The organism is Rheinheimera hassiensis, assembly GCF_022436675.1.
Classification (GTDB): domain Bacteria; phylum Pseudomonadota; class Gammaproteobacteria; order Enterobacterales; family Alteromonadaceae; genus Alishewanella; species Alishewanella hassiensis.
This window is the reverse complement of record NZ_JAKUJZ010000009.1, coordinates 115344-173014: the sequence shown is the minus strand read 5'-3', so window position 1 is coordinate 173014 and position 57671 is coordinate 115344. Positions and strand designations below refer to the sequence as shown.

51 protein-coding genes and 1 other RNA gene (2 of these 52 cut by a window edge) are annotated in these 57671 nt (G+C 49.9%); 21 read left to right on the top strand and 31 right to left on the bottom strand.

Annotated features, from left to right (window positions below; genetic code table 11):
- The 4 genes from aceE to ampD form a co-directional block, all read right to left on the bottom strand.
- Positions 1–1719: the 5' portion of a pyruvate dehydrogenase (acetyl-transferring), homodimeric type gene (aceE, locus tag MJX74_RS18810; RefSeq protein ID WP_240224545.1), read on the bottom strand. It extends 948 nt beyond the left edge of the window; the window shows 1719 of its 2667 coding nt (coding positions 1–1719); its start codon is at positions 1717–1719; its stop codon lies beyond the left edge, outside the window.
- Between the two features lie 64 nt (positions 1720–1783).
- A complete protein-coding gene (pdhR, locus tag MJX74_RS18805; protein ID WP_240224544.1) occupies positions 1784–2542 on the bottom strand; it encodes a pyruvate dehydrogenase complex transcriptional repressor PdhR in 759 nt (252 codons plus the stop codon).
- Positions 2543–2989: 447 nt separating this feature from the next.
- Complete coding sequence (ampE, locus tag MJX74_RS18800) at positions 2990–3847, bottom strand: regulatory signaling modulator protein AmpE (protein WP_240224543.1); 858 nt, start codon at positions 3845–3847, stop codon at positions 2990–2992.
- Complete coding sequence (ampD, locus tag MJX74_RS18795; RefSeq protein WP_240224542.1) at positions 3844–4413, bottom strand: 1,6-anhydro-N-acetylmuramyl-L-alanine amidase AmpD; 570 nt, start codon at positions 4411–4413, stop codon at positions 3844–3846. The genes ampE and ampD overlap by 4 nt, the downstream gene beginning before the upstream one ends.
- Positions 4414–4481: 68 nt before the next feature.
- Between ampD and MJX74_RS18790 the strand changes: the two genes are divergently transcribed.
- The 11 genes from MJX74_RS18790 (at position 4482) to yacG (ending at position 14939) form a co-directional block, all read left to right on the top strand.
- The gene (locus tag MJX74_RS18790) at positions 4482–5015 is read left to right on the top strand and encodes a retropepsin-like aspartic protease family protein (protein ID WP_240224541.1); all 534 of its coding nucleotides are present in this window, start codon (positions 4482–4484) and stop codon (positions 5013–5015) included.
- Positions 5016–5051: 36 nt separating this feature from the next.
- Entirely contained in the window at positions 5052–5936 is an 885-nt protein-coding gene (gene nadC / locus MJX74_RS18785) for a carboxylating nicotinate-nucleotide diphosphorylase (RefSeq protein ID WP_420851425.1), read from the top strand.
- Between the two features lie 104 nt (positions 5937–6040).
- Positions 6041–6700: a DUF1294 domain-containing protein gene (locus MJX74_RS18780; RefSeq protein WP_240224539.1), complete on the top strand. Its 660-nt coding sequence runs from the start codon at positions 6041–6043 to the stop codon at positions 6698–6700.
- Positions 6701–7195: 495 nt separating this feature from the next.
- The gene (locus MJX74_RS21815; protein WP_275692854.1) at positions 7196–7561 is read left to right on the top strand and encodes a prepilin-type N-terminal cleavage/methylation domain-containing protein; all 366 of its coding nucleotides are present in this window, start codon (positions 7196–7198) and stop codon (positions 7559–7561) included.
- 80 nt (positions 7562–7641) lie between these two features.
- Entirely contained in the window at positions 7642–9069 is a 1428-nt protein-coding gene (locus tag MJX74_RS18770) for a sulfatase-like hydrolase/transferase (RefSeq protein ID WP_240224538.1), read from the top strand.
- A 232-nt stretch (positions 9070–9301) separates the two neighbouring features.
- On the top strand, positions 9302–10999 hold the full coding sequence (pilB, locus tag MJX74_RS18765) for a type IV-A pilus assembly ATPase PilB (protein ID WP_240224537.1): 1698 nt from the start codon (positions 9302–9304) through the stop codon (positions 10997–10999).
- 120 nt (positions 11000–11119) lie between these two features.
- The gene (locus tag MJX74_RS18760) at positions 11120–12349 is read left to right on the top strand and encodes a type II secretion system F family protein (RefSeq protein WP_240224536.1); all 1230 of its coding nucleotides are present in this window, start codon (positions 11120–11122) and stop codon (positions 12347–12349) included.
- Complete coding sequence (locus MJX74_RS18755; protein ID WP_240224535.1) at positions 12349–13230, top strand: prepilin peptidase; 882 nt, start codon at positions 12349–12351, stop codon at positions 13228–13230. Before MJX74_RS18760 ends, MJX74_RS18755 begins: the two co-directional genes overlap by 1 nt.
- Entirely contained in the window at positions 13230–13835 is a 606-nt protein-coding gene (gene coaE / locus MJX74_RS18750) for a dephospho-CoA kinase (RefSeq protein WP_240224534.1), read from the top strand. The genes MJX74_RS18755 and coaE overlap by 1 nt, the downstream gene beginning before the upstream one ends.
- A gap of 47 nt (positions 13836–13882) precedes the next feature.
- Positions 13883–14629: a cell division protein ZapD gene (zapD, locus tag MJX74_RS18745; RefSeq protein ID WP_240224533.1), complete on the top strand. Its 747-nt coding sequence runs from the start codon at positions 13883–13885 to the stop codon at positions 14627–14629.
- Positions 14630–14711: 82 nt separating this feature from the next.
- On the top strand, positions 14712–14939 hold the full coding sequence (gene yacG, locus MJX74_RS18740) for a DNA gyrase inhibitor YacG (protein ID WP_068233327.1): 228 nt from the start codon (positions 14712–14714) through the stop codon (positions 14937–14939).
- Positions 14940–14972: 33 nt separating this feature from the next.
- Here yacG and mutT read toward each other — a convergent pair whose 3' ends face one another.
- Together mutT and secA are read right to left on the bottom strand one after the other, a co-directional pair.
- Positions 14973–15389, bottom strand: coding sequence for an 8-oxo-dGTP diphosphatase MutT (gene mutT, locus MJX74_RS18735; protein WP_240224532.1), 417 nt, complete (start codon positions 15387–15389; stop codon positions 14973–14975).
- 74 nt (positions 15390–15463) lie between these two features.
- A complete protein-coding gene (secA, locus tag MJX74_RS18730; RefSeq protein WP_240224531.1) occupies positions 15464–18181 on the bottom strand; it encodes a preprotein translocase subunit SecA in 2718 nt (905 codons plus the stop codon).
- A 200-nt stretch (positions 18182–18381) separates the two neighbouring features.
- On the opposite strand from secA, the gene MJX74_RS18725 reads away from it, so the two are divergent.
- The gene (locus MJX74_RS18725) at positions 18382–18870 is read left to right on the top strand and encodes a DciA family protein (protein WP_240224530.1); all 489 of its coding nucleotides are present in this window, start codon (positions 18382–18384) and stop codon (positions 18868–18870) included.
- A gap of 30 nt (positions 18871–18900) precedes the next feature.
- Here MJX74_RS18725 and lpxC read toward each other — a convergent pair whose 3' ends face one another.
- From lpxC to mraZ, 16 genes are all read right to left on the bottom strand, one after another.
- The gene (lpxC, locus tag MJX74_RS18720) at positions 18901–19812 is read right to left on the bottom strand and encodes a UDP-3-O-acyl-N-acetylglucosamine deacetylase (protein WP_240224529.1); all 912 of its coding nucleotides are present in this window, start codon (positions 19810–19812) and stop codon (positions 18901–18903) included.
- Positions 19813–19955: 143 nt separating this feature from the next.
- Positions 19956–21116 carry a cell division protein FtsZ gene (gene ftsZ, locus MJX74_RS18715; RefSeq protein WP_068233340.1) on the bottom strand — a complete coding sequence of 387 codons (1161 nt, stop codon included), beginning with the start codon at positions 21114–21116 and terminating at the stop codon, positions 19956–19958.
- 30 nt (positions 21117–21146) lie between these two features.
- Positions 21147–22382: a cell division protein FtsA gene (ftsA, locus tag MJX74_RS18710; protein ID WP_068233342.1), complete on the bottom strand. Its 1236-nt coding sequence runs from the start codon at positions 22380–22382 to the stop codon at positions 21147–21149.
- Positions 22379–23131 carry a cell division protein FtsQ/DivIB gene (locus MJX74_RS18705; RefSeq protein WP_240224528.1) on the bottom strand — a complete coding sequence of 251 codons (753 nt, stop codon included), beginning with the start codon at positions 23129–23131 and terminating at the stop codon, positions 22379–22381. Before MJX74_RS18705 ends, ftsA begins: the two co-directional genes overlap by 4 nt.
- A 2-nt stretch (positions 23132–23133) precedes the next feature.
- Positions 23134–24063: a D-alanine--D-alanine ligase gene (locus tag MJX74_RS18700; protein ID WP_240224527.1), complete on the bottom strand. Its 930-nt coding sequence runs from the start codon at positions 24061–24063 to the stop codon at positions 23134–23136.
- Positions 24060–25529 carry a UDP-N-acetylmuramate--L-alanine ligase gene (murC, locus tag MJX74_RS18695; RefSeq protein ID WP_240224526.1) on the bottom strand — a complete coding sequence of 490 codons (1470 nt, stop codon included), beginning with the start codon at positions 25527–25529 and terminating at the stop codon, positions 24060–24062. Before murC ends, MJX74_RS18700 begins: the two co-directional genes overlap by 4 nt.
- Positions 25526–26626 (bottom strand): undecaprenyldiphospho-muramoylpentapeptide beta-N-acetylglucosaminyltransferase, encoded by a 1101-nt coding sequence (gene murG, locus MJX74_RS18690; RefSeq protein WP_240224525.1) that lies wholly within the window; start codon positions 26624–26626, stop codon positions 25526–25528. The genes murC and murG overlap by 4 nt, the downstream gene beginning before the upstream one ends.
- The gene (ftsW, locus tag MJX74_RS18685) at positions 26619–27830 is read right to left on the bottom strand and encodes a putative lipid II flippase FtsW (RefSeq protein ID WP_240224524.1); all 1212 of its coding nucleotides are present in this window, start codon (positions 27828–27830) and stop codon (positions 26619–26621) included. Before ftsW ends, murG begins: the two co-directional genes overlap by 8 nt.
- Positions 27827–29149 carry a UDP-N-acetylmuramoyl-L-alanine--D-glutamate ligase gene (murD, locus tag MJX74_RS18680; protein WP_240224523.1) on the bottom strand — a complete coding sequence of 441 codons (1323 nt, stop codon included), beginning with the start codon at positions 29147–29149 and terminating at the stop codon, positions 27827–27829. The genes ftsW and murD overlap by 4 nt, the downstream gene beginning before the upstream one ends.
- Before the next feature lie 32 nt (positions 29150–29181).
- Positions 29182–30264: a phospho-N-acetylmuramoyl-pentapeptide-transferase gene (gene mraY, locus MJX74_RS18675; RefSeq protein WP_240224522.1), complete on the bottom strand. Its 1083-nt coding sequence runs from the start codon at positions 30262–30264 to the stop codon at positions 29182–29184.
- Positions 30258–31634, bottom strand: a complete 1377-nt coding sequence (locus tag MJX74_RS18670) for a UDP-N-acetylmuramoyl-tripeptide--D-alanyl-D-alanine ligase (protein ID WP_240224521.1) — start codon at positions 31632–31634, stop codon at positions 30258–30260. Before MJX74_RS18670 ends, mraY begins: the two co-directional genes overlap by 7 nt.
- Complete coding sequence (locus tag MJX74_RS18665) at positions 31631–33088, bottom strand: UDP-N-acetylmuramoyl-L-alanyl-D-glutamate--2,6-diaminopimelate ligase (RefSeq protein WP_240224520.1); 1458 nt, start codon at positions 33086–33088, stop codon at positions 31631–31633. Before MJX74_RS18665 ends, MJX74_RS18670 begins: the two co-directional genes overlap by 4 nt.
- Complete coding sequence (locus tag MJX74_RS18660; protein ID WP_240224519.1) at positions 33078–34829, bottom strand: penicillin-binding transpeptidase domain-containing protein; 1752 nt, start codon at positions 34827–34829, stop codon at positions 33078–33080. Before MJX74_RS18660 ends, MJX74_RS18665 begins: the two co-directional genes overlap by 11 nt.
- The gene (ftsL, locus tag MJX74_RS18655) at positions 34826–35134 is read right to left on the bottom strand and encodes a cell division protein FtsL (RefSeq protein WP_240224518.1); all 309 of its coding nucleotides are present in this window, start codon (positions 35132–35134) and stop codon (positions 34826–34828) included. Before ftsL ends, MJX74_RS18660 begins: the two co-directional genes overlap by 4 nt.
- Positions 35127–36071 carry a 16S rRNA (cytosine(1402)-N(4))-methyltransferase RsmH gene (rsmH, locus tag MJX74_RS18650; protein ID WP_240224517.1) on the bottom strand — a complete coding sequence of 315 codons (945 nt, stop codon included), beginning with the start codon at positions 36069–36071 and terminating at the stop codon, positions 35127–35129. The genes ftsL and rsmH overlap by 8 nt, the downstream gene beginning before the upstream one ends.
- 1 nt (position 36072) lies before the next feature.
- Positions 36073–36537, bottom strand: coding sequence for a division/cell wall cluster transcriptional repressor MraZ (mraZ, locus tag MJX74_RS18645; RefSeq protein ID WP_068233371.1), 465 nt, complete (start codon positions 36535–36537; stop codon positions 36073–36075).
- Positions 36538–36915: 378 nt separating this feature from the next.
- Here mraZ and MJX74_RS18640 point away from each other — a divergent pair, with 378 nt between their 5' ends.
- The gene (locus MJX74_RS18640) at positions 36916–37761 is read left to right on the top strand and encodes a MurR/RpiR family transcriptional regulator (protein ID WP_240224516.1); all 846 of its coding nucleotides are present in this window, start codon (positions 36916–36918) and stop codon (positions 37759–37761) included.
- A gap of 5 nt (positions 37762–37766) precedes the next feature.
- Here the strand turns inward: MJX74_RS18640 and MJX74_RS18635 are convergent, their stop codons facing one another.
- On the bottom strand, positions 37767–38861 hold the full coding sequence (locus MJX74_RS18635; protein ID WP_240224515.1) for a dipeptide epimerase: 1095 nt from the start codon (positions 38859–38861) through the stop codon (positions 37767–37769).
- Positions 38862–38872: 11 nt separating this feature from the next.
- Positions 38873–40249, bottom strand: coding sequence for an NlpC/P60 family protein (locus MJX74_RS18630; RefSeq protein WP_240224514.1), 1377 nt, complete (start codon positions 40247–40249; stop codon positions 38873–38875).
- A 257-nt stretch (positions 40250–40506) separates the two neighbouring features.
- Between MJX74_RS18630 and MJX74_RS18625 the strand changes: the two genes are divergently transcribed.
- Positions 40507–43545, top strand: a complete 3039-nt coding sequence (locus tag MJX74_RS18625) for a TonB-dependent receptor (protein ID WP_240224513.1) — start codon at positions 40507–40509, stop codon at positions 43543–43545.
- Positions 43546–43650: 105 nt separating this feature from the next.
- Here the strand turns inward: MJX74_RS18625 and rnpB are convergent.
- Positions 43651–44019: RNase P RNA component class A (rnpB, locus tag MJX74_RS18620), an RNA gene on the bottom strand.
- A 20-nt stretch (positions 44020–44039) separates the two neighbouring features.
- A complete protein-coding gene (rsmI, locus tag MJX74_RS18615) occupies positions 44040–44891 on the bottom strand; it encodes a 16S rRNA (cytidine(1402)-2'-O)-methyltransferase (RefSeq protein WP_240224512.1) in 852 nt (283 codons plus the stop codon).
- A gap of 86 nt (positions 44892–44977) precedes the next feature.
- On the opposite strand from rsmI, the gene MJX74_RS18610 reads away from it, so the two are divergent.
- The 4 genes from MJX74_RS18610 to dolP are packed head-to-tail and all read left to right on the top strand — an operon-like array spanning position 44978 to position 48340.
- Entirely contained in the window at positions 44978–46810 is a 1833-nt protein-coding gene (locus MJX74_RS18610) for a penicillin-binding protein activator (protein WP_240224511.1), read from the top strand.
- A 7-nt stretch (positions 46811–46817) separates the two neighbouring features.
- A complete protein-coding gene (locus MJX74_RS18605) occupies positions 46818–47165 on the top strand; it encodes a YraN family protein (RefSeq protein WP_240224510.1) in 348 nt (115 codons plus the stop codon).
- 21 nt (positions 47166–47186) lie between these two features.
- Positions 47187–47768, top strand: coding sequence for an SIS domain-containing protein (locus tag MJX74_RS18600; protein WP_240224509.1), 582 nt, complete (start codon positions 47187–47189; stop codon positions 47766–47768).
- Entirely contained in the window at positions 47765–48340 is a 576-nt protein-coding gene (dolP, locus tag MJX74_RS18595; protein ID WP_068233402.1) for a division/outer membrane stress-associated lipid-binding lipoprotein, read from the top strand. Before MJX74_RS18600 ends, dolP begins: the two co-directional genes overlap by 4 nt.
- A gap of 80 nt (positions 48341–48420) precedes the next feature.
- Here dolP and MJX74_RS18590 read toward each other — a convergent pair whose 3' ends face one another.
- Both MJX74_RS18590 and rarD read right to left on the bottom strand, forming a co-directional pair.
- Entirely contained in the window at positions 48421–49101 is a 681-nt protein-coding gene (locus tag MJX74_RS18590; RefSeq protein WP_240224508.1) for a DUF599 domain-containing protein, read from the bottom strand.
- A 34-nt stretch (positions 49102–49135) separates the two neighbouring features.
- Entirely contained in the window at positions 49136–50044 is a 909-nt protein-coding gene (gene rarD / locus MJX74_RS18585) for an EamA family transporter RarD (protein WP_240224507.1), read from the bottom strand.
- A 183-nt stretch (positions 50045–50227) separates the two neighbouring features.
- On the opposite strand from rarD, the gene recQ reads away from it, so the two are divergent.
- Positions 50228–52051: a DNA helicase RecQ gene (gene recQ / locus MJX74_RS18580; protein WP_240224506.1), complete on the top strand. Its 1824-nt coding sequence runs from the start codon at positions 50228–50230 to the stop codon at positions 52049–52051.
- Here the strand turns inward: recQ and MJX74_RS18575 are convergent.
- On the bottom strand, positions 52021–52326 hold the full coding sequence (locus MJX74_RS18575) for a c-type cytochrome (RefSeq protein ID WP_068233418.1): 306 nt from the start codon (positions 52324–52326) through the stop codon (positions 52021–52023). The genes recQ and MJX74_RS18575 overlap by 31 nt on opposite strands.
- 196 nt (positions 52327–52522) lie before the next feature.
- Here MJX74_RS18575 and MJX74_RS18570 point away from each other — a divergent pair, with 196 nt between their 5' ends.
- Together MJX74_RS18570 and MJX74_RS18565 are read left to right on the top strand one after the other, a co-directional pair.
- The gene (locus MJX74_RS18570; protein ID WP_240224505.1) at positions 52523–55387 is read left to right on the top strand and encodes an EAL domain-containing protein; all 2865 of its coding nucleotides are present in this window, start codon (positions 52523–52525) and stop codon (positions 55385–55387) included.
- Between the two features lie 125 nt (positions 55388–55512).
- The gene (locus tag MJX74_RS18565) at positions 55513–56118 is read left to right on the top strand and encodes a YkgJ family cysteine cluster protein (RefSeq protein ID WP_240224504.1); all 606 of its coding nucleotides are present in this window, start codon (positions 55513–55515) and stop codon (positions 56116–56118) included.
- 49 nt (positions 56119–56167) lie between these two features.
- Here MJX74_RS18565 and MJX74_RS18560 read toward each other — a convergent pair whose 3' ends face one another.
- Both MJX74_RS18560 and MJX74_RS18555 read right to left on the bottom strand, forming a co-directional pair.
- Entirely contained in the window at positions 56168–57190 is a 1023-nt protein-coding gene (locus tag MJX74_RS18560) for a zinc-binding alcohol dehydrogenase family protein (protein WP_240224503.1), read from the bottom strand.
- A gap of 29 nt (positions 57191–57219) precedes the next feature.
- Positions 57220–57671: the end of a sigma-54-dependent transcriptional regulator gene (locus MJX74_RS18555; RefSeq protein ID WP_240224502.1), read on the bottom strand. 919 nt of this gene lie beyond the right edge of the window; only the last 452 of its 1371 coding nucleotides appear in the window; the start codon falls outside the window, past its right edge; the stop codon is at positions 57220–57222.

Below are 57671 nucleotides of genomic sequence, written 5' to 3'. Positions count from 1 at the left end.
CTCGTTAATACCTTCCTGCAGTACCTGGCCGCCGACGTCTTCTTTGTAGTAGCTTACTACTGAGCGGTCTTCCGGCGTGTAGTTCTGGCCGCCCGGGTTATAAATACCAATCTGGCGGAACAAGCCTTCCATACCAAAGGTACGGGCTTCGTCGGCAATAATCGGCACTATTTGCTTACCAATATGTTCGTCTTTCAGCAGGATATTTAATGCCCGCACATAGGCCATAGTGGTAGAAATTTCGCGTTTTTGCTCTTCTAACAAACCGTCAAAGGCGCTTAATTCCGGCAATGTTAATGGCTTGGTAAAGTTAGGCAGGCGTACCGGCGTATAACCGTGCAGCGCTTTGCGCCGTGCGTGCATATATTCCAGCTCTGGTGAACCTTCCGGTAGCTTAATATATGGCAGTTCGGCTGCCTGTTCCTCGGTAATGTAGTCTTCCAGGCCTAAACGCTGGCGCAGTTGCAGCACATGCGTCATGTCCATTTTCTTCACCTGGTGAGCAATGTTTTTACCTTCTGCCGCTTCACCCATACCGTAACCTTTAACCGTTTTAGCTAAAATAACAGTAGGTTTGTCGGTGCAGGCCTGCGCCGCTTTAAAGGCCGCAAACAGTTTAGATGGCTCATGGCCGCCGCGTTTTAAGGCAAAAATTTCTTCGTCGGTCATATCGGCAACTAGTGCCGCTGTTTCCGGGTAACGGCCGAAGAAGTGCTTACGCACATAAGCGCCGTCGTTAGCTTTGTAAGTCTGGTAGTCACCGTCGATGGTTTCGTTCATCAGCTGTAACAGCTTGCCGGTGGTATCTTTAGCCAGCAGTTTGTCCCAACCACGGCCCCACACTACTTTAATTACGTTCCAGCCAGCGCCACGGAACAAGCCTTCCAGCTCCTGGATAATTTTACCGTTACCCATTACCGGCCCATCGAGACGCTGCAGGTTACAGTTAATTAAATAACACAGGTTGCCCAGCTTCTCACGGGCAGCAAAGCTTACCGCACCGCGTGATTCCGGCTCGTCCATCTCGCCATCGCCCAAAAAGGCATAAACGCGCTGTGCGCTGGTGTCTTTTAAACCACGACCGTGTAAATACTTTAAAAACCGCGCCTGATAAATAGAAGCAATAGGGCCCAGGCCCATAGACACGGTAGGGAACTGCCAGAACTCAGGCATTAATTTCGGGTGCGGGTAGCTGGATAAGCCTTTGCCGTCTACTTCCTGCCGGAAGCTGTCCAGTTGCTCTGCCGTTAAGCGGCCTTCAACAAAAGCACGGGCATAAATACCCGGTGAAATATGGCCCTGATAATACACTAAATCGCCGCCGTCTTTTTCGTTTGGCGCGCGGAAGAAGTGGTTAAAACAGGTTTCATAAAACGCCGCAGAAGACTGGTAAGACGCCATATGGCCGCCTAAATCCAGCTCTTTTTTCGAGCCGCGCAGTACGATCATAATGGCATTCCAGCGGATCACCGAGCGGATACGTCGTTCCAGGTTAACATCGCCAGGGTAAGCCGGCTCTTGCTGCGGTGGAATGGTGTTAATGTAGTTGGTAGTAACACCGGTAGGCATAGCAACGCCTTCTAACCGGGCTTGCTCCAGTACCTGCTCCAGCAGGAACTGTGCCCGCTCTACCCCTTCAGTGCGAACAACCGATTCCAGCGCTTCAAGCCACTCTTTGGTTTCCAGAGCGTCGATGTCAACTTTACTGACTTCAGACATATCGAGGTTTCCTTTGGTTATGCACGCCTGTGTTTTAAATGCACAGCTGCGTTAAAAATAATGATCAGCCTTGTTGGGTGCGCCGTAACGAACGTTCAATACGCGAGCGCTCTTTACCCACATCCAGCAAAGCTTCTTCGATAAAGGCCAGATGGCCATTACTGGCCTGGCGCGCCTTCTCTGGCTCACCATTTATGACCGCTTGCATCAGCCGTTGCCGATGCGAATTCAGCTGGCCGACTATGCCTTCCTTCTGCTGCAGGGTTTCCAGGTTAACCCGGATATTCTGCTCCACCAGTGGTGTTAAGCCGCGCACTAAATGCAGTAAAACCACATTATGTGACGCCTCTGCCACTGCTAAATAAAAACTACCTACCGCTTTGGCTTCAGCGTCCAGATCATTTAACTGCTGTGCATCACAAATAGCATCATAGTGGTGCTTAATCTGGTCAAAATCGGCCGTTGTGCCACGCAATGCGGCGTAATAAGCACATATGCCTTCCAGCGCATGGCGAAATTCCAGTAAATCAAACTGCGATTCAGGATGGCGTGCTATTAATTCAAACAGTGGATCGGTAAGGCCGGCGGTCATATTGTCGCACACATAGGTGCCACCACCCTGACGGCGGCTGAGCAGGCCTTTGGCTTCCAGTTTTTGAATGGCCTCGCGCAGTGATGGCCGCGACACGGCAAACATTTGTGCTAAATCACGCTCGGGTGGCAGCTTTTGCCCCGGTGCAAAACTGCCCTCCAGCAACATGTTTTCCAGTTGCTCGACAATGCGATCAGAGAGTTTAGCCGGTTTAATTTTAAAATCTGCCATGCCGTGCTGTGGTTTCCCGTGGGCTGCAAGCCTTTTGTAAATTGGTATTACCAATTTATTTTTAGTGCCGATAAGGTAACAGTTTCTGCTTAGCAAGTAAATAAAGCAGAGATTACCGGCAAAGGCAAAAGCAGAAAATAGTTAGAGTAATCACTCAGTGTGAAGTGGCTAATAAAGCTGCTGGAAAAATTGGTCTGACCAGGCGAGATATAGTTATAATTTTAACGCAGGCTCCGACGAGAACTTCCGCTATGCTCGCCACAACGGGCTTTCGGCAGTCCTGCCTTCAAGCTGGCGGATCGGCTGCGCCGACGCAATGTGTTCCTGACAAATTGCTCATCCGCCTTCGCCATGCGAAATAGTTTTGTGGCTGCGCTATCGGAGTTATCGTCTACTTGCTATTAGCCCCCTCTTTGGCAAAGAGGGGGCTCAGGGGGAGATTCGGAGTTACCCTAACCAACCGGTTAAGGTTAAAACAGCGGTCAAGGCTAAAAAGAACAACATATTACGCTTAGCCAGCTGCACCATATAGCTGGTGTCGTCCAGCGTATTAATGCTTTCAGCCGGCAATGGCTCTGCGGCTGTAGCAACATCTACTACTACCTGCTCATTGCTGGCGGTAAAATCAAGAAAGTATCCCAGCAACGCGGTAGACGCGCGGGAGAAATGCCCCACCAGCGCAAACCCCAAACCAAATAACCGTGCCGGAAACCAGTTAGCCCAGTGCGCCACATAATGTACCGCTTTGTTGTCGTTGCCTAAGCAGGCTGCGTAATTGGCAGCATCTTCTTCTGCTACAGCTTCTTGTAAATGCCGCACCAAGGCATAAGTAATTACGCCAAAAGCACCCAACAGTAAAAACCAGAACACCACAGCGGCATAGTAGCGAAAATTCAGCCAGATCAGTAACTGGCCATAACTGCTTTGCTCACGCGTACTACCCATATCAGTGCGTATTTGCTGCATGGTAATAAAGGCAGCTTCTTCGTCGCCTCTGTCCATCGCATTTAAATACTGCTTATACAGCTGGCGGTAATGCCAGCAGCCAATAGCCACCAGCAATAACAAGGTGTTAACCACTAAGCTCAGTAAATGGCTGTCTACCAAACACAGCACCAGCATTACCAGCGCGCCGGGCAGTGCCAGCCATAAATATTGCCCCAGGCTATGCGCAGATAACTTGCTTAACGCCGACCCGGCGGTAAAGCGCACATAAGCACGGCAATAGCCGCTGGCTTGCCATTTATTGCTGCGCACAGCGAGGCGCTCAATAATTAATGCCAGCAACATACTGATTAACGTCATACAAAAAACTCCTTGATCGCACTTTTTATATCATTGCGGTAGCGCATCCAGTCAAAAGCGATGCCGGGATCGGTTTTACGCCCCGGCGCAATATCACAATGGCCAACAATACGGTCTGGCGTAATAGCCGGATGTTGCTGCATTAAAAAATATGTCAGCGTAATAAGGCTCTGATATTGCTGCTCAGTATAAGGCAAATTGTCTGTGCCTTCTAATTCAATACCAATGGAAAAATCGTTACAACGTTCGCGGCCATCAAACTGGCTTACGCCGGCATGCCAGGCGCGCTGGCTAAAAGGTACGTAGTTAAAAATGCGGCCATCGCGCCAGATCACGCAGTGTGCCGACACTTTAAGCCCCTGCAAACCGGCAAAGCTGCTGTGTGCGCTGCAGTCTAAGTTACCCATAAACAAAGCGTCTACATAGCTTTGCTCGGGTGCGGCAGCAAACTGCCCGGCCGGCAGGCTGATATTATGAATAACCAGTAAACTGATGCTTTCAGCATCCGGGCGCGCATCACAATGCGGGCTTGGGCGGGTTAACATGGCTGGCGGTTTAGCGCTCATCAGAAGTTTTGCCTTTGCAGGTCTGTGCCAGTAAGCTATGGGCCTATTGTCAATGCTGGAGCCTTTTAATGCAAGCGCCTGAGCCCACGAACAAATATGGTAAGACCTTTGCTATTATCGCCTGGCTTATTTTAATGGCGCTGCTGTTTGTATTTTTTCAGGACACCATCAGCAAGCAGCTTAACCCCAACCAACAGTTAAGCAGTGTGCAGGGCAGCGCCGGTGAAGTACGCACCGTGCTTATCCGTAATAAAAGCGGCCACTACGTTGGCACGGCTCTGGTTAATAACAGCCCGGTCGACTTTATGCTGGACACTGGCGCTACCACTGTTGCTATTGCAGCCAGCGCGGCAGAAAAACTCGGTATGCCATTTGGCGCAGCTATACAGGTAAACACCGCCAATGGCTTAACCACGGCTTATCGCAGCCGCATTGACCAACTACAACTGGGCGACATAGTGCTGACCAATATTCCCGCCAGCATTGTGCCCGGCTTAGACAGTGGCGGGGGCGGCACCGAGATATTGCTGGGCATGAGCGCGCTTAAACAGTTAGAATTCCACCAACAGGGCAACCAGCTCACCCTGATCCAGCATAACTAAAAACGAGCACTACTAACTTTTGTACACACTATGATGATGTCAACTGATATGCCAACTGATTACTCAACACTGCTGCAACAGGAGATTATCCGCTCGGTATCTAATGCTTTGGCAGAAGATTTGGGCTTTTTACCGCTTAGCGAAGGCGATATTACCGCTTCGCTGATACCGCAAAGCCAGCAGGCCAGCGCCAGCATTATTACCCGTGAAAACTGCGTAGTATGCGGCGCCGCCTTTGCTGACGAAGTGTTTCGCCAGTTAGGTAACGACGTTAAGCTGCAATGGCAGGTAACAGACGGCGATAAGGTAACAGCTAATACCACCTTGTGTACCTTAAGCGGCCCGGCGCGCATATTACTCACCGGTGAGCGTACCGCGCTTAATTTTCTGCAACTGTTAAGCGGCACCGCCACGACTACCGCACATTATGTGCAGTTTTTACACGGTAGCAATACCCGCCTGCTGGATACCCGTAAAACCCTGCCCGGCCTGCGCTTTGCCCAAAAATATGCGGTAAGCACCGGTGGCGGTAAAAACCACCGCATTGGCCTGTTCGATGCCTTTTTAATTAAAGAAAACCATATCGCCGCGGCAGGCTCTATTGCCGCAGCCGTTGCCAGCGCCCGGCAAAATTTCCCCGGTAAACCGGTAGAAGTAGAAACCGAAAACCTCGCCGAGCTGCAACAGGCGCTTAACGCCGGCGCCGATATTATTATGCTGGATAACTTCAGCACAGCCGATATTGTGCAGGCCGTTAGCATTAATAACGGCCAGGCCAAACTGGAAGTGTCGGGTAATATTACCAGCGAGCGCCTGGCAGAACTGGCCACCACCGGGGTAGATTACATCTCCAGCGGTGCATTAACCAAGCATGTGCAGGCGATAGATTTATCCATGCGGCTTAATATTAAAGCGGTTTAACATTACGCAACAACTTTAACATCAGGTTCAGTTGTTGCTGGTTAAACTTATTGCTCCTTGTTACAGTCACAGCTGTAAATCAACCCTGAGTTTAGCCAACTACCATGCAGTTAACCGGTAAAGTGGTGTTCTGGCGCGACGATAAAGGCTTTGGCTTTGTGGTATGCAACCAGACCCAGCAGAAATTGTTTTTCCATATCCGCGATCATGCCGGCACCGAAGGCCGTCCGCAAATGGGTGACACACTGCAATTTAGCGTAAAACAGGATAAACAAGGCCGTGACATTGCCGCCCCCTGGCAATTTGCTACCGCCAAAACCACCACATCAGCACCGCCACATAAAGCCACCGTGCACTCTGACAGCCTCAGCATTCAATACGCTAACCAGATAGCCCTGCTGTTTCGTATCAGTTTTCTTATAGCCGTTATTATTGCCCTGCTGTTTGGCCGCCTGCTGTATATTTTGCCGCTGCTATACCTAGAAGCCAGCTTGTTTACCTACTGGCTATACAAAACCGATAAAGAAGCCGCCATCGCCCGCCACGGCAACCGCCTGACCGAAGAAAGCCTGCAGCTATTTAGCTTAATTGGCGGCTGGCCCGGTGCTTATATTGCCCAGCAGCAACTGGCACACAAGCGCAGCAAACTGACGTTTCGGCGTGAATTTGGTTTTGTTATCGCAGGTAATACGCTGCTGCTTATCTGGTTGTTATCGCCCTGGGGCCAGCAGTTTTTAGCCCGCATGGCACTGCTTTCGGCCTGAACAATGGGCCGGGTAAGATGTAGTAAAACTGGCCTGGCTTGCCGCAAACATTTCACAACAAAGGCAGCGCTTAGGAGAACAGCTATTAATTGATGCCATATACCGCACGGTAATTGAAATATGGCTTGCTATAAAACCCTGCATAGCTGTGGCCAGCAACTTTGGCTAATAAACAGCAACCCCCTACTTTATTTCCGCCAAACTTCCCAGCCTTTATTTCCCAATAAATACACTATACTGTCGATGGTTACACAGTAAATTGCGATAAGTAAAAGCGGATTTAGCTGCGTAATCACTTTATTAGAGCTGTAAAACTAGTACTTTATTACTAATAAATATGGCGACAACCTTTATCATAAACAACTAAAATATGTTTTAATTTAATTAGTTACGCATTTAAGTTAAATTTAGTTACATTTCACTTGCGGCTCTAAATAAATTGCTCAAAATAGCATCTAGCCTTAAAGGCTAAATAAAAAATCAGGAGAAGTTACAATGAAACGTACACAACAAGGTTTTACCTTAATTGAATTAATGATCGTTGTAGCGATCATCGGTATTTTGGCTGCAGTAGCATTGCCAGCTTACCGCGACTACACACAACGCGGTGCAAACGGCGCTTGTTTGAGTGAAGCTAAAGCTTACATGAGCTCAGCCGTTGGTGATTTAGCAGATGGCCGTACTCCTAGACTTTCTTTCACAGCGTCTGCATGTGCATCGCCTGCTACGTTAGACATTACTGTTGAGCAGTATAATGATGGTGATACGATCAGCTTTACAACAAAAACACGCGGTAATGCTGATGTAAAAGAAGATGTTACTTGTAACGCAGGTAATGGCTCTTGTAAATACGCTAGTTAATTACTAGCGTACTCAATATAATTAAACACTCCGCTTAGCGGAGTGTTTTTATTTGAAAAAACTCTAACCAAGTAAAATTCATGCACAAAGAAATTAAACCTTTTTTTCTGTCGTTTCTCCTTATCGTAGTGATACCAAACATTGTCTTAGCTGGCTTTTCTGCTTGGCTAGATTTGAATCGGCCGTATATTAATTTAGATTATCTTTTTGCTACATTGCTCATTTTTACCCGACTGCGTATCGCAGGTATTATTCTTTTTGTGCTGGGTTTCGCGTTGGATTTATTAGCACTGATGGGGCAAATATTTTTGTTTATTCGGCCTGATAACCTGCTGTATTTGGCTAAGTTTTTACCCCAGGCTTCTGGTGTATATCAATTAAGCATTGTCGGCTTTGCTGTATTGCTGTTAGGTCTTATTGCACTTTTTATTGTGTTGCCACGTTATAGTAAAGCAATTCATGCACTTGTCTTGTTCAATGCAGCCTTAGTGCTTTACGCTGTAAACGTTTATGGAGAGAAAGATTCGCAGCAACGTATTTGGCGTGTACAGCATAGCCCTATCGTCGCCAGCCAGTTTTTGTTTTTGTTTGATCAGCGCAGTACTGGCTTTTTACAAAGCTTTGATAGCAGTGGCCCTGCACTTTCTGATAAAAAAGTAATTGGCGCTTCCGCAGAGTGGTTCAATGCTACCAGTGAAAATCGGCAGTTGATGTTAATAGCAAGTGAATCTTGGGGGATACCGCATAACGCTGAAATCCAACAAGCACTGCTTAAACCACTTCGCAATTTATCAGCTCAGGTGAAAAACTTTACTGAAGGGCAGTTTAATTTCAGTGGTCCTACAGTTGCGGCTGAATTAAGGGAGCTTTGCCAGCTAACACCATTTCACTATAACTTTAAAGATACACTGACAGGTTTTGAAAATTGCCTGCCCAATAAGCTAAAAGAAGCGGGTTATAAAACTCATGCAATGCATGGCGCGACTGGGGTAATGTATGACCGCATCTATTGGTATCCACGAGCTGGTTTTAGCGGTATCACTTTTTTTGAAAATCAGTCCTGGCCTAGGCGTTGCTATTCGTTCCCTGGCGCCTGTGATATTGACATGATTGACACAGCAAGCCAGGTTTTTTCAGATACAGAGCCGACATTTTTGTATTGGTTAACCTTAAATAGCCATTCTGTTTATGACACCAGAGATATTCACCTTGATCTTTTTGATTGCGCCCGTTTTGACGTTGCTCCAGAAACCCAAACCTGTCGCAACCTGAAACTGCATGCGCAATTTTTTTACAGCTTGGCTAAATCAATTGAGGGCGGAAGCTTTAAAGGTGTGGAGGTAATAATAGTTGGCGACCATGCGCCCATCATCACAAGCATTGAAGAGAAAGCTGCATATTTTGTTGATCAGCAGGTGCCTTGGGTAAAATTTAACGTTGATTATGGCAATATCAACAGAACAGCTGTAAGGAATAGCAGCACTGTTGAAAACTTATCTTCGCATTAACCTACTGGTCAGTAAATGCAGATAGAATTACCGTTGATGTTTGAGTTCCCCATAAAGCTCGGCATTTATTTTGTTGTTGAACTGACGCCTTCGACCATCCGAATGATTAATAAAAAGCGTCTGTTATTACAACTGCGCCTTAGCCGCTGTTTAACTTGAATAACCGGCATTTAGTGGCATAATCAAGCAATTCAGAAAAATCTTATTAGCAAAATCAGGATGTTTTCGCTTAATGGCCGTTACCACTACCTCAACACTTTTTAGGCGCCTGGTACAACTGGGTTTGCTAAATAGCGAACGTGCCACTAAAGCGGTTGCCGATAAAGGTGGCCAGTATAAAAACCTGCCTGAATTACTGATTAATGAAAAGCTTATTACCGCCACCGTATTAGCGCAGGCTGCCGCCAGCATTAGCCAGGCAATTAGCCTGGATTTGGAACACTATGACGCTGCCAGTATTCCCGAAGACTTACGCAACGAAAAACTGATCCGTAAAACCGATATGCTGCCACTGGGTAAACGTGGCCGTAATATTTTTTTGGCTGTGGTCGACCCTACCAATATTCAAACCATTGAAGATTTTGAATTTAACACCGGCTTAAATGCCGAGGTAGTGGTAGTTGAATACGATAAACTGCATAAGCTAATTGATAAGATATTTGATAGCAGCCTGGGCGGTGACTTTAGCGAAAGTGACTGGGATTTAGGCTCTATGGGCATCGTTGAAGCCGACGACGATGACGGCCCGGGCGCTATGCCCGATAAAGAAGACCAGCCGATAATTGCCTTTATTAATAAAATGCTGCTGGATGCCATACGTAAAGGCGCGTCCGACTTACACTTTGAGCCCTACGAAAAAATTTACCGCATTCGCTTTCGTATTGACGGCATTTTACATGAAGTTGCCAACCCACCGGTGGCACTAGCTACGCGGTTATCAGCCAGGTTAAAAGTTATGTCGCGGCTGGATATTGCTGAAAAGCGCGTACCGCAAGATGGCCGCATTAAATTAAAGTTGTCGGCAAAAAAGTCGATTGATTTTCGTGTTAGCACCCTGCCCACTTTATGGGGCGAAAAAGTGGTAATGCGTATTCTGGATTCTGACAGCGCCATGCTGGGCATAGATATACTGGGTTATGAAGAACATCAGAAAAAACTGTATTTAGAAGCCCTGGCCCAGCCCCAGGGCATGATTTTAGTAACCGGCCCAACAGGCTCTGGTAAAACGGTATCGCTGTATACCGGTTTGGCTATTTTAAATACCAGCGAAACCAATATTTCTACCGCTGAAGACCCGGTAGAAATCAACCTGCCCGGCGTGAATCAGGTACAGGTTAACCCGCGAGCCGGCTTAACCTTTGCCTCGGCGTTAAAAGCCTTTTTACGGCAAGACCCCGACGTAGTAATGGTTGGCGAGGTACGCGATTTAGAAACTGCCGAAATTGCCATTAAAGCCGCGCAAACCGGCCACCTGGTGTTATCTACCCTGCACACTAACTCGGCACCGGAAACCCTTACCCGCTTATTGAATATGGGCGTGCCGTCTTATAACGTGGCAAGCTCAGTGTCGCTCATTATTGCCCAGCGCCTGGCGCGGCGGCTGTGCAGCCACTGTAAGCAACAAGAAATACTGCCCGAGCAGGAACTGCTAAAACAAGGCTTCACACCACAGCAACTGCCCACAGTTAAAGTGTTTAAACCTGTTGGTTGCGACCATTGCACCAATGGTTACAAAGGCCGGGTAGGTATTTATGAAGTCATGCCGGTGAGCGGCAAAATGGCCGATATTATTATGCAGGGCGGTAACTCGCTGGATATTGCCACCCAGGCCCAGTTAGAAGGGGTAAATAACCTGCGCCAGTCTGGCCTTATTAAAGCAGCAGCCGGTTTAACCAGCCTGGCCGAAATAAACCGCGTGACAAAAGGCTGACGCTGGCGCGAAGTGGTTAATGCTTAGTGTTTAGTTGTGAGTGTTTAGTTGTGAGTAGTAAGTGATAAGTGGTAGCAGATTTTGACTTTTGGCGCTAAGGCGCTGCAACAGGAAACCAACATGGCTCAGGCACAACAATTTAAAATAAAAGAGCTGGAAGCATTTACCTATAAAGGCGTTAACCGGCGCGGTAAAAAAGTTGACGGTGAAATAAAAGGCACCAGCATTGCCGAAGTAAAAGCACTGCTGCGCCAACAGGGTATTACCCCGTCAGGCGTAAAGAAAAAGCCTAAATCATTATTTGGCGGTGAGCGCAAAATTTCTGCTTTGGATATAGCTATTTTTACCCGGCAAATTGCCACCATGCTGGGCGCCGGGGTACCGCTGGTGCAATCGATTGACCTAATTGCCAATGGCGCGGAAAATAAAAGCCTGCGCACGTTAATGCAAAAAATTTCGGTTAAAATTCAGGCCGGCTTGCCCTTATCAGAAACCCTGCGCGAGCACCCAAAATACTTTGATGAATTATACTGCGATTTAGTCAAATCGGGCGAAGCCTCGGGCGCGTTAGATGCCATTTTTGACCGCTTAGCCATTTATAAAGAAAAAGCCGAAGCGCTAAAATCTAAAATTAAAAAGGCGATGTTTTACCCGATAGCCGTTTTAGTGATAGCTAGCATAGTTACCTCTATTTTGCTTATTTTTGTCGTGCCGCAATTTGCCGAAATTTTTGCCGGCTTTGGCGCCGAATTACCCGCCTTTACGCAGTTTGTACTGGGTATTTCTGAGCTGATGCAGGCTTATTGGTGGGTGGTGCTTGCAGGCTTGATAGCCACTTTTTACCTGGTTAAAAAAACCTATAACAACAACCTGATATTTCGTACCTGGGCAGATGGCCGCATTATTAAACTGCCGGTAATAGGCAATATTTTAAATAAAGCCGCGGTAGCGCGTTATGCCCGTACGCTATCTACCACCTTTGCTGCCGGTGTGCCGTTAATTGAAGCGCTGGAGTCTGCTGCTGGCGCTTCCGGCAACGAGGTGTATAAAAATGCCATTTTATTTATTCGTGAAGAGGTCTCGTCTGGTAACCAGATGCATATAGCTATGAAGCAAACTAAGCAGTTCCCGGAAATGGTGATCCAAATGGTGGCCATTGGTGAAGAGTCCGGCGCGTTAGACAATATGCTGGCCAAAGTGGCTAATATTTATGAGCAGGAAGTCGACGACGCCGTAGATGGCTTAACAGCGTTACTGGAGCCCATGATAATGGCGGTACTAGGTGTGGTAATAGGCGGTCTGATTATTGCCATGTATTTACCCATTTTCCAGATGGGTAATATAATCTGATGCAGCAATTAGCAGAATTACTCAGCCTGTACCCGGCGTTATTTATTGCCGCCACGGCAATCTTAAGCCTGATTATTGGCAGCTTTTTAAACGTGGTGATTTACCGCCTGCCAAAGATGATGGAAAACGAATGGCAGCAAGAATATAAAGCCTACTTTCTCTCCGGCTCTGCTACAGCCGCAGCACCGGCTAAGTTTAATCTGGCGGTGCCGCGCTCTGCATGCCCCAGTTGCAATGCACCGGTGTTGGCGCGTGATAATATCCCCGTGCTTAGCTGGTTGCTGCTAAAAGGCAAATGCCGCAGCTGCAGCACACCAATAAGCATACGCTACCCGGTGGTAGAAGCCTTAACCGCGGTACTGTCGGCGTTAGTGGCATGGAAGCTGGGCTTTGGTTTGGCCGCAGCGGTGCTGATAGTTACCACCTGGACACTTATCGCCCTTACCTTTATTGATATAGATAAAATGCTGTTGCCTGATCAGCTAACCTTGCCATTGCTTTGGCTGGCGCTGTTATTCAGCCTTAGTAGTTCAGCCTTTGTTAATCCGGAGCAGGCTATTGTTGGCGCCGCTGCCGGTTACCTCAGTTTATGGAGCGTATATTGGCTGTTTAAATTGCTTACCGGCAAAGAGGGTATGGGTTACGGCGACTTTAAGTTGCTGGCTGTTTTTGGCGCCTTACTGGGCTGGCAACAATTACCGCTTATTATTCTGCTGTCGTCCTGTGTGGGTGCCGTAGTGGGCGTAATATTGCTAAGTGTGCAGGGTAAAAACAAAGCTACCCCGATACCCTTTGGCCCTTATATTGCCGCTGCCGGCTGGATAGCCCTGTTATGGGGCGAGCAAATAACAAATGCGTATTTACGCTATTTAGGCCTGTAATGTCAGCTGTTGTTGTTGGCCTTACCGGTGGCATTGGTTGTGGTAAAAGCACGGTGACAGAGCTGTTTGCCAGCCATGGCGTGCAATATGTAGACGCCGACATTGTGGCGCGCGAAGTCGTGCTGCCCGGTACTCCGTGCCTGGCAGCGATAAGCGCGCATTTTGGTGCCGATATTTTGCAAAGCCATGGCGAGCTTAACCGCGCCAGTTTACGCCAGCGTGTATTTAGTAACAGTGCAGACAAACTCTGGTTAGAGCAACTGTTACACCCGGCGATACGGCAGGAATTATTAACGCAACTGGCCACGCTGACATCGCCTTATGCGTTATTAGTGGCGCCTTTGCTTTTAGAGAATAAACTTAACCAGTATGTGCAGCGCGTACTGGTGATAGATTTACCCGAAAGCCTGCAGCTACAACGTGCCATGGCGCGTGACAACGCCAACGAGCAGCAGATAAAAGCCATTATGGCGGCGCAAATTTCGCGGCCAGAGCGGCTAAAACTGGCTGATGATATTATTAAAAACGACAGCAGTATTGCTGATTTAGCTCCCCGCGTCGCCGCCTTGCATCAACAGTATCTGCAACTGGCCGCCGCACAGTAAACGGGGCCTTCAGTCTGCTGTCACAACAGGTGTGATACAGCAAACTCATGACAGAACTTATCTACGAACATCCGCTTAATGAGAAACTGCGCACTTATCTGCGTCTGGAATATTTACTGGCACAGCTGCACAGCCTCAATGATCTGGATTCTGAGTGGCAGCAACAGGCATTCTTTAATGCGCTGTTTGATCTGGTAGAAGTGCTGGACCGCAACGATATTCGCCCTGATTTAATCAAAGACTGCGAGCGCTGTGAAAGCGCACTGGTGGCTTGGGCTAATCACCCTTCGGTATCTGGCGACAAGCTAAAACCGGTACTGCAGAAGGCGGTACGCTTACAAAGCGAGCTGCTGCGCAGCGGCAAGTTTGTCGGTAACTTAAAAGAAGATAAGTTTCTGGCACCACTACGCCAGCGTTTTTCTATTCCCGGTGGCACCTGCTATTTTGATGTACCCCAATTGCACTACTGGTTTAACTTACCACTGGAACAACGCCAGCAAATGGCCGCCGGCTGGTGCCATGAATTTGGCCTGCTGTTAGAGGCAATAAGCTTTGTGTTAGGTTTTAGCCGGGAAAAAGGCCAGTTTACTGCTGTCGTTGCCGATAACGGTTTTTATCAAAGCAACACCGATCAGCACGAGTTGCTGCGTATCCGCTACCCGATAGACGCCGGGGTTTACCCTACGGTGAGTGGCAACAAGTACCGTTATGCTATCCGCTTTATGCAGCTATGTGACGAAGCCGGGCGCAGCAACAGCGACCAAAGCATCAGCTTCGAGCTGGCTTGCTGTTAACAGCAGCATCTTTGCTGTAAGTTGCCGTGCCGTGACAGCCTGAAAATGCTAACATTGGCGCAAATTAAGCCGGAGCTAACGCATGAATGTAAAATGCCCAACCTGTGATAAAGATGTAGTCTGGTCGGCTGCTTCACCGTTTCGCCCTTTTTGTTCTGAGCGCTGTAAATTAATTGATTTAGGCGACTGGGCAGCAGAAAACCACCGCATACCCGACAAAGCGCCGATAGACGCTGCACTGTCAGAAGAATACTTAGCTGAACTAGAGCAAGAGTTTATTGCCCAGGATAATGAGTTTTTCAAGCATTAAGCAGCTAGCCAACAGCCTGGCGTTGCGGCAGTACTACTCTGTCGCAAATAACTGCTGAATACGCGCAACTATAGGCTGGTTAGCATCCGGAAATGGAATTTCTGTGAGCTCTGCCACTGTCGCCCAGCGCAGTGGCTGGCCTTCACGGCCGTGCGGTTCGCCACTAAATTCGGTTACCAGCCAGATATCCAGCAGCACGGTTTTTTCCGGATAAGCGTATTCTAACTGCATTAATGGGCTGCTTTGGGTAACAGTTATTGCCACCTCTTCCTGCAGCTCACGGTTAAGCGCCTGCGGCACTGTTTCGCCCGTCTCTACCTTACCGCCTGGGAACTCCCATTTACCGCCCTGATGCTGTTTGCTGCTGCGCAGCGCCAGTAAAATTTGTTGCTGGCGTACTATTACGCCAACCGCCACATGCACGACTTTATTTTGCACTGTTGTTTGCATTATTACCTACCTGCCTGACACCAAAACAAAAGAGTCAGCCTAAGCTGACTCTGTATTGATACTGTTTGTAACAGTTAAACCAGTTTACCGTGACACTGCTTGTACTTTTTACCTGAGCCGCACGGGCACGGGTCGTTACGGCCTACTTTGTCCTGCTCACGAAATACCGGGCTGCGTGGGGCATCCTCTGGGATCTCGCCACCAACATGCTCTGCTTCTGCGTGCTGGTAATCGTGCGGTACCGCATCGGCTTTACGGCGTTGGTCTTCTACGGCTTCTACGTCTTCTGCTGCACGCACCTGCACGCGGCTTAATACGCCGACAACGTCAACTTTCAGGTTTTCCAGCATGGTAGAAAACAGTTCAAAGGCCTCGCGCTTGTATTCCTGTTTTGGGTTTTTCTGCGCGTAACCACGCAGGTTAATGCCCTGACGCAGGTGATCCATCGCTGCCAGATGCTCTTTCCAATGCGTGTCCAGGCTTTGCAGCATAATGGCTTTTTCAAACTGACGCAGTACCTGCGGGCCAACCATCTGTTCTTTATGGCTGTAAGCCTGTTCAACTTCCTGCTGAATACGCTCGCGCAGTTTTTCCTCGAACAGTTTTTTGTCGTCAGCCAGCCATTGCGTAATAGGCAGCTCAAGGTTGAAATCGGCTTTTAAACGTTGCTCTAAACCCGGTATATCCCACATTTCGTCAAGCGACTGTGGCGGAATATACTGGCTGATCACGCCGTCGATCACATCTGTGCGGATAGCGCTAATGGTTTCGCTGATATCGGTAGCGTCCAGTAGTTCATTACGTTGTTCGTACACGACTTTACGCTGATCGTTGGCAACATCGTCAAATTCAAGCAGCTGCTTACGAATATCAAAGTTGCGCGCTTCTACTTTACGCTGTGCGTTTTCAATGGCGCGGCTAACCCACGGATGTTCAATAGCTTCGCCTTTTTCCATACCCAGGCGGCGCATCATGCCTGCCATACGGTCTGAGGCGAAAATACGCATTAAGGCATCATCCAGCGACAGATAAAAACGGCTGGAACCCGGATCGCCCTGGCGGCCTGAGCGGCCACGCAACTGGTTGTCGATACGGCGCGATTCGTGCCGCTCAGTACCTATAATATGTAAACCACCGGCACTGATCACGGCATCGTGCTGCACTTGCCAGTCGGCTTTTACTTTGGCAACTTGCTCGGCGCCAGCGTCTTCACCCAGTGCGGCCAGTTCAGCTTGCAAACTGCCACCCAGCACAATATCAGTACCACGGCCGGCCATATTGGTAGCGATAGTCACCGTACCTGGCTGACCTGCCTGAGCAATAATCTGGGCTTCATTGGCGTGGAATTTAGCGTTTAATACCTGGTGCTTAATTTTGGCTTTGTTAAGCAGGCCGGACAAATACTCTGAGCTTTCAATTGAGGCCGTACCTACCAGTACCGGGCGACCGGCATCACGGGTTTGCACGATATCTTCAATAATGGCCTGGTATTTATCTTCGGCATTTAAATACACTAAATCGGCCATGTCTTTACGAACCATAGGCCGGTTGGTTGGCAGCACTATAGTTTCCAGGCCATAAATTTGCTGGAATTCAAACGCTTCGGTATCTGCAGTACCTGTCATGCCTGACAGTTTGTCGTACAGACGGAAATAATTCTGGAAGGTAATAGAGGCCAGCGTTTGGTTTTCGTTCTGAATTTTCACCCCTTCTTTGGCTTCTACTGCCTGGTGTAAACCTTCAGACCAGCGGCGGCCTTCCATGGTTCGGCCGGTATGCTCATCAACAATAACGATGTCGCCGTCTTTTACTACGTAATCAACATCGCGTTTAAACAGTTGGTGTGCACGTAAGGCCGCATACACATGGTGCAACAAGGTAATATTGGCAGCAGAAAACAGGGTGTCGTGTTCGCCTATCATGCCTTGCTCGCGCAGCATGTCTTCTACTTTAATCTGGCCTTGTTCAGTTAAATATACCTGACGGGCTTTTTCATCTACGGTGAAGTGGCCATCGCCATGCGCGCCCTCTTCATCTTCTTTTTCCTGCTTAACTAATTGCGGTACCAGCAGGTTAATTTGTTTGTACAGCTCTGAGCTGTCTTCGGCCGGGCCGGAGATAATCAGTGGGGTACGCGCTTCATCAATTAAGATTGAATCCACTTCATCGATAATGGCAAACGCCTGATCGCGCTGCACGCGGTCCTGCGGTGAAAACGCCATATTGTCGCGCAGGTAATCAAAGCCAAACTCGTTGTTAGTACCGTAGGTAATATCAGCAGCGTAAGCTTTATGCTTTTCAGGGTGCGCCATGCCAGGTACGTTAACGCCAACGCTTAAACCAAGGAAAGAAAATAACGGGGCGTTAGTTTGGGCGTCGCGCCGGGCCAGATAGTCGTTTACGGTAATAACATGTACGCCTTTACCGCTTAACGCATTCAGATAAGCCGGCAAGGTTGCCGTTAAGGTTTTACCTTCACCGGTACGCATTTCAGCGATTTTGCCCTGATGCAGCACAATACCGCCCAGCAATTGCACATCAAAGTGGCGCATGCCAAATACACGTTTACTGGCTTCACGCACAGTGGCAAAGGCTTGCGGCAAAATGCTTTCAAGCGTGCTGCCATTGGCCAGTTGCTGTTTAAATTCTGCGGTTTTTTGTTTCAGCTGGTCGTCGGATAAGGCTTCAAGTTCTGCCTCTAACGCATTGATCTGCTGTACTTGTTTTTCTAGTTTTTTTAAGAAGCGGTCGTTGCGGCTACCAAATAATTTGGTAAAAAGTTTTCCAAACATTATCCAAATACCATGTTAAGTTAAAACTGCAGTGCAGCCCCGGCGGCGCTATGCCCGGCCAGTAAAAAGTGTGAAAGCTTCAGCATCTTACGCCAGATATGGTGCCCCATGCCAACGCTTTCAAGGTGCAACATTCTCTGCATCTGAAGAAGCTGTTACACTGCACAGATGTTTTTACTTGTTGCAGGTGCTTAAAGGCAATGGCCCGCTATACACAAAAGCCTCTGGATATCAGCAAAGTGCTGGCCCACAGTACTCTGGCATCAAAGCAACAACAGGTAAGCCTGGTGCAACAGCTGAACCGGGTATTAGCCGAGGTATTACAACTGGAGCAACTTAGTTTCTGTCAGGTCAGCTGTATTCGTGACGGCCGGGCGGTGATCTTGTGTGCCTCAGCGCCCTGGCTGACCAGTTTAAAAATGCAGCGCGACGCCATTCTAGACAATTTTCGCCGAAAAATCTTGCCTGATTTAGCTGGAATTGAGATAGAAGCCTCACCTAACGGCCAGATCAACAAACTGCAACTGCCGGTAGCGCAGAAAAACAGCCATCAGCTGTCTGACAATGCCGCTTCAGCGCTGCGCTCGGTAGCGCAAAACAGTGAAGGGGCGTTAAAACAAGCATTGTTAAAACTGGCGCAGAACGCTGATATACAACAGCCAAATAGCGGAAAAACAAAACCCGGTTAAACCGGGTTTGTTTGTAACTTAACTGCTAACTCAGGCCAACTGAGGTGCCAGGTAAGATATTGGCATTTGGGCTTTGTCTTCAAAGGTAACAAATTCCCAGTTTTCCTGCTTCGCCAGCACAGCGCATAACAGCTGATTATTAAGCGCATGCCCGGTTTTGAAGGCTTTAAACTCGCCCAGAATACTGTAACCTGCCATATATAAATCGCCGATAGCGTCGAGGATTTTATGTTTAATAAATTCGTCTTCGTAGCGCAGGCCATCCTGGTTTAATACCCGGTATTCGTCCAGTACTACGGCGTTGTCAAAACTGCCGCCCAATGCCAGATTATTTGCACGCAGGTACTCTACTTCATGCAAAAAGCCAAAGGTGCGGGCACGGCTGATATCTTTAATAAAACCAGCGGCGGAAAAATCCATCTGCATGTGCTGCGTGGTTTCTGCAATCACCGGATGGTTAAATTCAATGGCAAAATCAATTTTAAAGCCATGATGCGGTTTAAATTCAGCCCATTTATCGCCGTCTTCTACCCGTACAGACTTTTTAATGCGGATAAATTTTTTCGCCTGGCGCTGCTCTGCCACACCGGCTTCAAGCAGCAAATAAACGAACGGGTTGGCACTGCCATCCATAATAGGAATTTCAGCTGAGTCAACTTCAACCATCAGGTTGTCGATCCCCAGCCCGGCAATGGCCGCCATCAGGTGTTCAGTGGTAGATAAACGCACGCCATTTTCATTGATTAAACAGGTACACATCACCGTATCACCCACTAACTCAGGTGTTACTTTGAAATCGACCACAGGATCGAGATCAACACGACGGAACACGATACCCGTGTTGTCCGGCGCAGGTCGGAGAGTAAGCGTAACCTTTTCGCCTTTGTGCAATCCCACTCCAATGGAGCTGACTGTTTTGTCGATGGTACGTTGTTTAATCATAATTTCTTCCTGCTCAAATAATAAGCAATCACAAAATGGTGGCGAAGGATAGCATAATGTGGCAATTATGCCAAATTCCACTGAACAGCAGCTTAACCCTGCTGTCGGCCCTGCCTGCAACTAAAACTATACTGAGTATAGACTTAGTCGGCTTGTTTGCGTAAAAACGCCGGAATATCAAAAATATCGATATTCGCTTTGCTTTCTGGCTGTGCTTTCACGGCAGCGGTTGGCTGCTCTTCACGCATGGCCTGCGGTGCAGGTTTTTGCATGGTGTTACCGTGTTGTACGTAAACAGGCATTGGCTCAGCACGGTGATTTTGCACCAGGCTGATGTCCGGCCGGCGGTCTGCACCAATACCGGTGGCAACTACCGTTACGCGCAGTTCGTCATGCATGTTAGGGTCAATTACCGCACCTACTACGACAGTGGCATTTTCAGACGCAAAAGCTTTTACTGCGTTACCAACAATTTCAAACTCTTCAATGCTGATATCCAGACCGGCAGTGATGTTAACCAGAATACCCTTGGCACCTGATAAATCAATATCTTCCAGCAATGGGCTGGAAATAGCCTGCTCGGCGGCTTCTTCTGCCCGATCCGGACCAGAAGCACGACCACTGCCCATCATGGCGGTGCCCATTTCTGACATCACGGTACGTACGTCGGCAAAGTCGACGTTGATCAAACCCGGACGGGTAATTAATTCAGCGATACCCTGCACAGCGCCCAGCAACACGTTGTTGGCTGCTTTAAACGCATCCAGCAAACTGGTGCCTTTACCCAGCACTTTTAACAACTTGTCGTTTGGAATGGTGATCAAGGAATCAACATGCTTGCTCAGTTCCAGAATACCCTCGTCAGCATAAGCGGTACGCTTTTTACCTTCGAACGGGAATGGCTTGGTTACCACTGCTACCGTTAAGATACCCAGTTCACGCGCCACTTCGGCCACGATTGGCGCTGCACCGGTACCTGTTCCACCGCCCATACCGGCGGCGATAAAAATCATATCAGCGCCCTGCAGGGTTTTCTTGATGGTTTCGCGATCTTCTTCGGCTGAACGGCGGCCGATTTCCGGGTTGGCACCAGCACCTAAACCTTTAGTAACATTAGCGCCTAACTGCAGCGTAATGTTGGCTGATGAATTACGCAGAGCCTGGGCGTCGGTATTGGCCGCAACAAACTCTACACCTTCGATATTGCTGGCAACCATATACTCAACAGCGTTACCGCCGCCGCCACCAACACCTATTACTTTAATAACAGCTTCTTCGCTGTGGTTTTCCATTAATTCAAACATAGCTCTCTCTCCGTTTCTACGCTTACTAACTTAAAATTCGCCTTTGAACCAGCTGCTGATCCGTTTGACGAAGCTACTTACTGAATCGCGCACATCAACATTTTTTTTCTGCTGGGTGCGTGCATCTTTACCGTACAACAACAGCCCCACCACGCTGGCATAAGCCGGGTCCTGTACGTACTCTTTTAAACCGGTAACATGCATAGGCTGCCCTACCCGTACCGGCATCTGAAAAATGTCTTCGGCAAATTCCACCGCGCCTTCCATCTTGGCGGTGCCCCCGGTAAGTACGACACCGGCGGCGATTTGCTCTTCCAGGCCGGAGCTGCGAATTTCTTCCAGCACCAGCTCAAATAATTCCTGATATCGTGGCTCTACCACTTCAGCCAGAGTATGACGCGACATAGACCTTGCCGGCCTGCCACCAACACTTGGCACTTCAATGCTTTCTTCTTTACCCACCATGCTGCGCAGCGCACAGGCATACTGCACTTTAATATCTTCAGCATGACTTAGCGGCGTGCGGAAAATTTTGGCAATATCGCTGGTAACCTGATTACCGGCGACCGGGATGACGGCGGTGTGGCGCAGCGCACCATTGGTATAAATAGAGATATCAATAGTACCGCCGCCCATATCCACTACGCAGACGCCAAGCTCTTTTTCATCGTCGGTCAGCACCGCAAAGCTGGAGGCCAGCGAGGTAAAAATCAGCTGATCAACCTGCAGGCCGCAGCGCTCAACGCACTTTTCAATGTTCTTTGCCATGTCGTTGGCGCAGGTAATAATGTGCGCCCGGGCTTCCATCCGCACACCAGACATGCCCACCGGGCTTTTAATGCCTTCTTGCATATCTACCGAGAACTCCTGCGGTAGCACATGCAACATGCGCCGCTCGGCAGAAATAGGCACGGATTTAGCAGCGTGGATCACATTGGCGACGTCTTCTGCAGTCACTTCAGTGTCGTTAATTGGTACCATGCCGCTTTCGTTCTGGCAGCGGATATGTTTACCGGTAATGCCTAAATACACTGAAGATACGCGGCAATCTGCCATCAGCTCGGCTTCATCAATGGCACGCTGCACAGCCTGCACCACCAGATTCAAATCGTTAACGCCGCCTTTATCCATACCACGGGATACGTGGGTACCCACGCCGACAATGCTAAGCTTGTCATCAGCAGTAATTTCGCCCACCACCGCTTTTATCTGGGCAGTGCCGATATCCAGGCCAACAATCAGATCTCTATCCAACGACTTAGTCATGCTTTTCTCTTTTGTTCAGTGCTGTAACGCACCGCTATACCGGTGTCGTAACGCAAATCTACTTCGGCTACGGCTTCGGTTTTGTGTTTACTGATAACCGGATACAGCTCAATAAACCGCTGTAACCGTTTTAAGGTATCTTCTCGCCCAAGCTTTAGTGCAACCCCATTGCTCAGGCTTACCTGCCAGGAAAAACGCTCGGTTAAACCCAGCGCCACGGCATTAAATTTATGCAGGGCCAATAAGCCCTGCATATGGCGGAACATGGCAAGTGCATCCTGTTGGCTGCCTTCGGGGCCGGTTAACATTGGCAATGCTGTTTTCAGCTGTTCTACGGGCGCCTGAAAAACCTCGCCCTGTGTATTAAGTAATTGCTGCTGATTCCAGATTGCTACCGGTCGTTGTTCTGTTACCACCACAACCAGAGCATCAGGCCATTGTTTGCGCACGGCCACCTGATATACCCAGGGTTGCTGTAACAGGAACTGCTGCACCTGATCCACGTTCACGCTAAAAAAGTTACCTACGTACTGCTGTTGCAAAGTCTGGTGCAGGACGGTGGCATCGATATGATGAAAATCACCGTACAACCGCACCTGACGCACCGGTGCACTTTGCTGGCCTTGCATCCAGTCACTGATTTTTGCCCCTGTCCACGCCAGCGCTGCTACTGCGGCAATAAAAAACAGCACTCCGGCATAAAATGCCGGGCGTTGTTTAAATTGCAGCTGAGGCAGACACCAGTTCATGGTTATTTTGTTCCTTCGGTCTGGTTAAGTATTGCCAAAACTAATTGCTGAAAACTCAGGCCAGCTGCTTTAGCGGCCATCGGTACCAGCGATTTTTCTGTCATACCCGGCACAGTGTTTACTTCCAGTAAATAGTGCTGGCCGCTTTGGTCCAGCATAATGTCTACCCGGCCCCAACCTGATGCACCCACCGCATTAAAAGCCTTAAGCGCGGTGTCTTGCATGGCGGCGGTTTGCTCTGCGCTTAATGGCGCCGGGCATAAGTACTCAGTGCTGTTGGCCTGGTATTTGGCTTCGTAGTCGTAAAAGGCGCGTGGTGTGCGCATTTCCACTACCGGCAGTACCTGGTCATTTAAAATAGCGACTGTAAACTCGCGGCCGTTTATCCAGCGTTCAACTAAAATTTCGCTGTCGTATTTCAGTGCAGCGCGAATGGCCTGTTCCAGCTCTTCTGCTGTGCTGGCGGCACTCATGCCAATGCTGGAGCCTTCATTGGCCGGCTTTACCATTACTTTGCCGCCCAAACTGGCCAGCAAACCGGCAAAGTCGGTGTCGTTGTTGTGTACTACGGCAAAAGGCGCCGTTGGTAATTGCTGGGCCTGAAACAGCCATTTACAGCGAATTTTATCCATAGCCAGAGCAGAGCCCAGTACACCACTGCCGGTGTAAGGCAAGCCCAGTTGTTGCAGCGCACCCTGCATGCTGCCGTCTTCCCCACCACGGCCATGCAACACAATAAATACCCGTTGTGCTGCGGTTGCCGCTAACTCAGCCAGCGACTGGGTTTGTGGATCAAAAGCAAAGGCATTTACACCGGCGTCTTGCAGAGCTTTTAATACCGCAGTGCCAGAACGCAGTGACACTTCGCGCTCAGCGGAGTTGCCGCCAAACATCACCGCGACTTTGCCAAAAGCATTTACATTGCTACTCATGCCTGTACTCCTGCGCTGGCTTTAAGTTGGTCAATATTCAGCTGCATAGCCGCCAGCTTTTTAACTAAAGCACCAATATTGCCGGCACCTTGTGTCAGCACTACATCACCATCCTGCAGCACACCCGCCAGGCTGACAGCCAGCTCGGCAGGCTCGGCAACATAAATAGGGTCCAGCTTGCCACGGGCGCGGATAGAGCGGCATAAACTGCGGCTGTCAGCACCGGCAATAGGCGCTTCTCCGGCCGAATATACTTCCAGCAGCAACAGCTTATCTACCGTAGACAGCACTTTGGCAAAGTCTTCGTACAAATCACGGGTACGGGTAAAACGGTGTGGCTGATAAGCCATTACCAGGCGGCGCTGCGGCCAGGCCGCCCGCGCCGCAGCGATAGTGGCAGCAACTTCAGTTGGGTGATGGCCGTAGTCGTCCAGCAGCAGTACTTTGCCGTTACCGGTATCAAATTCACCGTACTGCTGAAAACGCCGGCCTATGCCTTCAAACTTGCTCAGCGCAGCCAGTATGGCCTGCTCGCTGATGCCTTCATCCAGCGCCAGCGCAAAGGCGGCAGTGGCATTTAACGCATTATGTTTACCGGGTAAATTCAGTACCACTTCGCGTTGATTACCGCTGTTATCGCCAATAGTGTTGTCGGTTATCACAAACCGGCTTTGGGTGCCACTTTGGCTGAAATCACTGATGACAAAATCGGCGTCGTCACTAAAGCCGTACGTCAGCACAGTGCGTCCAATTTGCGGGATCAGCGCGCGCAGTACCGGATCGTCGATACATACCACTACCACGCCATAAAATGGCAGGTTGTGGCAAAATTCCAGATAGGTGGCTTTTAGCTTTTCAAAGTCGCCCTGATAAGTGTCCATGTGATCAGCTTCGATATTGGTGATCACTGTAGCCAGTGGCTGCAAATGCAGGAAAGATGCGTCGCTCTCGTCGGCTTCAGCAATTAAATAACGCCCGCTACCCAGCCGCGCGTTAGAACCGGCTGAATTCAGCAGGCCGCCAATAACAAAAGTAGGGTCGGTACCGGCTTCAGCGAAAATAGACGCTAACAAACTGGTGGTAGTGGTTTTACCGTGCGTACCGGCGACGGCGATGCCATGGCGAAAGCGCATCAGCTCGCCGAGCATTTCTGCGCGGCGCACTACCGGAATACGTAACTCGCGTGCGGCAGCTACCTCGGGGTTAGCGCTGTTAATAGCACTTGAAACCACTACTACGCTGGCGCCATTAACATGGCTGGCATCATGGCCAAACAGCACGCTGGCACCCAGCGTAATTAAGCGTTCGGTAACAGCATTAGGTGCAATGTCGGAGCCTGAGACATTATAACCTTCATTAACCAGCACTTCGGCAATACCGCCCATACCGGCACCACCAATGCCGACAAAGTGAATACGCTCAACGCGGCGCATGGCTAGTTTTTTCTGTTGTGGTGTACTTATCATAAATTCTGTCCTGCTACTTGCTGACCTACTACCTGCTGACATAGCGCCACTACCTGTGCTGTTGCATGATCCAAGGCACAGGCACGCGCTTTGACGGCCATTTGCTGTAACGGTGCTTTACTGCGTAACCATTGCTGCAGCAGCGGCAGCAAGCGTTGTTCTGTTAACTCGTGCTGCGCCAGCAACAAGGCTGCACCCTGTTCAGTTAACCAGCGTGCGTTAGCACTCTGGTGATCGTCTATTGCGCTTGGTAGCGGTACAAACACCGCCGCCACACCGGCACACGCCAGCTCACTGACGGTGGAGGCACCGGCGCGGCAAATTACCACGTCGGCCCAGGCATAGGCTTGCGCCATATCGTCAATAAAGGCACTGGCCTGCGCGGTTAAATTGGCATTGCCCAGCTGCTGATACTGCTGTTCAGTTTGCAGTTGCATGGCTTTACCGGTCTGGTGGCGTACTTCAAGCACTCCGGCGTCAGAGGCTTTGGCAAAAATAGCCGGTAATTTATCGTTTAATGCCTGAGCCCCCAAACTGCCACCCACTACCAATACTTTTAAACTGCCGCTGTAATCGTGCGCTGCGGCAATATTAATAAGCTCTGCCCGTACCGGGTTACCCACCAGCTGTTGCTTGGCATGGCCAGCAAAAGCTGCAGGAAAGGCCACCAGTACCTTGCGGGCCAGCTTAGCCAGCAGCCGATTGGTGCTGCCTGCAACGGCATTTTGCTCGTGAATAAACAGCGGTAGCCGTTTTAACCATGCAGCCACGCCGCCAGGGCCACTGGCATAGCCACCAAAGCCCAGCACCAGATCCGGCTGCACCGTGTTAAGCACCTGGCGCGCCTGCAATAGTGATTTAACCAGCATCCAGGGTGCTGTTAGCAAAGACAGCGCTCCCTTACCGCGTAGCCCGGCAACGTTGATAGCATGAAATGGCCAGCCGAATTGCGGCACCAACGTCGCTTCCATCCGGTTAGCTGTGCCCAGCCAGTGAATTTGCCATCCGGCAGCAGACAGCGCAGTGGCTACCGCCTGCGCCGGAAAAATATGACCGCCGGTGCCGCCTGCCATAATCAGAATGCGCGGTTTAGTCATTACGGCCTCCGCTGATGGCGTGCTTGCCTTTTAGCCGCACTTCAAAATCTATCCGCAGTAACAGCGCGGCAGTGGCCAGCATAATAATTAAACTACTACCGCCAGAGCTGACAAAAGGCAGCGTTAAGCCTTTGGTAGGTAAAGCGCCGGTAGCTACACCAATGTTTACTGCCGACTGAAAACCAATCCAGATTGCCAGTGCATAAGCTAAAAAGCCGTGGAAGCTCATATTTTTTGCCAGAGCGCGCTGGCCAATCCACAGGGCGCGGTACACCAGCATAAAGATCAGCGCCAGTAACAGCGCAACACCGATAAAGCCGGTTTCTTCGGCAATAACGGCCAGAATAAAATCGGTATGGGCTTCGGGCAAATATTCCAGTTTCTGAATGCTGTTACCCAGGCCCTGGCCAAACCAGCCGCCGCGACCAAATGCCATTAACGACTGCGTTAACTGATAACCACTGCCAAAGGGATCTGCCCAGGGATCCAGAAATGCGGTTACCCGCTTCCAGCGGTATTCGCTGTATACAATCAGTACGCCAATCGCCATCAGGCCGGTAAAAATAAGACCGAAGAACTGCCATAACTTGGCTCCTGCCAAAAACAGCAACGCCACAGCCGTGGCAAACATCACAATTACCGTGCCTAAGTCCGGCTGCATCAGTAGTAGTACCGCAAAGGCAAATAACACCAGCAAGGGTTTTAGGAAGCCTTTTAAGTTCTCGCGCACTTCTTCATGGCGCCGCACCAGATAACTGGACAGATAAACAAAGAAGAACAGCTTGGCAGGCTCAGCAGACTGCAAACCAATAGGGCCAATGGATAACCAGCGGGTACTGCCGTTAACATTGCGGCCAAATAGCAATACCGCAACCAACAGTGCCAGGCCGGTAAACAGCAGCAACATATTGCTGTTGTGCCACCATTGCACCGGAATATTAATTACCACCAGTGCGGCAGAAAACCCCAGCGCCAGATACACCAGATGGCGGATAGTAAAATGCAGTTCGTTGCCGTGCAGCCTGGCTGCAACCGGCACAGACGCGCTGGTAACCATGACTAGACCCACCGCCAGAATAAGCAGCAGCAAGGTAAGAAACAGCTTGTCGTAGGCAGCGCCATCATCGGCATTCCACCAGTTGGTAATAATGTGCAGCGGGTTTTGCAGCTGATTTCTCAGCGTATCCAGTGCCAGCTGTTTCATAGCACCTCCGCCTTAACAGCGGCGGCAAATTGCTCGCCCCGGTCTGCATAACTTTTAAACATATCCAGGCTGGCACAAGCCGGTGACAGCAATACCATATCGCCCGGTGCGGCCAGCTTTGCCGCAGTTTTTACTGCGTCCTGTATCGTTTTTACCTGAATACTGCCGGCTTTAAGCGCGGCTATCGCAGGGCCGTCCTGCCCCAGCGTAATCAACTGTTGTACATCGCTGTCTAACACGGGCTTAAGCTCGGCCATGTTGGCGCCTTTACCATCACCACCGGCAATTAAAATCAGCTTGCCGGTTACCGCCGGGCGCAAACCGGCAATAGCTGCCAGCGTAGCGCCGATGTTGGTGGCTTTAGAGTCGTTGATCCAGCGCACGGCGTTTTTCTCGGCCACTAAAATGCAGCGATGCGGCAAAGACACAAACTGTTTGAGCGCGCTGATTAAACCTGCCCGGCTGGCACCGGCGGCCAGTGCTAAGGCGCAGGCTACCAGTGCATTAAATTCGTTATGGGCACCAAACAGTGTTATTTCGCTAATGGGTAACAGCGGTTCACCGGCAACATTTAACCAGCGGTTACCGTCAACAAAGGCAATGCCGTAGGCGGAATCGGCCAGTTTAATGCCCAGCGTATGTGCACCGCTTTCTGGCGTGGTGGCACTGTCAGCTAAATTAAATACCGCCAGTTGAGTATGCTGATATACCCGCTGTTTAGACGCCGCATAAGCCGCCATATCACGGTAGCGATCTAAGTGATCGGCGCTGACATTTAAAATACAGCTGGCCACACTATGCAGGCCTGTTGTGGTGTCCAGCTGAAAGCTGGACAGTTCAAGCACAAACACATCGGTGTCTTGTTGAGCAATAGCATCGAGTACCGGTAAGCCGATATTGCCCGCTGCCAGCGCTTTTACACCACTGCATTTGAGCATGGCTTCTACCAGCATTGTCACGGTAGATTTGCCGTTAGAGCCGGTAATCGCCACCACCGGCTTATGATTAAAGCGGGCAAATAACTCAACATCGCCCAGCAGCTCTACGCCTTGTGCCACCGCAAAGCGGATAGCCGGATGCGTTGGCGATAACCCCGGGCTTAAAATAATCATGTCCATCTTGGCCAGCCGGTTGGCGTCCAGCTCACCTAAGTAAATGCCATCTACCTTTTCAACGGCAATTTGTTCAATACCGGCGGGTTTGCTGCGGCTGTCCATCAGCACAGGTTTAACGCCCAGGCTTAACAAAAAACGCACAGTGGCCAGACCCGACAGGCCCAGCCCCACAACTGCAATGCGTTTTTTTGCTAAATGCTGCATCTTTAAACTCTGTGTCTCCGTTAACGTCATCGTTATCTCAGTTTCAGGGTGGCAAGGCCCACCAGCACAAAGATGATGGATAAAATCCAGAACCGTACAATCACGCGCGGTTCAGGCCAGCCTTTTAATTCATAGTGATGGTGGATAGGCGCCATACGGAAAATACGCTGGCCGCGCAATTTGTAAGATCCTACCTGCAGGATCACTGATAGCGTTTCCATGACAAAGACGCCGCCCATAATAAACAGCACTATTTCCTGCCGCACCAGAATGGCGATAACGCCCAGCACCGCACCCAGCGCCAGTGAGCCAACATCGCCCATAAATACCTGTGCCGGATAAGTGTTAAACCATAAAAAGCCTAAGCCTGCGCCAACTAAAGCGGCACACACCACCACCAGCTCACCGGCGTAGGGCAGATAAGGAATATTCAGATAACCGGAGAAATTCACGTTGCCGCTGGCGTAAGCAATAATGGCAAACGCCGATGCCACCATAATGGTAGGCACTATGGCCAGGCCATCGAGGCCGTCGGTCAGGTTGACGGCATTACTGGTGCCGACAATGACAAAGTAGCTTAGTGCGATAAACAATAAGCCCAGTTGTGGCATAACGTCTTTAAGAAACGGTACCAGCAGCGCGGTTTCGGCCGGGCGATCGGCGGTAAAATACAAAAAGGCCGCAGTAGCAATGGCAAACAGCGATTGCCAGAAGTATTTCCAGCGGGCAATCAAGCCTTTGGGATCTTTGCGGATCACTTTACGGTAATCATCAACAAAGCCAATCCAGCCAAAACTTATCAGCACAAACAGCACTACCCAGACATACTTATTGTCCAGATCTGCCCACAGCAAGGTGCTTAGCAATACTGAGCCTAAGATCAGCAGGCCACCCATAGTCGGTGTGCCTTTTTTTGAGAAGTGGCTTTGCGGACCGTCGTTACGTACCACCTGGCCAATTTGCATCAGCTGCAAACGCGCAATAAGCTTAGGCCCTAAATACAGGCTTAATAATAACGATGTTAAAATACCCAGTATGGCGCGAAACGTCAGGTAACTGAATACATTAAAAAAGCTGAAGTATTGGGTTAAATACTCGGCCAACCAAACTAGCATGGGCTGTTCTCCTGCTGACATCTTTCTAGCAAGTCTTGCACGACTAATTCCATTTTCGCGCTACGCGAACCTTTCACTAGCAGGGTGACTTCCTGTTGTTCTGACACTATCGGCAACAGCCGCTGTAACAGCGTCTGGCGCGAACTGAAATGAGCGCCTTGTCCATTGAACAAGTCACTGGCGCTCTGTGATAACACGCCAAGGGTGAACAACAGATTAATACCTGATTTTTTTGCGTATAAACCAATCTCTTCGTGGTATAAACGGGCGTCTGCGCCCAGTTCGCCCATGTCGCCGAACACCAGTACCCGGTAACCGGAATACGACGCCAGTAAGTCAATTGCCGCCTTTACCGACTCGACATTAGCGTTGTAGGTATCGTCAATCAACCGCAGCTGCGGGTTAACCATTTTGACATTGGTGCGGCCTTTTACTGCCTGCATTTGTGCCAGCCCCAGCTGAACATCGGCCAGCGTGGCGCCAACGGCGATACAGGCAGCGGCAGCAGCCAGCGCATTGACAACATTGTGCCGCCCGGGGATAGTCAGTTGAATAAACTGGCGGCCTGTCGGGCAGATAAGCTCAAAACCGGCACAGCCCTGATTGTCCAGTACTATACCTTCGGCATAATAATCGGCCGGCCCGGTAGCAGAAAACTGCATTACCTGTTTGCCTTCAAGCCGTTTTAACCAGTAATCACGGTATTCACTGTCTGCAGGCAATATGGCAAGGCCGTTTGCTGACAAACCATTAAAAATTTCGCCTTTGGCGCGTGCTACGCCGGATACATCACCAAAGCCTTCTAAATGCGACGCGGCCACATTGGTAATAATGGCGACATCCGGCTTAGCCAGTGAGGTGGTGTAGGCAATTTCGCCCTGATGATTCGCGCCCAGCTCCAGCACGGCAAAATTATGCTTTTCTGTCAGGCGCAGCATAGTTAGCGGCACACCGATATCGTTATTAAAATTGCCCTGAGTTGATAACACCTGGCCACGACGGCTTAAAATGGCGGCCATCATTTCTTTAACGGTAGTTTTACCAGCACTGCCGGTAACCGCGATGGTTTTTGGTGCCAGCCGGGCTTTTACGGCCGCAGCCAGTTGACCCAGTGCAAGGCGGGTGTCTTTTACCACAATCTGGCTGATCGCCTCAGATACCTGTTGCTCAGTGACTACTGCAATGGCGCCTTTGGCTTTCACTTCGGCGACAAAAGCTGTGCCGTCAAAGTTCGGCCCTTTTAAAGCAATAAACAGCTCGCCGGCACTGATACTGCGGCTGTCGGTGCTGACAGAGGTTACCGTGACATCGTCACCGTGCAGGCTGCCATGAAGAATTTCAGTTATGTCGGAACAGCGTAAGCTAATCATAGTGACATCTCCGCAACCAATTGCTGCAGGTAAGCGCGCTCGTCGTACTGCCGTACCTCTGCGCCAACAATCTGTACTGTTTCATGCCCTTTACCGGCAACCAACACTATGTCGCCGGGCTGCGCACTGGCCAGCGCCAGTTTAATAGCAGCCTTGCGATCAGGCTCTATCTGATAACTGGCATCCGGGCTCATGCCTGCGGCAATTTCTTCGCAAATTGCCACTATATCTTCGCTGCGCGGATTATCGGCAGTAACAATAATATGGTCGGCAAACAGCTCTGCCAGTTGGCCCATTAGCGGCCGTTTACCACGATCTCTGTCGCCACCGCAGCCAAAAACACACCACAGGCGGCTGGTACAATGCATACGCAATGACTGTAACGCCTGCTGCAGCGCATCCGGGGTGTGGGCATAGTCGATAACTGCGGTAAACTGTTGCCCAAATAAAAACTGTTCCATGCGACCGGGTACGGCTTTTAGCTGCTCAGCAGAGGCAATAAGCATACCCAGTGGATGGCCCAGCATGTACAACGCGCCAATAGCGGCCAGTACGTTTTGAATATTAAACTCACCCAGCAGTGGCAACTGCAGGCTGAACTCGCCCAAATGGCTGCTAAGACGAACCTGATAGCCATTTACCATAGGTACGACATCTGTGTATGCCAGATAGCGCTCAAAGCCATTGCAGTCTTCTGCTTTGCCATAAACAAACAGCGGATTGACACACTGCGCAGCCAAAGCACGGCCAAACTCATCGGATACATTAATAACCGCGGCCTGGCTCAGCTGTGGTTTAAAAAGCAAGGCTTTGGCAGCGCCGTATTCAGCCATAGTGCCATGGTAATCAAGATGGTCACGTGTCAGGTTGGTAAACACCGCCACATTGAAATTCAACCCGGAAACCCGTTGTTGCACTAATGCATGGGATGACACTTCCATGGCAGCCAGCTTAATATCTGAGCTAACAAATTCTGAAAAAATACGTTGTAAATCAACAAAGTGAGGTGTTGTATTCGGCAGCGTGGTCAGCTTTTGATAGTAGCCATAACCCAGAGTACCGATAACTGCAGCATTGGTTGCCAGCAGCTCTGCCAGCTGATTAATAAAAAACGCTATGCTGGATTTACCGTTGGTACCGGTAATACCAACCAGTTGCAGTTGCGCAGCCGGTTGCTGATAAAACGCGCTAACCAGTTGCGGCAATATTTGGTTTAACTGCGGCAACACAATAACGCGCTCGTCGGTATAGTTGCCGCTGTCGGTCAGTACCAGGGCAGCGCCCTGTGTCAGCGCTTTAGCAATAAACTGGTTGCCATGCTGCTGTACACCCGGTATAGCCAGAAACACATCACCGGCGCCAACTTTGCGGCTATCCAGCTGCAGTTGCTGCACCTGCACATCGGGTGCACTGATATCATAAGCAGCTAACCAGTCGCGGGCATTAACCGGCATGGCGGCCTCCTGTTACGGCAGAGAGTTTAGGCTGGCTGTCGCTGTCCGGTGCCAGGTTAAGTAGTTGCATGGTCGCCCCCATAATGTTGGCAAACACCGGGGCGGCAATTTCACCGCCGTGATAAAAGTCGCCCGCAGGTTCGTTAATCACCACTACGCATGCCAGCCGCGGGTTAGAAACAGGCCCGACACCGGCAAAGGAGGCGACATAGTCATCACCGTAACCACCGGCAATGGCTTTACGCGAAGTACCGGTTTTACCACCAACGCGATAACCTTTAACCTTTGCACGGGTAGCGGTGCCACCCGGCATAATATTGGCTTCCATCATTTCCAGCATGGCCGCAGCATGTTCCGGTGCCAGTACTTGTTCACCCGGATAAGGTTGATCTGACTTTAAAATGGTCAGCGGCCGGCTGATGCCACCATTGGCCATGGTGGAATACACTTTTGCCAGTTGGGCCGCAGTAACCGATAAACCATAGCCAAAGGATAAAGTAGCGCGCTCAAAATCAGACCAGCGCCGGCGATGGCTTAACATACCGCCGCTTTCGCCATTCAGGCCAAGGCCGGTGTCCATGCCCAGCCCCATATTGGCGTACAGGCCAATAACATGCTCTACCGGTATATCCAGTACCAGCTTGCTGACGCCAATATTGCTTGATTTTTGAATAATGCCGGTCAGGCTAAGATTGTTATAATTGTTTGCATCACGCACCCAGCTGCCGCCAATGCGCATATAACCGGGCGAGGTATTAACAATCTCGTCCAGTTTGGCCGAGCCGAATTCCAGTGCACTGAGTACCGCCAGCGGCTTCATGGTTGAACCTGGCTCAAAGGTGTCTGCAATGGCGCGGTTACGAAACAGATAAGCCGGCGTATTACGGCGGTTATTCGGGTTAAACGACGGGCTGTTCACCATCGCCAGTACTTCGCCGGTTAACACATCGACAACGATTGCCGAGCCGGACGTGGCACCGTGGGATAACACGGCTTTTTTCAGCTCGCGGTACGTTACCGACTGAATACGCTGGTCAATACTTAGTTGTACATTGCCTGGCGCCTGCGCCTGAGCGCGCTCAATTACTTCAATTTCACGGCCTTTGGCGTCTTTGCGATATACTTTACGCCCTGCTGTACCGGTAAGCAGCTCGTCAAAGCGTTTTTCGATGCCTTCTACGCCAACGTCATCAACATTGGTAAACCCCAACAGCTGTGCGGTAACTTCGCCTGCCGGGTAATAACGGCGTGATTCCTGGCGAAAATAAATGCCTGGCACTTTGAGTTTTTTGACATAGTCGACTACCGCCGGGTTTACCTGACGCTGCAGGTAAACGAAACGGCGCTGTGGGTTATCGCCAATCCGGTTTAGCAATTGTGCCGGAGTCAGCTGCAGTATTTCTGCCAGGGCATGCCAGCGACGTTCATCAGCAGCAGCGTTGCGTTCAATAACCACTTTCGGATCGGCCCAGATGGCTTCTACGCCAACACTTACTGCCAGCTCTTCACCGTTGCGATCAACTATCATACCGCGCAGTACGCTGTCTGACTCTACCCGCAGACTGCGCGCATCGCCCTGGCTTACCAGCATGTCAGGCTCTATTACCTGCAGCCAGGCAGCACGCACAACCAAAGCGGTAAAAACGGCCGTTAAACTCAGCAATACAAACGCAAAACGCCAGCCCAGCACTGAAGGTGATGTTCTGGCTTTAGCCTGAGGTGTTTTCTTTGCCCGGCTCATGGTTGTGTCACCGCAACGTCCTGCTCACCGGCAGGACGTAACATTTGTAATTGATTACGGGCAATGTCTTCCACCCGGCTGTGTTCTGACAATGCCCGCTGTTCCAGCAGCAGGTTGCGCCATTCTATATCCAGCTGATCGCGCTGCTGGTACAGCCCATCCTGCGCTATGGTTAACTGGCGGTTTAAATGAGCAAAATGTACCACTGTCAACGCCGAGGCAATACACGCCAACAGCATCAGTGCCAGCCACTTTTGTGCACGCCAGTCCTGGCCAATTAAGCGATGCAGGCTGATATTACTCATGGCGCTGCTTCTCTGCTATGCGCAGCACTGCACTGCGCGCCCTTGGATTAGCTTCCAGTTCTTGCTCAGACGGCATAATGGCTTTGCCAACCAGCGTAAGTTCGGTGCGCTGTTGCATCTGGGCGGCAGTAAGCGGTATACCGCGTGGTATAGGCTCCCCTTTGGCATAGCGGCGCATAAACTGTTTAACCAGCCGGTCTTCCAGTGAATGAAAGCTGATCACCACTAAACGGCCACCGGGTTTTAGCACCTGCATGGCTGCCTGCAAGGCCTGATTTACCTGCTCCAGCTCGCTGTTAATGTAAATACGGATCGCCTGAAAGCTGCGCGTGGCCGGGTGTTTTTTCTCTTTATTACTTTTAGGCACGCTGTCGCTTATTAGCTTTGCCAGCTGTGCCGTGCGGGTTATTTGTGTTTCTGCACGCGCAGCAACGATAGCCTGCGCTATGCGCCAGGCAAACTTTTCTTCGCCGTATTCACGCAACACAAAACTGATGTCTTCCACGTCGGCTTCAGCCAGCCATTTAGCTGCACTGATGCCAGAGCTTGGGTCCATCCGCATATCCAGCGGGCCGTCGCGCATAAAACTAAAACCACGATCGGCGTCGTCCAGTTGTGGGGAGGACACGCCAAGATCGAGTAAAATGCCATCAAGCGCACCGGTGATGTGCAGTTGCTCAGCGATAGTTGCCAGGGCGGCAAAGGGGCTGTGGGTGATATGAAAACGGGGGTCTGCCTTAAGTAACTCGGCAGCTGCTATCGCGGTGGGGTCGCGATCTATAGCAAATAAACGGCCTTGTGGGCCTAATAAGGATAGAATAGCCCGGCTGTGGCCACCGCGGCCGAAAGTACCGTCCAGGTAGCAGCCGTCAGGTTTTATTGCTAGCCCGTCCAGTGCTTCTTGCAGCAGAACGGAAATATGCGCCACAGTAGTCATTTTACAGTGCAAAGTCCTGTAATCGCTCTGACAGTTCAACATCACCGGCCTGAGCCTGCTCTAATGCAATATCTGCAGCAAGCCGCTCATGCCAGGCTGTTTCATCCCAGATTTCAAATTTATTTAACTGGCCAACCAAACGAATACCCTTGGTCAGGCCCGCGTGTTGCCGTAAAGGAGCAGGCAATAAAATACGGCCACTTTTGTCCATATCACAATCAGTGGCATTACCCAGCAATACGCGCTGTAAGCGGCGTTCTTGCGGGTTTAAGCTGGACAGGCGTTTGAGTTTTTCTTCTATTTCTTCCCACTCTGCCAGCGGGTACAACAATAAGCAGGGGTCGTGCAGGTCAATGGTGCATATCAGATGGCCCTGACAGTCAGACAGCAGAAATTCGCGGTAGCGTGCGGGTAGCGCTAACCGGCCTTTCTCGTCCAGTGTCAACGTAAATGAGCCACGAAACATTAAGCTTCCTGAGTATGTTATTTAACAGCTTTGGCTTGGGGGTAACCCAATTTGATCCACTATTACCCACAAATCCCCACAACGACACAGTTTAGGGTGCCGCTTTCCCCCTTGTCAAGGTAAAAACAGTGCCGATTGATCGATTGCAACCACAGTAAAAATAAGCTCTGTAGCAAAGATGATGATTTTGGTGGAAAAAAGTGGGGTGCAGATCAAGCTGCACGATCAAAACAGTGTAAACGTGGCCCTGCCGATATTGTGTTAGTGCTTTTTGCAACAGTGACTTGCCAAGTCAGAATAAATTATTCAATACTGAAGCTAAGTATTAATAACAAATTCCCGCTCAATGCAGCAGCCGGCAAAAAGGAAGATCGTACTATGGTGTGTTTACTGAAAATTCGCGGCATGCTGGAGCAAATGTCAGTGATTGAACGTAAGCTGGCAGATTTTATTTTAGACAACGCGCATTTGCTGCGCGACTACTCCTCGCAACAATTGGCCGATGCCGTGGGGATCAGCCAGTCGAGCGTGGTAAAGTTTTGCCAGAAACTGGGCTACAAAGGTTACCCGGATTTAAAGCTGGCGGTAAGTGAAGCCGTTATTACAGCATCGACCCTGCAGCGTGATACCAATGAACATCAGCCTCAGCCTAATACATTGCTAACACTGGTAGAACAATTGCAGTTTAGCCTGCAGCATCATTTTCGCGCCTTACTGGAAATTAACGCCGAAAAAACCTTGCTGGATGTAGCCGACTTGCTGTCGCAGGCGGATAAAATTCTGATCGCGGGTTTTGGCCAGTCCGGCATCGTAGCCCATGATATGCAGTACCGTTTACTACAACTGGGTAAGCTGGCACTGACCAACAGTGATCCGGCCGTTGCATTGCAGCTAACCAGTATGCTTAGCACCAACAGTGTGTTGCTGCTGGTGTCAGAGTCTGGCCAGAATAACGATTTGCTGAAACTGGCCAAATTTGCCCGCCAGCGGCAAATTCGTATTATCAGCCTTACCAGTTATAAAACCAATGCGCTGAGCCTGGCGGCAGATTTGGCGCTGTTTGTGCTGCATGGTGATGAAAATGTGCGGCTTAACCCGATATTGGTGCAACTGGCACAGCAGCACCTGTGCCATATTGTTTACTTATTGCTGTGCCAGCAGCTGAATAATGATTACCAGCTGGAAGAAAACAGCAAGCTGCCGGATCTGTTGGAAAACCTATAACAGCCTTATGGCAGCATTTCCAGCCCATCTATAGCGGTAATGCCAAGTCCCGGTGCATCTTCAATGGTGATATCGGCATCGTTAAACTTCACACTGCTTTTTACCGGGTCAAACAAGCACAGCGACGGCCCGTCCAGATCAATTTTGGTAATAACATCTGATTTTGCTACCGCCACATGCACTGCAGCTGCAACGCTGATACTGCCTTCGAGCATACAACCTATCATGCACTGCATATCGTAAAACGAGCAGATATCGGCAATTTTAATAGCATTGGCAATACCGCCGGTTTTCATCAGCTTAATATTAATAATGTCGGCAGCACGCATCTTAATAAGGTCAATTACCTCTCGCGGGCCAAAACTACTTTCGTCGGCCATTACCGGCGTATGCACACGTTCAGTAATATATTTAAGCCCTTCGAGGTCATAGGCTTTTACCGGCTGCTCTACCAACTCCAGTCGCACACCGGCCTCTTCAAGTTTATGCAGCGCATATACCGCCTCTTTTGCTGTCCAGCCCTGGTTTGCATCGAGCCGGATTAACGCCTTACCTTCCACCGCAGCATATATAGCTTTAACACGCTCAATGTCGACACCAATATCTTTGCCCACTTTTACTTTCAGCGTTTCAAAACCACGGTCAATCGCGCTTAACGAGTCCGCCACCATTTTGTCTATGTAATCCACGCTGATGGTGATATCGGTGGTTATTTTAGGCACGCCGCCGCCAAGTATTTTATATAGCGGTGCTTTATATAACTGCGCAAACAAGTCATACACTGCCATTTCTACCGCCGCCTTGGCGCTGTAATTTTTCATAATACAGTTTTGAATAAGGCGGACAATATGGTTTAAATCAGCCACTTCCTGCCCAACAATTTTAGGCTTAATCACCGAGCGGATAGCTTCAATGATAGAGCCATGAATATCGCCGGTAATCACCGCGGTGGCGGGTGCTGAGCCGTAACCAATGTGGCCGGTGTCAGTTTCCACCATCACCACCACATCTTCGATGGTATTTACGGTGCGCAGTGCAGTTTTAAACGGGGTTTTCAGAGGCACACGTAACATACCCAGTCTGATATCAGTTATTTTCATAGTTGCCTCTGTTAACGCAGTGATTTAATAGCATAGAGCGCATCCAGATAAGATTGCTCCGGATTGGCATTTAATGGCAATAAGGGCGTAACCACTACACCGTTCAGGGTACCGACATAAAGCCCATCATTGGTTGTCGGATACACCAGTGTGTTTACATCGTGGATCATAAAAGGCTGCTCATCCTGCATGCCCAGATACAGTGATACATGGCCGGGGAAATAGAATAAATCGCCAACCTGTGCCTGCTTTATTGCAGTTAGCTTGTCCTCTTTACTGCTTTGGCTGTCAAACCGGATATTGCTGCCATAAGTTCCGCTGCCCTGCTGGCCGGAATTACGTGGCATCAAAAAGCCAAAGCTGCGAAAAATTTCTGAAATAAAGCCGGTGCAGTCCCTGCCATTGTAATCATGGCCCCAGCCGTAGCGCTCACCTAAAAATTTAAACGCCTGTGCCACAATATTATTGGCTGTAAACGGCAAATACCCCTGATGTACATCCTCGGAGCGTGGAATAAGCGCAGCCGTAAAGGCCAGGCCGCCATCTGCCCGGCGCAGCGGTAACTGCACGATATAGCTCGCCGCCGGGTTCTGTCCATGCACTTTAAAGCCGGTTTCAGCGGCGCTAAGTTGTGGCAAACGGATGCCCATATCCAGCTGCAATTCAGAAATAGCGTCTACATCAGGGTTATATGCAGTGCGCACCTTAGCCCCGGTCGTTACCAGAAAAGGTGCCTTAGCGGTGTAGGCAAATACCTGCTCTTTGCTGCCAATAGCAATATCAGCGGCTTTAACCCAGCCGGTATAATTAAAACTGCGTACCAGTAGCCATGTTTTATCGCGGCTCTGATGCAACACCGCCACGGCATCGGCCACAAACAATGCGGTTTCAGCAAAGCGATCAAGGTCGGTATTTAACTGCGCGTTAAAAATCCGGTCATCAGTAGGAAAAGCCCGCAGCGCGGTGCGTTTAACCACCAAACCAAACTGCACTGCAGTTTGTGGTTTAATCTGCTTTTGCGCCAGCAAAGCTGTGTAGCCTTGCCACTGCTCTGGCGTTACCTCACTGCCATCTGCATAAAAGCGTGGCGCTTCAGGTGCGCTACTGGCAGCCTGTAACATAGCCGTCAGCTCATTTTTACTGTAATGCGCGGGCAGGTTTTGCAACAGCTGCATTTCGCTCTGCTGGTTAAACGTTTGCTGGTTACGCCCGGCTATTTGCTCAGTACTTAACAACAGTTTGTCGGCACCGGTGAGTTTCGTCTGCCAAAAAGTGCTGTTCAGCTGTTCCTGCCGCAGCAATGGCACATCAGTACTAAACTGTTGTTCAGCAAAGGCTGCAACAGTTGCACTGCACCAGCAACACAGCAGCAATAACAGCTTTCTCATTCAGACTCCTTCAAATACGTTGTTTTTCATACTTTTTTCACTCATCAATTGGCATAACCATACTGCCAAGGAATGAAATATTCCAATTATTTTTAAAAATCAGCATAAATTATTTTCAAAAGAAATAAAATATTGCTATGTTAATTTTGAGCAGAAAATAAACATCTGCCAACAAACATCAGAAGCGGGCGATCAGAACCCGAAAAACGGATAGCGATAAAAAATAAGACACAACTGTAAATCCAGGAGAGAAAGTGATGAAGTCAACACAGCATACCCTGGCTAAAAGCCGCTTAGCCTGCGCAACGCAGCGCGCTTTTAGCTCACCGAAAACAGTATCGGCGCTTGTACTTGCTGGCATGTTAGCTTGTGCTCCGGCCTTAGCTCAGCAAGCAGGCGGTATCAGAGGTAAAGTAACGACCGAGCAAACAGGCACTTCAGTTGAAGGCGTTACCGTTGTGGCATCCAGCCCGGTACTGCCCCGCCCGCGTACTGTACAAACCCGTGAAGACGGCAGCTTTAACTTACCGCTGCTGATCCCCGGTCGCTACACACTAACCATTACCGCAGCCGACGGCTCTGTCAGAACCATGGAAGTAGAGGTACTGCTGGACCAAACGTCCAACGTGAACGTGGATTTACAACCACAAACATCTGATATTGAAACTATCCAGATTGTAGGCTCGCCGCTGATGGCGCAATCTACTAATGCAGCGCTGGGAACCTCGCTGGGTGCTGAAGTAGTTAGCTCGTTGCCTATTGGTCAGGATTACCGCGATATGCTGAAAATCGTGCCGGGCGTACAGTATTCTGAAGCTGAGACTCTTGGCCCTGCAGCGGGCGGCTCAGGTGCACATAACAAGTATGGTTTTGATGGTGTAGATGTGTCTATGCCGCTATTTGGTAACCTGGCGTCTGAGCCTTCTACCCACGATATTGAAATGGTATCAATTGAGCGTGGTGGTGCCAAAGCCATCGGTTTTAACCGCTCTGGTGGCTTCTCAATCAACAGTAAATCTAAATCGGGTACCAATGAGTTCAAAGGTAACATCGACTATAAAATTCAGAATAAGAGTTTCTCTGCGACACCGGAAGATGGCGTTATTGAAGACAGAGATAAAACCTGGCTGACCACCAGCCTTAGCGGGCCGTTAATTGAAGACCGGCTGTTTTTTTATGGCTCGTATTACCGGCCAGAGGAAGAAGGCAGCAGCAGAACTACTGCTTATGGAGCTGTAAAACCATATAAAAGCGAACGTGATGAATACTTCGGTAAGTTAACCTGGGCTGCTACTGATGACTTGCTGTTAAACGCCAGCTATCGCGACTCTGACAAAGAAGAAGTTGGTGACAGTATTGGCCAGTTTGAAGCCGATTCGGTATCGCAAGGTGGCACCGCAGCTCAGAAAATATTTACCTTTGATGGCACCTATATATTAGGCGATTACACCACACTTAGCTTTCAGGCCAGTAAGTTTGAACTGAAAACCGGTGGCCGGCCCGATGTTATTCTGGGCCTGGTACCTGAAACAGGAGGCTCACTGGATATCGATAACCTGGAGCAAATGGGTTACATCAGCGTACCTTCACTGTTAGCAGCCGATAACGCGCAGGCAGCCGTGTTTAACCCCGGCGCACAGGTATTAATTGACCGCTACGGTTACGTTGAAGATGGTGTCAGGAAAGGTGGTGGTGGTGTTGGTGCCTATTCGCAATTTAACAACCAGAACTTTTTCCGTGACAGTATAGAGCTGGCACTGGACCATGAAATTATTGGCAATGAACTGGTTCACAGTATCCACATCGGCCTGAAATACAACGAAAGTGAAGAAGAGCTAAGCCGGCTGTCAAACGGCTGGGGGGTTATTACCTATAATGGCGGCAAAGCTGACTTAGCATTAGACAGTACCGTTACCGGCATAAACAGTGGCGATGTGTATTACGTTGCCAGCACTGAGCAAATGAGCTTTTTAAATGAGCAAGGCCAAACGGTATCGCCGATATTCTCATCTATTAAGTCACTGAACCTTGAGATTAACGACACCATTGAACATGGCGATTTTATCTACAACATTGGTGTGCTGATCAGTAAAGATACTTTGTATGGCCAGGGTTTAAGCCCGAACTCTGCCAATGGCTCGGGCTTTGAACTGGCACGCGGCGAAAAGTACAAAATGTACTCTTTTGACTGGAAAGATATGATTCAGCCTAGGCTGGGCGTTACCTGGCGTTATGATGGCGATGACACGGTTTTCGCCAACTATGCCAGCTATAACCCCGAAGCCAGCTCTTTAGCCCGCGCTGCATCATGGGATCGTAATACTCAGGCGTCACTAAGAAGTTACTTTGATGCTGATGGCAACTTCCTGGCGTCTGGCGTAGCCAGTGGTTCATCCGGCAAGTTATTTGCCGACAATATGAAACCGCATCGGATTGACGAAATTACCCTGGGTACTACCAAAGCCATTACTGACAGACTGCAGTTGCGAGGCCATACCCGCTACCGTTACGGCTCGCACTTCTGGGAAGATATGCCTAACAATGGACGTATAGCCGCCTATCCTGCAAGCAGCCAGGCACCTGGCGTACCGGCGCATATCGCCGAGAAAGGTCTGTTTATTCCAGATCTGGCTGAGCGCATGGATGGTATCGGCAACGCATCACCTACCACTTATGTCATCGCTGAAGTAGATGACGGCCAGACTAAATACTGGGAAGTCAGCCTGGAAGCTGAATACTTTGGTGACCGCACTTACCTGAATGCCTCTTATGTCTGGAGCCACTTCTACGGTAACTTCGATCAGGACAATACCACCACCAGCAATGATGCCAATACCTTCTTAGGCTCTTCATTTTATGGCGATGGCTTTGGCCGTTATTCGTGGGATAACCGCTACGGCACCCTGGCAGCAGACAAACCGCATTTATTTAAAGTGTTTGGTTATTACACCACTGACTGGGAAGCCAACGTTGGCGCCTACTTTATTTACCAGTCTGGCGCAGCCTGGGAAGCTTGGGATGGCAGTTACTATGGATCTACCTCCAGTAGCAGCCGTTACGGTGAGCCAGCAGGCAGCCGCCGTGGCCCAAGCCATTGGCAACTTGATTTAAGCTATACGCAAAACTTTACCCTGGCCGATAAATATGTGCTGCGCTTCAGGGCTGATCTGTTTAACGTATTTGACCGTCAAACCGGCTATAACTTTGACCCTGTGGTAACCAATACCACTTTTGGCGAAGCCCGTAGTTTCTACAACCCGCGTAGCCTGCAATTGTCCGTAGGTTTCGATTTCTAAACCCACCGTTCCTGGTGATTTTTCAGCCCGCTTTATGCGGGCTTTTTTCTGCCTGTACGATATAAAAAAACCGCAGCCTGTTACAGCTGCGGTTTTATGGTGTTTGGTGTGAGCAGGCCGTTAAGCCGGGTTCTGTGCTCTGTTGCCAGAGTGACAATCATTCCTCTAGGACTTAAGTCGCCTTAAGCCTCAAGCAATCTACCCGCCCCCAACGCGGGCCGCGCCAAAGGGGGCCTATTTGATCTTGCTCCGGGTGGAGTTTACCGTGCCACGAACTGTTGCCAGCCGCGCGGTGCGCTCTTACCGCACCCTTTCACCCTTACCTGATCCCACTTGCGCGGGCCATCGGCGGTTTGCTCTCTGTTGCACTGGTCGTAGGCTCACGCCCCCCAGGCGTTACCTGGCACCCTGCCCTGTGGAGCCCGGACTTTCCTCCCCCTGCTTGCGCAGGCAGCGATTGTCTTGGCCAACTCACGGCGGCGATTATACCGGTTTTATTCGGTTTCACCAGACAATTGCAATGCCACTTTATATAAAGCGTTTTTCTTGCCACCATGAATTTGTGCCGTTAACGCCGCAGCTTTTTTCAGCGGCAACTCGATTAACAACAGTTTAAGTGTGCCAAGTTCAGCCTCGCTTACTTCACTTTCGGCTTTGGGTGTTGGCGCTATCATTAATACCATTTCACCCTGGCAGCGCTGCGGATCCGCTTCGAGCCAGGCGGTAATTTGCGCTGCGGTGCCATATTCCAGATGCTCAAAGGTTTTAGTCAGCTCTTTGGCCAGTACCAGCTCGCGCTCAGGGCCAAACACAGCAACCACATCCTGTAACGTGTCTTTAATCCGTCTGGCGGTGTCGTAGCAAATAATAGTGCCGACACCGGCCGGAATGTCTGCCAGCTGGTTTTGCCGCTGCTGGCTTTTGGGCAATAAAAAGCCGATAAAATGGAATTTATCCGTTGGTAAGCCAGCGGCGCACAAGGCGGTGATCAGCGCACAAGGGCCGGGAATGGGAATTACCCGCACACCGGCTTCACGGCACTGGCGCACTAAACTGTAACCGGGGTCGCTGATCAGTGGCGTTCCGGCATCTGATACCAATGCCACATGCTCACCGGCCAGGCATTTCTGGATAATACTGGCGGCACGCTGCTTTTCGTTGTGATCATGCAGTGCTATGGTTTTGGCACTGATACCAAGATGCGATAATAAGCGCCCGGTATGGCGCGTGTCTTCTGCTGCTATCCAGTCGGCCTGCTTTAAGGTATCAATAGCACGCTGGCTGATGTCGTCCAGATTGCCTATTGGCGTCGCCACTACATATAAAAAACCGTTATCTTTTGCCATTTGATGATTAATGTACGCTATTTAATTGAGCTTAACCGGTAGTCTCAGTAAGATAAGACCATTGTTTCGCTATGGTACTGTGCATTGTGACTTCCAGCAAATTAAAGCCTTTGTTATTTCTCTGCGCCGCAGGCGTGCTAAGCAGCTGCGCGCAAAGCCCGCAACAGCGCCAGACCGATACCCCGCTACGCAGTGAAGCTGTGGCCGAGGGCGAGGTCAAAACCGGTGTTGCTGCCCGTCAGCTATACCAACTGGCGGCGAATTATCAGGCCGAGCCGCAACATTATCATTTGCTTAAAGCGGCGCGCCAGGCATTGGTTGAGCAGGATTACCTGTTGGCTCTGGCCATTTGTGAAAACCTGAAGCAAAGCCCGTTTCCACTGATCCGCCAGCAAAACCTGCTGCCATTGCTGCAGGCATATATTGCTACCGGCCAGCAGGCAAACCTGAGCAACTTACTGGAAAAAACCGACATAAAAGATGTTGCCCGTGCCGATCAGGCCCAATTTCTCTGGCTCAGCGCAAGCTACCACAGTGAACAACGCCGTTATCTGGCCGCCAGCCGCAGCTTGTTGCAACTGGAACAATACGCCGATATCAGCGCCGACTACCCACAGTACAATGACTTACTCTGGCGGAATCTGAGCGCCCTTAGCGACAGCCAACTGGAAAGCCTGCGGGTAAATGCCCGGCAAAATACACTGGCCTGGCTTAATCTGGCGCAGCTAAGCCGGCGTCATATTGGTGAGCCTGAAGCCTTGCAGCAAGCCTTTACTGACTGGCAGCGCCGCTACAGCAATATGCCGCCATTGCAGCAGCTACCCGAAGCCGTGCAGCAGCTGTTTAGCTTACAACCGTTTCAGCCAGCAAAAATTGCTGTGTTGTTGCCGCTTCAAGGCCAATTCCGCCAGCATGCACAGGCTATTCAGTACGGTATTCTGGCCGCAGCCGGTGCTAACAATGCCGAGTTAGTTTTTATCGACAGCCAACAACCCGCCGCAGCACTGCGTGAGCAGATCAGCGCCTTGCAGGCAGAATTTGTCATCGGGCCTTTATTAAAAGATCAGGTCGACACCATTAGCAACGAAGCCGACTGGCCCTGGCCAACGCTGTTTTTGAATACCCACGACAGCAATAAAACTGATGCTAAAGATAAATTTTATTTCGCCCTTAGTATGGAAGACGAAGCTACGCAGGTGGCCGAACTGTTTCAACAAAAAAGTTACCGCCGCCCGGTAGTGATCAGTGCAGCGAACAACATCGCGGTACGGATGCAGCAGCACTTTAGCCGCCAGTGGCAGCAACTGGGCCACCCGCCGGCAGAAAGCTATCAGTTTAACAGCAAAGAAGATCTGGAAGGGCTGATTGCCAGTTTGCTGGAAACCGACCGCAGCCGTGAGCGCTTAAAACAAATTAATAGCCTGGTGCCGCAAAAACTGGAAACCGAACCACACAGCCGGTTAGATATTGATGCCATCTACCTGATTGCCGATCCGGTGCAAACCCAGTTATTTAAACCCTTTGTCGATGTGTCTGTCAGCCCGACAGCACCACGGCTGCCTATTTATGCCAGTTCGCGCAGCCACAGTACCAGCCTTAGCAGCACAGATTTACGTGATTTAAACGGCCTTACTTTTACCGAAATGCCCTGGATGCTGGGCGAGCAAAGTTCAGTCGAGTTGCGGGCACAATACCAGCAATTGTTTAAAGAACAGGATGAAACTCTGCAGCGCTTGTTCGCCATGGGGTATGATGCCTTCAAACTGGTGGGCAGCCTGCGCCAGCAGCAGCAATTACCGTCTGCGGTGTTTCCTGGCCTGACCGGCCAGCTGCGGCTTAACCCGGATGGCAGCATAGTGCGCCAGTTAAGCTGGGCCAGTTACCGTAATAGCCGGTTATCGGCGGTGCAGGAGCCATGATTAACAGATGAATAAGCTAGGCCAGCTGTATGAGCAACTTGCTATGGCGTATCTGCAGCGCCAGGGATTACAGCTGGTACAACAAAATTATCAGTGTAAAGCCGGTGAAATAGATTTAGTTATGCGTGACAGCACCACACTGGTATTTGTTGAAGTAAAATACCGCGCCAGCACTGCATTTGGCGGTGCTATTGCAGCCGTTACTGCGGCCAAACAGCAAAAGCTGCTGCGCGCCAGCCGCTGGTATTTACAACAGCACAAATTAAGCGATACCGCCTGCAGGCTTGATGTGCTGGCGATTGAAGGCCAGCCGCCATATCAGTATCAATGGATAAAAAATGCGATTACGCAGTAGTACAACAAGCAGGATACCCTGATGCAAGAGCATATTCGCCAGCTGTTTAGCGAAAATATTCAAACCATGATAGCCACTGGCGAAAGCCTGGCTGGCCCACTGGAAAATGCCGCCTGTGTTATTGTGAATAACCTGATTAGCGGCGGCAAAATTATTTGTTGCGGCGAAGGTGCCACCAGTGCGCTGGCAAACCATTTTGCCCAGCTGCTGCTGGACCAGTTTGAAACCGAACGCCCGACACTACCGGCACTGGCGTTGTTACCGCATAACCACAGCCTGCAACATTGCCATCAGCAGGATTATCTGGCCCGGCAAATCAAGGCGCTGGGGCAAAGTAACGATGTACTGCTGGTTATTTCACTTACCGGCGCCGAACCAAGTTTAATAAAAGCCGTCGAAGCAGCATTAACCAACGACATGAAAGTGATAGCCCTGACGGTAGACAGCAGTGGCGAGCTGTCTGGTTTACTGAATCAACAAGATGTTGAGCTGAAAGTGCCGGTACACCGGCCAGCCCGGATCTTTGAATGCTATACCTTTTTACTGCACAGTCTGTGCGAACTGATCGATATGACGTTGTTCCCACAACAAGGAGATTTATGAATACGCTAAAGTTAGTCTGTGCCTGTACACTGCTGGCGTTATTGCAAGGTTGTGCCGCTGCTGTGGTTGCCGGCGGCGCCACTGCGGTAACATCAGCCAATGACAGACGCACTCTGGGTGCGCAAATTGATGATAAAAATGTGGTACTAAAAGCTAAGCGCGCGTTATCTGATGATGCCAGCACAGCTGAGGGCAGTAATATCAACGTGACCAGTTATAACGGTGTGCTGCTGCTTACCGGCCAAACGTCCAGCGAAGCCATACGCCAGAAAGCCCAGGCACTGGTTGGTAACATTGATGGTGTACGTGATGTACAAAACCAGATCCGCCTGGGTAACAACACCGCCATGACCACCCGCACCCGCGATAGCTGGATCTCAACCAAAGTAAAAACGCAATTACTGGCAGATGAGCAGGTAAGCGGCCTGAATATTAAAGTGGTAACAGAAAACGCTGAAGTGTTTTTAATGGGTTTGGTTACCGAACAAGAAGCGGCCAAAGCAGTAGATATTGCCCGCCATGTTGATGGCGTATCGCGCGTAGTGCGTGCTTTTGAGACCCGCCAGAACTAAACAGGTTAAGCTGACTAACGGCTTAGTTTGTTCAAATGCCCGGGATTGCAGTTGCAGCCCCGGGCATTTTGCATCTTAGCTCAACACTCCTGCAATGCCTTTAGCACTTTAGAATGAAACTCGCGGTGCTTCATAACCAGCATAACCACTACCGATGCCAGCATAAAAATTATTGGGTCAATAAACCAGGTTAACGCTGACAACGAGAAATAAATAGAGCGTAAGCCGTAATTAAACGAATGCCCCGCTTGATCAACTAACTTAGCGGCACGGTTGGCATATAATTTTTGGTCTTCAACTGTCATATCACGGCCATCAGGCGCGGCACCAATTAACACACCGCAAAAACCATACTGGCGTAATGACCAGGTGAACTGGAAAAAAGCAAACACAAAAATAAACGCCAGCAACAATAGCTTCAGTTGTACCGCGCTTTCGCTGTAGTTAGTCCAGGGCACCAAATTAGATAACATCAGGCTCAGCTTGTCTGCGGCGGTCATTACCGTTAGCAAGCCAGCCAGAATCAGTAAAGTACTGGATGCAAAAAAAGTGACATTGCGCTCCAGCGTAGAAATAAGCCCGACATCGGCCATTTTATTGTCGCGCAACAGCATCTTTTGCATCCAGTCGTTGCGTTTACGCCGCAGCTCAAACGACAAGCAAGACACCACTTTTGCGCGGCGTTTGGCAAATAAGGTATAACCAATCCATAAGCCAAAAAACCAGATAACAGCAATTAAATCAATGGTACCGGCCATCATAATGCTCCTTTATTGTGCCCGTTTTAAGCTTACGCTATTTTAGTTTTGCCTGCAGCCGGCGCTGGCGGTTAAATTGCCAGGCATCAGCGGTATACAGCAATAACGCCAGCCAAATTAAACCAAAGGTAACAAAACGCTCTGCGGCAAACGGCTCGTGATACAGCCAGACACCAAATACAAACATAAAGCTTGGGCCTATGTACTGGAAAAAGCCCATAGTAGATAATTGCAAACGTCGCGCACCAGCAATAAAACACAATAACGGTACAGTGGTAACCAAACCCGCCGCCATCAGATAGCCATTTAGCTGCCAGTTGTTGGCTAATAAATTTGCCGCACTGCTGTCGGCAAACTGCCACCAGTACCATAACGCCAACGGTAACAATAATAACGATTCATAAAACAAGCCGGTAATCGCATCTACTGCCAGCTTTTTACGCATTAAGCCATAAATAGCAAAAGAGCCAGCCAATGTCAGCGCTATCCACGGCAGTGAGCCAAAGGTGATCAGCTGGATCAGCACGCCACTGGTGGCAAGCGCTACCGCCGCCCATTGCATTTTGCGCAGCCGCTCGCCTAAAAACATCATACCCAGCAGCACATTAAGCAGGGGATTAATGTAATATCCCAGGCTGGCATCCAACATGTGGTGATTATTTACTGACCAGATAAAAAGGCCCCAGTTGCCGCCCAGCAATAAGGCCGACAGCAACAGCCAGCCAAGCATTTTAGGCTGACGCAAAATAGCCAGTACTTTATCGCCCTGACGTAGCGCCAGCACAACCAGTAGCAACAAAACAAAAGACCAGACGATACGGTGCAGCAGAATTTCTGTTGCCGGAATAAAATCAATCTGTTTAAAGTACAGCGGGGCGACACCCCATAAACTGTAAGCACTGGCGGCGAAAATGCCCCCCAGTTTTTGTTCGCGACTTAACGACATGCAGGCAGGCTCCGGTAAATGAGTCACTATTATACGCCCAAATAAGCACGGCCAGCATCTCACTTAACGGCTAAAATTAGTCAGCCAACTAAACCATTGCAGCGGATAAGCTGAATTTATTGTTTCTGAGCACCGCGTTTGCCATTAGAATGGCGGCTTATTTTCGTTACCCGATGGTATTAAGTGATAGACGATCTGCTGCCCCTGTTAAAACAAGCCTTTGGATACAGTGAATTCCGTGATGGCCAACTGGATGTGATCCAGGCTGCCTTACAGGGTCAGGACAGCTTTGTGCTCATGCCAACCGGTGGTGGTAAATCGTTGTGCTATCAATTACCGGCATTATTGCTGCCGCAGATCACCTTAGTGGTATCCCCGCTGATGTCACTGATGAAAGACCAGGTTGATGCACTTCAGGCCAATGGTATTGCCGCTGAATTTATTAACAGCAGCCAAAGCCGCGAAGAAATACTGCAGGTATTTGCCCGGCTGCGCCGTGGTGAGCTAAAACTGCTGTACGTTGCCCCCGAGCGCCTGTTACAACCGCAATTTCTCGACCGCCTGCAAGATTTGGGTGTCAGCCTGTTTGCCATTGATGAAGCGCACTGTATTTCACAGTGGGGCCATGATTTTAGGCCAGACTATATGGCGCTGGCATTATTAAAGCAGCGTTTCCCGGCGGTCCCGGTAATGGCATTAACCGCCACAGCAGATGGCGCCACACGCCAGGATATTCTGCAACAGCTGAACCTGCAGCAACCCTTAGTGCATCTGGGCAGCTTTGACCGGCCCAATATCCGTTACACCGTACAGGAAAAGTTTCGCCCGGTGGAACAACTGGTCAGCTACCTGCAACAGCAAGACGGCGCCAGCGGCATAGTGTATTGCGGCTCAAGACGTAAAGTAGATGAGCTTACTGAACAACTAAAACAGCGCGGTTTTAACGCGGCTGCTTACCATGCCGGCCTTAGCAGCGACGAGCGCAATAACGTACAGGATGCCTTTAAGCGTGACGATTACCAGTTAATTGTCGCCACTGTCGCTTTTGGTATGGGGGTAAATAAATCGAATATTCGTTACGTGGTGCACTTTGAGCTACCCCGCACCATTGAAGCCTACTATCAGGAAACCGGCCGCGCCGGCCGTGATGGCGTTGCAGCCGAAGCCATGCTGCTATTTGATCCGGCAGACATAGGCCGGATGAAACGCTGGCTGGACGCCGAAGAGAACGCACAACGTGCTGAAGTGACCTGGCAGCGCTTTTTGGCCATGGCCGCCTTTGCCGAAGCGCAAACCTGTCGCCGCCTGGTGTTACTAAACTACTTTGGCGAAGCCCGGCAAACCCGCTGTGGTAACTGCGATATTTGCTTGCAGCCACCGCAGCAATTTAACGGCACTGAACTGGCGCAAAAAGCCCTGTCCTGTGTTTATCGTGTTGGCCAGAGTTTTGGTATGCACCATGTTATTGATGTACTGCGCGGCGGCCAGAGCCAAAAAGTGCTGGAATTGGGCCACGACAAACTGTCAACCTGGGGTATTGGTAAAGAATTAAGCCATGACTACTGGCTGAGCATTTTGCGTCAGCTTATTCATTTTGGCTTATTGCAGCAGGATATTACTGCGCATTCGGTATTGAAACTGCAACCGGCAGCCCGTCCGGTGCTGCGCGGCGAAACCGAATTGTCTCTGGCCGTGCCCAGACTACAAAGTGTAAAACGCGAACCCGAGCGCCTGAGCAAACAGCAATATGACCGGGCTTTATTTGCCCGGCTTAAAACCCTGCGTAAACATATTGCCCAGCGCGACGATGTACCACCTTTTGTAGTGTTCAGCGATGCCAGTTTAATTGAAATGTGTCAGCAGTTGCCAACAGACAACCGCAGCCTGTTGGCAATATCAGGCGTTGGCCAGACAAAGCTGGCCCGTTATGGTGCTGACTTTATTGATGAGATCAGTGATTATCTGGCAGCTGATAATCAGCCACCGGCCGGTAAGCTGGCAAAATAAGCGGCGATATTCGCCACATCAGCATCGGTTAACCCTGATGCCATTGGTGACATTATCGGGTTTTTCCGCTCGCCATCGCGATAAGCCTTGATAGAGCTTTCCAGATATTTCACTTTTTGCCCGGCCAGGTTAGGGTAATCAGGAATAATCGAAATGCCATTCGCGCCGTGGCAGGCGGCACATACTGCCGCTTTGGTTTTACCGGCTGCGATGTCAGCCGCACTGGCCGCTCCTGCCAGCAAAAAAAGCCCGCATATCAGTATCAGTGGTTTCATAATGTCTCCGTGTTGTTGTTTTCTTATCTAGTTATAACCTAAGTTGCTGCTTGCTCAAACCGGATAAACTACTCTTTAGCTGATCCGCATCAAAACCACGCTAAACAATGTTTTTTGCTGACACCATAGCGTGGCATATGTTACTGTTCACAGCTCATTTCATTAACATTCCAACCTGCTGCGGAGAAAGCTGTCAGTGAGAACAGGCACTTACTGCTTATTGCTATTGATCTGGCTGTTTACCCTGCCTGCACATGCTTTTCATGCTGAAGTTAACATGCTAAACAGCCCGCTGCCAGAACAGCAGCAGTTGCAGCAGGTCTATTTTCAAGTTACGCCGTTGCAACTGGGCCTGGACGATATTTTAGCCGACCCGGAAAAACAGCATGCGTTTAGCTTACTGGCGCCTTCACAGCAGATATTGTTTGCCGAAGATCAGGTGGTATGGCTATTTGCCCGCCTGCAAAATAACAGCCATCTGAAGCGACAAATGGTGCTGGAATATGACTTTCCGATGGCAGATAAAATTGAAATCTACCAACGCAATAACCAGACACAAGACATTCGCCTGCTTAGCCGCTCAGGCAATGATTACCCCTATACAGAACGGGCATTACCCTACCGCAGCTATGCGGTTAGCCTGAACCTTGCTGCCCATGAGCAAACCGATATTTTTATCCGTATACAGGACGCCGCTATTGTACCCAGTGATTTACTGCTGTGGCGCTATACCAGCTTTATTGCCTACTCGCAAAAAGACGCCATACTGGATGGCCTGTTACAAGGCGTGCTGTTGCTGCTGGCATTTTATAATCTGGTGCAGTTTTTCCGCTTAAAAGCCAAAAACTATCTGTATTACAGCGCCTTTTTTGTCAGCTTCGCACTGGTTATTGCCGTACTTAACGGCATGGCATTTGCGATGCTATGGCCCGGCCACCCGGAAGTAAACCAGGCCATTTTATATATCAGCGTGGGTACAGCACTATTATGCCTGAACCTGTTTATTCATCATGCTTTACAGCATTTATACAGCCCGCTGTGGCGCTGGCTTAGCTACGCCAGCAGCTTTGCGGCTATGTTGCTGTTATTCAGCCCGTTATACGCCTCTGGCCCGCAGCGGGTAGTGCTGTTGTTTCTGGCTTTGGCCTGGGTGCTTGGCAGTAATATTGTGTTGGCTGTCCGCTTTACTCTGGCTGGCCAGCCAGAAGCCAGATCCTTTGTCTGGGCCTGTGTATTTACACTGTGCAGTGCGTTGTTACTGACACTAAGCCAGGCCGGTTATCTTAATACCGGCTTTGACTGGCTATACATGCTGCAATTATTAATGCTGTTCAGTCTGGCATTAACCAGCTTTGGCTTACAAAAAATACCGCGTCAAAGCGACGCAAACTACCTGACTCTCAACCAGTTACAGCAGTATCATGATATTTTTCATAATGCTGTTGAAGGCATGTTTACCACCACTTTGGATGGCAAACTGTTAAATGCCAACAACGCCCTGCTGAATATTCTGGGTTACCACACTCTGGATGAACTGAAGCAGGCCGTGAGTGACAGTGGTATGGCTCGGTTTTATGCCGATCCGGCCGAGCGGCAAATGCTGGTACGGCAGTTACAGCTAGGCAGTAGCAAAAGTTTTGAAATTCAGGGCTTACGCGCCGACAACAGTCCGTTCTGGGCGTTGATGTCGGCCAGGCTGGCGCGCTCAGTTAATGATCGCGATGCTTTTGTGCACGGCTCGGTTATCGATATTACCGAACAAAAGCTGGCCCATGAACAACTAGCCTATCTGGCGAATCACGACAGCCTTACTGCACTGTACAACCGTTTTTACTTTGAACAGCAGCTACAGGCACTGTGTCAGCAAGGCGGTGCTACGGCAGGCTGCATGCTGTATATCGATATAGATCAGTTTAAACTGATTAACAACAACTGCAGCCATACTGCCGGCAATGCTTTGTTAAAGCAGTTAAGCGAAGTATTGAAACGCACTGTAGGCCATAACGGCCCGCTGGCCCGGCTCGACAGTGACGAGTTTGGTGTGCTGTTAATCGGAAGAAATGCCAATGAAGCCTTTGCTCTGGCTTACCGTATGCTGGATGCCGTTAAAGAATTCCGTTTTATCTGGCAGGACAGCATTTACCCGATCAGTATCAGCATTGGTATTGCTGAAATCAGCGGTAATGATGTTGTCGCCGATGATGTGATTAAACAGGCCAATGCCGCCTGCAGTATCGCCAAAGATAAAGGCCGTAACCGTATACAGCTATTTGACAGCAACGATCTGGAAACCCAGCGCCATCAGGCAGAAATGCAATGGGTAGCGCAACTGCGTGATGCAATAGCACAAGACCGTTTTGTCTTGTATCAGCAACCCATTCAGTCGTTAAAGCAACAAAACAGTGGCATGCATTACGAAGTGTTGTTACGTCTGCACGGTGACGATAATACCCTGATCGGCCCCGGCAGCTTTCTTAGCTCTGCTGAGCGCTTCGGTTTAATGCCGCAAATCGACCTGTGGGTTATCCGCCATTACTTCCGCTGGTTGCAGCAAAATCCACAACATCTGCAACAACTGGAGCTTTGCTGTATTAATTTGTCTGGCAGCTCGCTGGTCGACAGCGGTTTTAAAGAACAGGTGCAGCAACTGTTTGCCGATTATCAAATCCCCTATCAGCGCATCTGTTTTGAAATAACTGAAAGCGTGGCCATAGTGAACCTGCAAAACACGCTGAGCTTTATTCAGTTCTTCCGCGAGCAGGGCTGTTTATTTGCGCTGGATGATTTCGGCAGTGGCTTTTCATCTTACAGTTACCTGAAGCACTTTCCGGCCGATTTTATAAAAATTGACGGTCACTTTGTGCGTGACTTGCTGGACGACCAATACGACAAAGCCATAGTGAAATCTATCCATGAAGTAGCCAAAGCTGTGGGCATGCGAACTATTGCTGAATATGTTGAAACCGAAGCCGTACGCGACGCCCTGCAACTGCTGGGAGTAGATTATGTGCAAGGCTACGCCATAGCGCGCCCCTCGCCCCTGCTGACATTATCCATTTAAGCCTAACTATATTTCACCGCGCCTATTGCTGACAGATTGAACAACTCAGTACAATGGCTCGGCGACATTTCGTCGCTCCTTAACAGGCAAACCCAAATTTATACTTATTTCGTTCGGAGTCTTTAATGCAGCGGCTGCGTGAATTATCGCGTCGTGTTGAGGCTGTGTATGGCGAAATAGCGACAACGTTTTCAGCTTATCAGCAACAGCGTGGCTTAAATTGCCGCAGCGGCTGCGGTGAATGCTGTCTGCAACCGACGATAGAAGCGACGGTGCTGGAAATGTTGCCGCTGGCATTACACTTGTTTGATCAAGGTAAAGCAGAACAAACACTGACACAACTCGAAGAGTTAACAGAGCCTCAGGGCTGTTTTTTTTATCAGAAGCTGTCCTTTGACGGCAAACAGGGCCAATGTAGTGTGTACCAGCAGCGCCCCAGTATTTGCCGCTTGTTTGGCGCTTCAGGCTATCGCGATAAACAGGGTAAAACCTCTTTGTCGGTGTGTAAGGTGATTAAATCAGACCACCCAGTGCCATATCAGGACACACTGATAGCGTTGGAATCTGATCCGCCACCGATGATGATCATGGCCAAAGAGCAGGTAAACGAACTGGATTATGAACTGGGTAAGCAACATTTGCCTATTAACGATGCGTTGCAACAGGCGCTTGAAAGAGTGTTATTTAAAGCCTGGTATAGCGGCATGAACGACGATCAGCAAATTGCCTGACCAGACGGTATAACAGCAGCCAGATTTGGCTGCTGTACACCTTAACCTGTCAGTTCCAGCCTTCCAGTACCACTTTGCCAATAGCGGTTCCGCTTTCCAGTAGCAAGTGAGCCTGACGCAAATTATTGGCGTTAATACTGCCCAGAGTTTGTTTTAGCGTGGTTTTAATCTGGCCCTGCTGAATAAGCCGCGCTAAATCTGTTAACAGCTGATGCTGCGCGTTCATATCCGGCGTACCAAACATGGCCCGGGTAAACATAAACTCCCAGTGCAGCGAAATACTTTTTTGCTTTAACGGCATAATATCAATGCCGCCAACCGGATCGTCTATCAGCGCCAGCTTGCCCTGCGGCGCCAGCAATTGCACCAGCTCAGCATAATGCTGATCAGTGTGGGTTAAACTGGCAACATGGCTTACGCAGCTTAAATCCAGCGCTTTTAGCTGTGGCAGCAACGGCTGGCTATGATCCAGCACGTAGTGTGCGCCCAGCCCGGTTACCCATTGTTTGGTTTCAGGCCGGGATGCCGTAGCAATAATGGTTGCTGTGGTTAATTGCCGGGCCAGCTGCACCAGCACTGAGCCTACGCCACCGGCAGCACCGGTTATCAGCAGCACAGGCCGCGGGTGCTTTAAACTGGGTTGCTGAATTTCCAGCCGGTCAAACAACAGCTCCCAGGCGGTAATAGCGGTTAATGGCAAGGCCGCGGCTTCAGCGTAACTTAGGTTCTCGGGCATTACTGCGGCCAGGCGTTCATCCACCAGTTGCAGCTCGCTGTTGCTGCCAGGGCGGGTAAGTGAACCGGCATAAAACACTTTGTCGCCCACTTTAAATAAACTGACGTCTTCCCCCACCGCGACTACTTCGCCGGCTGCGTCCCAGCCCAGCACTTTGTATTGGCCGGCTTCAGGTTGAACCCGCATTCTGATTTTAGTGTCTACCGGGTTAACCGATATTGCCTGCACCCGCACCAGAATATCCTGACCACTCGCTACCGGATCCGCTAGCTCAATGTCCACCAGAGCTTGTGGATCGGTTGCCGCTAGTGACTGCTGATAACCTACTGCTTTCATTTGTATTCTCCAAGTTTTTGCTGCCTACCTTAATCTGCCAGTTGGTAGCGGTCAATTTTCTTTAGTAACCCCTGCCGGGATAACCCCAGTTGGCGCGCTGCCTGGCTCTTGTTACCGTTAGATTGCTCAAGTGCTTGTTTAATCATGCGTATTTCTAATTGCTGCACGGCCTGGTCTAATAATTGTATACCCTCTTCTGTTACCGCTTGTGTAGTGCCTGCTGTTCCGGCTTCAGGATGCAGCAAGCTGATATCGGCCATACTGATAACTCCACCCTGAGCCACCGCAGCTACGCTTTCCAGCGTGTTTTTCAGCTCACGGATATTACCCGGCCAGTCGCGCTGTAAAAACCAGCTTAATGCAGTATTATCCAGCTTTAAGCGTTGGCCTTGCTGCTGGGATAACTGTTCAAGAAAGAACTGCAGCAACAGCGGTATGTCCTGGCTACGGCTGCTAAGCGCTACCGTTTCCAGCGTAATAC

Excerpts from the sequence above, each read along its gene's own strand:
- pdhR (WP_240224544.1), bottom strand. The coding sequence starts at position 2,542 with ATGGCAGATTTTAAAATTAAACCGGCTAAACTCTCTGATCGCATTGTC.
- ampE (WP_240224543.1), bottom strand. The coding sequence starts at position 3,847 with ATGACGTTAATCAGTATGTTGCTGGCATTAATTATTGAGCGCCTCGCT.
- ampD (WP_240224542.1), bottom strand. The coding sequence starts at position 4,413 with ATGAGCGCTAAACCGCCAGCCATGTTAACCCGCCCAAGCCCGCATTGT.
- MJX74_RS18790 (WP_240224541.1), top strand. The coding sequence starts at position 4,482 with ATGCAAGCGCCTGAGCCCACGAACAAATATGGTAAGACCTTTGCTATT.
- nadC (WP_420851425.1), top strand. The coding sequence starts at position 5,052 with ATGTCAACTGATATGCCAACTGATTACTCAACACTGCTGCAACAGGAG.
- MJX74_RS18780 (WP_240224539.1), top strand. The coding sequence starts at position 6,041 with ATGCAGTTAACCGGTAAAGTGGTGTTCTGGCGCGACGATAAAGGCTTT.
- MJX74_RS21815 (WP_275692854.1), top strand. The coding sequence starts at position 7,196 with ATGAAACGTACACAACAAGGTTTTACCTTAATTGAATTAATGATCGTT.
- MJX74_RS18770 (WP_240224538.1), top strand. The coding sequence starts at position 7,642 with ATGCACAAAGAAATTAAACCTTTTTTTCTGTCGTTTCTCCTTATCGTA.
- pilB (WP_240224537.1), top strand. The coding sequence starts at position 9,302 with ATGGCCGTTACCACTACCTCAACACTTTTTAGGCGCCTGGTACAACTG.
- MJX74_RS18760 (WP_240224536.1), top strand. The coding sequence starts at position 11,120 with ATGGCTCAGGCACAACAATTTAAAATAAAAGAGCTGGAAGCATTTACC.
- MJX74_RS18755 (WP_240224535.1), top strand. The coding sequence starts at position 12,349 with ATGCAGCAATTAGCAGAATTACTCAGCCTGTACCCGGCGTTATTTATT.
- coaE (WP_240224534.1), top strand. The coding sequence starts at position 13,230 with ATGTCAGCTGTTGTTGTTGGCCTTACCGGTGGCATTGGTTGTGGTAAA.
- zapD (WP_240224533.1), top strand. The coding sequence starts at position 13,883 with ATGACAGAACTTATCTACGAACATCCGCTTAATGAGAAACTGCGCACT.
- yacG (WP_068233327.1), top strand. The coding sequence starts at position 14,712 with ATGAATGTAAAATGCCCAACCTGTGATAAAGATGTAGTCTGGTCGGCT.
- mutT (WP_240224532.1), bottom strand. The coding sequence starts at position 15,389 with ATGCAAACAACAGTGCAAAATAAAGTCGTGCATGTGGCGGTTGGCGTA.
- secA (WP_240224531.1), bottom strand. The coding sequence starts at position 18,181 with ATGTTTGGAAAACTTTTTACCAAATTATTTGGTAGCCGCAACGACCGC.
- MJX74_RS18725 (WP_240224530.1), top strand. The coding sequence starts at position 18,382 with ATGGCCCGCTATACACAAAAGCCTCTGGATATCAGCAAAGTGCTGGCC.
- lpxC (WP_240224529.1), bottom strand. The coding sequence starts at position 19,812 with ATGATTAAACAACGTACCATCGACAAAACAGTCAGCTCCATTGGAGTG.
- ftsZ (WP_068233340.1), bottom strand. The coding sequence starts at position 21,116 with ATGTTTGAATTAATGGAAAACCACAGCGAAGAAGCTGTTATTAAAGTA.
- ftsA (WP_068233342.1), bottom strand. The coding sequence starts at position 22,382 with ATGACTAAGTCGTTGGATAGAGATCTGATTGTTGGCCTGGATATCGGC.
- MJX74_RS18705 (WP_240224528.1), bottom strand. The coding sequence starts at position 23,131 with ATGAACTGGTGTCTGCCTCAGCTGCAATTTAAACAACGCCCGGCATTT.
- MJX74_RS18700 (WP_240224527.1), bottom strand. The coding sequence starts at position 24,063 with ATGAGTAGCAATGTAAATGCTTTTGGCAAAGTCGCGGTGATGTTTGGC.
- murC (WP_240224526.1), bottom strand. The coding sequence starts at position 25,529 with ATGATAAGTACACCACAACAGAAAAAACTAGCCATGCGCCGCGTTGAG.
- murG (WP_240224525.1), bottom strand. The coding sequence starts at position 26,626 with ATGACTAAACCGCGCATTCTGATTATGGCAGGCGGCACCGGCGGTCAT.
- ftsW (WP_240224524.1), bottom strand. The coding sequence starts at position 27,830 with ATGAAACAGCTGGCACTGGATACGCTGAGAAATCAGCTGCAAAACCCG.
- murD (WP_240224523.1), bottom strand. The coding sequence starts at position 29,149 with ATGCAGCATTTAGCAAAAAAACGCATTGCAGTTGTGGGGCTGGGCCTG.
- mraY (WP_240224522.1), bottom strand. The coding sequence starts at position 30,264 with ATGCTAGTTTGGTTGGCCGAGTATTTAACCCAATACTTCAGCTTTTTT.
- MJX74_RS18670 (WP_240224521.1), bottom strand. The coding sequence starts at position 31,634 with ATGATTAGCTTACGCTGTTCCGACATAACTGAAATTCTTCATGGCAGC.
- MJX74_RS18665 (WP_240224520.1), bottom strand. The coding sequence starts at position 33,088 with ATGCCGGTTAATGCCCGCGACTGGTTAGCTGCTTATGATATCAGTGCA.
- MJX74_RS18660 (WP_240224519.1), bottom strand. The coding sequence starts at position 34,829 with ATGAGCCGGGCAAAGAAAACACCTCAGGCTAAAGCCAGAACATCACCT.
- ftsL (WP_240224518.1), bottom strand. The coding sequence starts at position 35,134 with ATGAGTAATATCAGCCTGCATCGCTTAATTGGCCAGGACTGGCGTGCA.
- rsmH (WP_240224517.1), bottom strand. The coding sequence starts at position 36,071 with ATGACTACTGTGGCGCATATTTCCGTTCTGCTGCAAGAAGCACTGGAC.
- mraZ (WP_068233371.1), bottom strand. The coding sequence starts at position 36,537 with ATGTTTCGTGGCTCATTTACGTTGACACTGGACGAGAAAGGCCGGTTA.
- MJX74_RS18640 (WP_240224516.1), top strand. The coding sequence starts at position 36,916 with ATGGTGTGTTTACTGAAAATTCGCGGCATGCTGGAGCAAATGTCAGTG.
- MJX74_RS18635 (WP_240224515.1), bottom strand. The coding sequence starts at position 38,861 with ATGAAAATAACTGATATCAGACTGGGTATGTTACGTGTGCCTCTGAAA.
- MJX74_RS18630 (WP_240224514.1), bottom strand. The coding sequence starts at position 40,249 with ATGAGAAAGCTGTTATTGCTGCTGTGTTGCTGGTGCAGTGCAACTGTT.
- MJX74_RS18625 (WP_240224513.1), top strand. The coding sequence starts at position 40,507 with ATGAAGTCAACACAGCATACCCTGGCTAAAAGCCGCTTAGCCTGCGCA.
- rsmI (WP_240224512.1), bottom strand. The coding sequence starts at position 44,891 with ATGGCAAAAGATAACGGTTTTTTATATGTAGTGGCGACGCCAATAGGC.
- MJX74_RS18605 (WP_240224510.1), top strand. The coding sequence starts at position 46,818 with ATGAATAAGCTAGGCCAGCTGTATGAGCAACTTGCTATGGCGTATCTG.
- MJX74_RS18600 (WP_240224509.1), top strand. The coding sequence starts at position 47,187 with ATGCAAGAGCATATTCGCCAGCTGTTTAGCGAAAATATTCAAACCATG.
- dolP (WP_068233402.1), top strand. The coding sequence starts at position 47,765 with ATGAATACGCTAAAGTTAGTCTGTGCCTGTACACTGCTGGCGTTATTG.
- MJX74_RS18590 (WP_240224508.1), bottom strand. The coding sequence starts at position 49,101 with ATGATGGCCGGTACCATTGATTTAATTGCTGTTATCTGGTTTTTTGGC.
- rarD (WP_240224507.1), bottom strand. The coding sequence starts at position 50,044 with ATGTCGTTAAGTCGCGAACAAAAACTGGGGGGCATTTTCGCCGCCAGT.
- MJX74_RS18575 (WP_068233418.1), bottom strand. The coding sequence starts at position 52,326 with ATGAAACCACTGATACTGATATGCGGGCTTTTTTTGCTGGCAGGAGCG.
- MJX74_RS18565 (WP_240224504.1), top strand. The coding sequence starts at position 55,513 with ATGCAGCGGCTGCGTGAATTATCGCGTCGTGTTGAGGCTGTGTATGGC.
- MJX74_RS18560 (WP_240224503.1), bottom strand. The coding sequence starts at position 57,190 with ATGAAAGCAGTAGGTTATCAGCAGTCACTAGCGGCAACCGATCCACAA.